The following is a 52,331-nucleotide window of genomic DNA, read 5'->3' as shown; positions in this document are numbered from 1 at the left end:
CGATTTTCGTCGCTGTTTTTCGATTTTCGTGTGACATTTCATAAAGTCACTTCAAAAGTAGAACCAACACCGGGATGACTTTCCACAGTAATCTTGCCGTTTAACAGATTAACATAGTCTTTGACGATTGCCAGACCTAAACCTGTACCCCCAGAATGTCGGCTACGTGCTTTATCAACGCGATAAAAACGTTCAAAAATCCGTTCTTGATCTTCTTGGTCGATTCCGATTCCAAAGTCTTGGACAGAAAACCACAAATGTTCATCTACACGATAACGAATAATGATTTGACCGCCTTCTTTTGAGTATTGAATGGCATTTTCAATCAAATTTTTGATGATTGGATATAAAATTTCTGACTGAACAGTGAATGAACCATTATTTCCCAAAAGTTTAACACTTAATTTTTTCTGTTTGATAAATGGTTGGTAGCTTTGAATAATTTGTTCAAAATAAGATTCCAGATAAATCGTTTGTGATTCATATAAGTTTTCACCATCTTTAGATAATTGGATGATTTCGCGAATCAATTGATCTAAACGATGTGCATCTTTTTGCATGATTTCTAAAAAAGTAGTCAATGTTTCTGGGTCATCTTTAGCACCATCAAGAAGTGTTTCTGTGAAGCCCATCAATGAAGTAACAGGGGTTTTTAATTCATGAGAAACATTTCCAACAAAATCTTTCTGGACTTTTTCGAGCCGCCGAACTTTCGTTAAATCATAAGCTACGCCTAGAATTTGTCCAGTTCCGTCTGCATTGCTAAAGTAACGTAAACTGATGTCTAGCGTTTGGTTGCCCTCACTTAATTTGATTTCTTGCTGAACTAATGGATTAGCAGTAGAAACCTGATGAATTAAATGGATTAGTTGAGGTTCTTGAATTACCTCAGCGTAAGGTTGCGAAGTCAGATAAGATGTAACCCCAAGATGCATCTGCATTTTAGGATTCAGTAAACGTAAATGTGACTCTGAATCAATCAAAAAGACACCAATCATCAATTCATTCAGCAATGTATATAACTGTTCTTCAGTCGTTGCATAAGCACGATACATATGACTCATTTGTTCACTTAATGCATTAATCGTTTGATAAAGCTCTTCCCATTGATCTGAGGTTTGCATAATGACTTCGGTTTCCTCAGGGTCATTGACCATTTTTTTCAACACAGGTAATACGGTATGCAAAGGTTCGTTTCGCTGATGAGCAAAGTAAGCGATCATTCCTGAAAGAATACCAAAGAAAAGTAGAAAGAATAAAAATACCCAACGACGAAAATTTTCTGTGCGTGGTAAAAAACCACTAGTTGGTTCGGCAATTCGGATAATAGCTTTTAGTTGACCGTTTTCTTTAATGGGTAAAGCGACATAGAGAAGTTGTTCATTTACAGTCTCACTTTGACGCAAGGAACTCCCCAATCGACCACCATCAAGAACAGCTTTGATTTCGGGACGTGTACTACGACTGCCTGTTAGGTCATCATCACTGGTATCATACAAAACATTGCCAACAGCATCCAATAACGTGATTCGTTCAGAAGATTGATGAACGAATTCTGTCAAAATTTCCTTGTTTTCCACTGAATCAGGGTTCGACCAAGTAAGCTGTCGCGTCAATAATTGTGCTTTTTTTGTCAAGTATTCTTCTTGTTGTTCAATAATTTGTTGTTGAAAATAATTTGAGATAAGTTGCCAGCTACCAAGAAAAACTGTTAGAAAAAAGACCAAGAATAGGAGACGTCTTGAGAAAGTTTTCCAATTTTTCATAGTCGAGGCTCCTGAAATTTATAGCCAAATCCGCGAACCGTTACTAAATATTTGGGGTGTTTTGGATCACGTTCGATTTTTTCTCTCAGGTGACTGACATGAACATCGACGATTCGACTTTGACCAGCAAAATCAAAATTCCAGATACGCTCGAGTAAAGTGTCTCGATCAATGACGCGATCTTTTCGCTTCATAAAGTAAACTAACAATTCAAATTCTTTGGGGGTCAATTCAATCAGACGACCATCAACTGTGACTTGAAAATTTGTTAAGTTCGCAATGATTTGACCCGCTGTTAAATATTCTGGTTCTTCTTCTTCAACGGGGACATTTCGAGGTTCCATTCGTCGAAAAATAGCTTTCATTCGAGCTAATACTTCGCGTGGGCTAAATGGTTTAACTAAGTAATCATCGGCACCAATCTCTAAACCTAAAATACGATCAATCTGATCGTCCTTGGCAGTGAGCATCAAAATAGGTGTATCGTTTTTTTCTTGACGAAGTTTCTGCGTAATTTCCATGCCATCCATTGAAGGAAGCATGACATCTAAAATAATAAAATCAAAGGCTTGATCTAAAGCAAGTTCTAATCCCTCGCGTCCATCCGTTGCACTAGTAACTTGATAGCCTTCTTTTTCTAAGTTAAAGGTTAATAAAGTGACGATGGAAGGTTCATCATCAACAACTAAGATTTTTTTCATAAGCGCTCCTTTAAAACATATTCATGCTTTACTATTTTAGCATAGAATCAAGGGTAGGGGCTATGTAACCAACTCAATAAATGGTATAATAACTAGGCACTTTGTTGGAAGGAAAGGAAGCGATTCAAATGATTGGTATCAGTGCTTGCTTAGGCGGTGTATCATGTCGTTATGACGGTCAGCCAAAAGCTGTTTTGCAACTTGTCGCAATGGTTGAAAACCATGAAGCCATCATGGTTTGTCCAGAAGTTTTGGGTGGCTTACCGATTCCCAGAGATCCAGCAGAAATTGTCGGCGGAGATGGATTTGATGTTTGGAATGAAAAGGCAAGGGTCGTGACTTCCAAAGGGGTCGATGTGACAAAGGAATATCAGGCAGGTGCAATTCTTGCTTGGCAAAAATTAAAAGAACAACAAATTGACCAACTCATTTTGAAGGCAAAAAGCCCTTCATGTGGTAGTAGTCAAATTTACGATGGTACATTTTCTGGTACATTGGCAGAAGGTGTAGGCGTTGCAACTGCTTATTTTTTAAAACAGAAGATGAGCGTTCTATCTGATGAGGATTGGTTAGCACAACAGCAAGAAATCACAAAGATAAATGAGGTGAGTTGAATGGAAATTGAAAAAACAAATCGAATGAACGCACTTTTTGAATTTTACTCGACCTTATTAACTGAAAAACAAATGAATTATATGGAATTGTATTATGCGGATGATTTTTCACTTGGAGAAATTGCAGAAGAATATCAAGTCAGTCGACAAGCAGTTTATGATAACATTAAGAGAACTGGAAAAATTTTAGAAGACTACGAGAAAAAACTGCATCTTTTTTCAAACTACATCGTGCGTGAACAAACCTTAGAAAAACTGATGACTTATGTCACCGAGCACTATCCAAAAGACGATGCACTGATCGGTTTTATTCAACAAATTCAAGACATCGAAGAGTAACAAACTAGAAACTAATTAAAGGAATGAAGAAAATGGCATTTGAAAGCTTAACAGAACGTCTGCAACAGGCGATGGGAAAATTAAGAAAAAAAGGGAAAGTATCAGAGGCTGACGTCAAAGAAATGATGCGAGAAATCCGCTTAGCATTACTGGAAGCCGATGTCAATTTACAAGTAGTCAAGGACTTTACAAAACGTGTGCGAGAACGCGCAGTAGGAGTAGAAGTTCTTGAAAGCTTGTCACCTGCACAACAAATCGTCAAAATCGTTGATGAGGAACTAACGATCACCTTGGGTTCCGAAACAGCAGAATTGATCAAGTCACCAAAAATCCCAACTGTGATTATGATGGTTGGGTTACAAGGGGCTGGTAAAACAACATTTGCTGGGAAACTAGCAAACTTTTTGAAGAAAAATGAAAAAGCACGACCATTGATGATTGCAGGAGACGTGTACCGACCTGCAGCGATTGACCAATTGAAAGTCTTGGGCCAACAATTAGATGTGCCTGTCTTTGATATGGGAACAGATGTCAGTCCAGTGGAAATCGTTCGTCAAGGGATGGAAGTTGCTAGAGAAAAGAAAAATGACTATGTCTTGATCGATACGGCTGGTCGTTTACACATTGATGAACTGTTGATGGATGAGTTGAAGCAAATCAAAGAAATTGCACAACCAAATGAAATTCTGTTGGTTGTTGATGCGATGACTGGACAAGATGCGGTCAATGTAGCGGACAGCTTCAATCAGCAATTAGGCATTACTGGGGTTGTCATTACAAAACTTGATGGAGATACCAGAGGTGGGGCAGCGTTATCTATTCGTTCAGTAACCGGTGCGCCAATCAAATTTATCGGGTCAGGTGAAAAATTAACAGATCTGGAAGTCTTCCATCCAGATCGTATGGCTAGTCGAATCTTGGGTATGGGTGACATGTTGACCCTGATTGAAAAAGCGCAACAAGATTATGACGAGAAAAAAGCGGAAGAACTTGCCCAAAAAATGCGGGAAAATTCTTTTGACTTCAATGATTTTATTGAACAACTGGATCAAGTAATGGGAATGGGTCCATTAGAAGATCTAATTAAAATGATTCCAGGAATGAATCAAGTACCCGGTATTGAAAATGTAAAAGTTGATCCAAAAGATGTGGAACGAAAAAAAGCAATGGTGTACTCGATGACACCTGCTGAACGAGAAAACCCTGATTTGTTGAACCCTAGCCGTCGTCGTCGGATTGCTGCTGGTTCAGGAAACAGTGTGGTAGAAGTAAACCGCATGATCAAACAATTCAAAGAATCTCGTAAGATGATGCAACAGATGTCGAAAGGTGACATGAATATTCCAGGAATGGACCAAATGTTTGGAACAGGCGTCAAAGGAAAACTTGGAAAAATGGCGATGAATCGCATGGTTAAGAAAAACAAGAAGAAAAAGAAAAAACGTAAATAAGCGATTGCTGAATGGAATGGATTTGAGCTATGACAAACGATTGATTGAGATGTTGTCATAGCTTTTTTGTTCACAAATAAACATGGAGGCAAGGAAAATGAAACGATGTTCTTGGGCAGAAAGTACAGCATCAATGCAACAATATCATGATACGATTTGGGGTGTTCCAGAATATGATGATCAAAGACTTTATCGCAAACTAATGCTAGACATCAATCAAGCAGGATTAAGTTGGCAAACGATTTTAAATAAAATAGAAGCCTTTGATCATGCGTATGACAATTTTTCTTTAGAAAAAGTGGCAGCATATGACGAAAATAAAATAGAATCTTTGCTTCAAGATAAAGGAATTATTCGTAATCGAAGAAAAGTTGAAGCTGCTATTCATAATGCAAAGGCTGTTCAAAAGATCCAACAAGAATTTGGAAGTTTTGCTACTTTTTTATGGGGGTTTTCTGATGATAAGGTAGTAAATCATATGTATCAAACACAAGAAGAAATTCCGACAACGAGTGAACTATCTGACAAGATCACGAAAGAATTGAAGAAACGCGGCTTTAAATTTATTGGGAGTACCACGATTTACGCTTTTTTAGAAGCAGTCGGCATCATTAACGATCATGTCACTGATTGTTTTAGACATCTAGAAGTAAAGCAATCAACCATTCAAGAAAACTAGTCAATTAATAGATAAAATCTAACGTGAAGGAGAGGAGCACATGCGAAAAATCGTCTTTTATGGCGCAATTAGTTTGGATGGCTATCTGGCAACAAAAGAAGATGGTTTACAGTGGTTATTTGATACGCCAACAGGTGAGAAAACAACTTATGAATCATTTTATCAAACAATTGATACAACAATCATGGGGCGAAAAACCTACGAAGAAGCTAAGAAATCTTTAGATGCAGAACTGTTATATCCAGAAAAGAAAAATTATGTATTTTCAAGAAATCAATCATTGGTTCTACCAGATGCAACAGTAATCAATGAGGATCCAGCTTCGTTTATAGAAAAAATTCGACAAGAATCAGGTTCAGATATTTGGATTGTTGGTGGCGGGGCGCTACTTAAACCTTTGCTAGAAAGTCAGTTGATTGATGAGTGGTGGATCCAAATCACGCCAGTTTTACTCGGTGAGGGAATTCGTTTGTTTGAACCTGGTGAGTATCAAGAAAGATTAGAGTATATTGATTCGCAGGAGTTTGGTCAATTTATTGAATTACATTATCGAAAAAAATAAAAAAGTTGTTTGCCAAATTTTTTATTTGGCAAACAACTTTTTTTGTTGATCGCTTTGAGCCACAATCTTATTCACGATGTTTTCCAAGCAACTTCTTAAGATAGCTTGCATTCACTTCAAAATAAGTCAAGATTTCGCAAAAATTTGACAATCAATTTCTGAAAATTTATTCTTATTTATTGGAGTTGTAAACTTCTTTCCCAACCTTTGTTTACTTCGTCAATTTTTCCAAGAAGTCAATATACGCATTCATAATTGTTTCAAAGAATTTCATTGTACCATCAATGATTTTTCCATCTTCACCAACTAAGTTAACGATATTACCAATATAAGCTTCTGGTTGTTGAAGTGTTGGTACATTTAAGAAGACTAGCGATTGACGGATAATATGGTTAGCACCAAAACCGCCGATTCCACCAGGAGAAGCTGTAACAACTAAACCAGGTTTTGAATCCCAAACGCTTTGACCGTAAGGACGAGAACCAACGTCTAGCGCGTTTTTCAAAGCTGCTGGGATTGAACGATTGTATTCAGGTGAAACGAAAATAACGCCATCTAGATCTTTTACTTCATTACGGAAACGAGTCCAAGCTTCAGGTGCATTTTCTGGTGTTTCAAGATCTTCATTGTAGAAAGGAAGATCATCAATTTTAACGAAGACACTTTCATAGCCATCAGGTAGTAAGCTTGCGAAAGCTTCAGCAACCTTTTTGTTATAAGAATCTTTTCTTAAACTACCAATAAAAAAGCCAATTTTTTTTGTCATAAATAGAACCTCCTAATAATTATCTTTCATAACTATCTTACAAAAAATAAGTAAAACGAGCAAATAAAAGCACTTACTAGTTAAAAGCCCAATAAAATTATCGTCAAAAATGCCTATAATCACTGAAAAAAAGGAATTTATAAACCTGTAAAGAAAAAAAGCTTTACAGGGTAAAAAAAAACTGTTACACTACATCTTGTGAATAAATCAATGGAGGTGGAAATAAATAATGGCAGTTAAAATTCGTTTAAAACGTATGGGTTCTAAAAAGAGTCCTTTTTACCGTATTGTAGTAGCTGATTCACGTTCTCCTCGTGACGGACGTTTCATCGAAACTGTAGGTACTTACAATCCTTTGAAAGACCCTGCAGAAGTAGTTTTAAAAGAAGACTTAGTTCTTAACTGGTTATCAAAAGGTGCGCAACCTTCAGATACAGTTCGTAACATCCTTTCAAAAGAAGGCGTTATGCAAAAACACCACGAAGCTAAATTTTCAAAGAAATAAGGTGAGCGGATATGAAAGATTTAAGTGAGCTAGTCTTAACAATCGTTCGTCCGTTAGTCACTCATCCTGATCAAGTTCGGTTAGAGGTCGTTGAATCGAAAGATTTTTATGAATACAATCTAACTGTAGCACCAGAAGATATTGGTCGTATCATTGGAAAACAAGGACGAGTTGCAAAAGCAATCCGGACAATCGTTTACGGGGTACGAATCAACGCACCTAAAAAGGTTCGTTTGAATATCGTCGATGATAAGGAATAAATCAAAAACTGTTTCGAATTTTTTCGAAACAGTTTTTTTTTTGCGTCATGCTTTTTTGTATAAAAGTAAAAAAGAATTCATTTTAAAAAACAAAACTAGAATTGCCCAAACGCCCATGCTAAAATGAAGCAGAGAAAAAAGAAATGAGGAAAAATTGTGACTGAATATCTAAATGTTGGAAAAATTGTCAATACTCAAGGGTTAAAAGGAGAAGTTCGTGTCATTTCAACGACTGATTTTCCTGAGGAGCGTTACCAAAAAGGAGCGCAACTCACTTTATTTCAAGATGGAAAAGCACCTGTTGAATTGACTATCAAAAGTCATCGTAAACATAAAAATTTTGATTTATTAAGTTTTGAAGGACATCCGTCAATCAATGATGTCGAAAAATATCGTGACGGCATTTTAAAGGTGTCAAAAGAAGAAATTTCAGAGTTAGAAGAAAATGAATTTTACTATCATGAAATCATCGGTTTAGTGGTCTTGGATGAAGCTGGCGAAAAACTTGGAAAAGTGAAAGAAATCCTTTCTCCAGGAGCAAATGATGTTTGGGTCGTTCAACGTGAAAAGAAAAAAGATTTGTTGCTTCCTTATATTGCATCAGTTGTAAAAGAAGTAGATGTAGCTAATGGCGTAGTCCATGTGGAAATTCCAGAAGGGTTGATTGATGATGAAGATTGATGTATTGACCCTATTTCCTAAAATGTTTGAAGGTCCTATGGGTGAATCAATTATTGGAAAGGCTGTTGCTAAAGGATTGCTAGATATCAGTGTATCTAATTTTCGTGAGTATTCTGATAACAAACACCAAACAGTAGACGACTATCCTTATGGTGGTGGAGCTGGTATGTTACTGAAAGTTCAACCAATCTATGACAATTTGAAAGCAATCGATGAAGCAGACCCAACTGTCAAGAAACGTGTGATCTTGTTAGATCCAGCTGGGAAACAGTTTAATCAAGCGATGGCAGAAGAATTTTCACAAGAAGAACATTTAGTTTTTATTTGTGGTCATTATGAAGGGTATGATGAACGAATTCGAACATTGGTAACAGATGAAGTTTCGTTGGGTGACTATGTGTTGACTGGAGGAGAACTTGGAGCGATGGTTATGATTGATGCGACTGTTCGCTTACTTCCTGATGTATTAGGAAATCAAACCTCTGCCCAAACGGATTCATATTCTACCGGATTGCTTGAACATCCACAATACACAAGACCTGCTGAGTTCAAGGGAATGAAAGTTCCTGATGTATTAACAAATGGTAATCACAAGTTGATTGAGGAGTGGCAATTAAAGGAATCTCTACGTCGAACAGTTCAACGACGTCCTGATTTACTAGCTGACTTAGAACTGACACCACAAATGGAGAAGTTTTTAGCTGAAATCAAGCAAGAAGAAACAGAATAGAAAAAATGTGTTTGTCATGAAAATGTACTTTACACTCAATTGGTAGTATGTTACTATTTTGTGGTGAGTGCAAAGCACTTAACTATTACGATGTTCCGCTGTGAGTTTACTCATAAGAATGTTTGGAATAAGGAGAAGAAAACATGAATCCATTAATCGAAGAATTAACAAAAGAACAACTACGTTCTGACATCCCAGCTTTCCGCCCTGGTGACACTGTACGTGTTCACGCGAAAGTTGTCGAAGGTACACGTGAACGTATCCAGTTATTTGAAGGTGTTGTAATCAAACGCCGTGGTGCTGGAATCAGCGAAACTTACACAGTTCGTAAAATTTCTAACGGAGTGGGCGTTGAACGTACATTCCCAGTACACACACCACGTGTTGCTCAAATCGAAGTAGTTCGTTACGGTAAAGTACGTCGTGCAAAATTGTACTACTTACGTGCATTACACGGAAAAGCTGCTCGTATCAAAGAAATCCGTCGTTAATTTATTGTTATTCGACCAAAAAGCTCCCTTGCTTAGGCAAGGGGGTTTTTTTGTCTTACTGTTATATATCTTCTAGTATAAAAGGCAAAGATTTTATAAAAGTTCAAGGTAAATTTGTAATTTTTCTCTCATCCCTTGGGGAACGTACAAGTGAATTTGTTGAGTAATTTTATTTTTCTTGTGTCCAACGCGTTCCTATTTCTGTTAGTTTAGATATATGTATATGGCGAAAGATAAAGATATGTGAGCATAGATTATAGTTTCATCAAAACTCATCTCTTTTTTACGCTTCCTAAGATAAGCATTTATAACAGTTATCAAAATCGTTGTGCCATTGCTCATCTAGACGTAAAAACGTAAAAAAATCATAGATAGCAAGGGAATGATAGGTCAGCTTTTGATTTTTGATGGAAGAAAGAGCAGGGACTTGACGTCGTTTTACATACGTGCAATCAGTCTAAATGTGAAGGAATCTTGAGTAAGATATATATTTCTAATATCTACTTGATGCTCGAATCAAGTTTCTCACACAAGGGATACCTACAACTAGTTAAAGATAACTAAAAAGATAGATTTAAATAACTCTTAAGGCTATGTTATACTCTATTGGTAAATATAGAAAGGAGTATAAAATGAACAAACATAGTATAAAAATAACAAAAAATAAAGAATTGTTTTTGGTGTTATTAGGAATTTGGGGCGTGTTTTTACTTTTTAATATGTATATGCCGACTATCAGAGCAGATGATATGGTTTATGCGAGTAGACTAGATAAACTTGGTTATTTAGGTGCTTCCATAGAACATTATAAAACATGGAGTTCAAGAATTATTGTGGAGTTATTTTTAATGTTTTTTTCTAAACATTTTGCGTTATGGAAATTATTAAATTCTATGGTTATGGTAGGAACTGTAGTGTTGCTCTGCAAGTATGTTTTTGAGAAAATAAATGTTAAAAATTTGTTATTGGTTTTTTCTATATACTGTTTAGTGCCGATGACAGTGATGGGGGAAACTGGTTGGCGAGCAACCACCTTAAACTATCAGTGGCCAGTTGCGTTTAGTTTACTAGCTTTTTATCCGTTTTTCCAAGTTTTAAGAGGAGAAGAAATAACTAGAAAAATATATTGGTTAAGTATTCCTTTATTAATATTTTCAACTAATCAAGAACAAGTGAATGCCTGTTTTTTTGTTCTAACTAGTATAGTTAGTCTATATTTAATTGTTAATGGTCGATATAGTTATAAGCTATCAGTCTTTTCAATAATAAGCTTAGCAGAATTAATTTTCTCTTTAACAACTCCAGGGAATGCATTACGTGCTGTGCATGAAATTAATAGGTGGTTTCCTGAGTATAAAAATTTCAATTTTCTTAATAAGCTAGATTTAGGTATTTCATCATTTGGAAAGCCATTTTTTTTAGACATGAATATTTTGTTTTTATTGTTATTTTCCCTAGTTTTTATTCTAGTATATAGAAAACATCAAAACTACTATGTACGTATATTGACTGCATTGCCGTTGTTCTTAAATTTGACTATTTATTTTGGCAATACAATGGGACAAAGTTTTACTTACGTTAGTGGAAATAAACGAGCGATGATTTGGAGTAGTAGTAATTTGAATAATCTCTTTACAGGGTTAGGAACAAAATTGTCACTTTTTTATCCTGGTACTTGGATCGCTACTTTAGTAGTTTTAGGGTTATTGATTTGTTTGATTGTTGGTATTTATTTAAGTTTTGACAATAAAAAAACTGCTATTTTATTAGTTATTTTGATGATAATGGGATTTTGTTCAAGAGTAATTATGGGATTTTCTCCTACAGTCTGGGCTTCGGGAATGCGGACGTACTATATACTTTACATTGTTATTGTTCTCTTAGTACTAATGGGAGTTAAAGAGTTAATGAAAAGTATGAGTCTACAAAAAAATGAATTATTACGATTTGGATTGACTATGCTAGGTATTTGTACCTTGATATTAACAGTGATGAGCAAATAGCATACAAAAAAAGTCTCAACGATTGAGACTTTTTTTGTATCAATGACTTTTAGATTTTGCTTCTTTTATCTCTCTTATGATATAAAAAGGAGTGATGATTCCTTTCGGGAACATAGAAATAAAAATGTGTAACAGTCGCAGAATTTCTTAGGGTTTGTTAAACAAATGCGCATCTTTTAACAACTAGCTGCAGCACCAGTCAATGCTCCACCAAGCGCACCATAAGTCCCTCCAAGTACAGTACCCGCGGGTCCAATAGCTGAGCCAGCTAGTCCAAGTGTTCCCATACCTGTAAACATTCCTCCAAATGTGCCAGCTGCACATTTTCCGAAGTTACTTAATCCGCCTCCGGTAATATTTTGGATTTCCTTTGTTGATAATACACGTTTATTGTCCATATGTCCTCCCACTATTATTTTTTTTGTTTCGTAAAAAAGTAAATAATCCAAGTAACAGTAACATAAATATATTCAAAAATCATGATTGGAGATCGCAAAGCTTCCTTAACTGACAGTCCCGAAAAAAGAAACAAAATTAGTGTTCCGATACAAAGAATCACGTCACTAATCAAGAAGTAGCAGATTTTTTTTGATTGATTATCCATTAGCAAAAAGTCGCCGCTGCAGCTAATCCTGCACCAGCACCACCAAGTACGCCCCCTGCTGCAGCTCCCCAAGGTCCGCCTACGCCGAATCCTTTTATGCCACCGCCTACACCTCCGGTAATTAATCCACCTGCAACTCCAGCAATACATTTTTGTGTTTTATTCGCGCCTCCACCAATTGTTTGTTGCATTTCTGTTAGGGTTAACATTTTCTTATATCGCATGAGTAAACACGCTCCTTAAAGAGATTTTTGTTACAGTTGAACCATAACATGACAAATAAATTACTTGTAAAAGTTGTCCTCAAAGAGATAATTTTTGGTCTTAAATCATGATAGCAATAAAAATGTGATGGTTTTTATGTAATTAAGGAATAAAACTTAAAAAAGTATCCAGAGAGAACATCCTGTTCTTTCTGGATACTTTTTTTTAACTGTTGACATAGAAGGTGAGACTGAAGACCAGTATTTTTATGTTTAAGCAAATCATTCATTTTTGACAACATTTGTGGTCTAAAAATAAGAAATTTAAGAAGAGCCTCTATTAGGAATGTACCTTTAAGAAGTGAATTAGTTCTCCAAAAAGTCCGCTATTTTTTTCTCGAGTAAAAGCAGCGACGATATCTTGATTTGTCTGGTTCTTTTTTAAATCAATAATTTTGATATGGTACCTTTCCTCTAATGTTCCATCGTCCATTCCTGAGTATAGAAAGGCCAAACCATCGCCGACAGATACTTTTGACAATCCTTCATCAAGATTTTTTACATAAGAGTTTGCTTTGATATTAAAACCGTAGTTGATAAATTGATTGATAACATAATCAACAATAATCGGAGATTGCTGTCTTTCGAGAAGAATGAATGTTTCTTGACTTAGTTCGGAGAAATCAACATTTTTTTGATGACTCAATAAGTGATGAACCGGAACTGCAACTTGTAAATGATTTTTCATAAATAAAATGGTTTCGAGTGACTTATTTGGTTGAAAATAATTGGAAAGGTTAAAGACCATATCATATTCATCTTTTAAAAGTCCCTCAGACAGGTTCATAGGTGTATCTTGTTTCAATACGAACTTGACGTTAGTATGTTCTGATTTAAATTGTTCGAATAGCTGAAACATTTTTCCCATATTGAAATTAGGGAGGTAACCAATCCGAAAAAGATGTGAATGACTTTCGGTACTTTTCTGGTGATCAAAAAGGTGTGTTAAATGATCGACACGTTTCAAAAGATCATTTGCTTCAACCAGAAATTGTCTACCAGCACTGGTTAAGGTAAGAGAATGGCTTGTTCGAATAAATAGTTTGACTCCAAGTTCTGTTTCTAATTCTTGGATTCGTCTACTTAAGGTCGGCTGTGAAATGTATAATTTTTGAGAAGCTTTTGTAAAGCTACCCTCAGTAGCAACTTCAACAAAATAGGTTAAGGTCGATAATTTCATACGGACTCCATTCAAATAAAAATAATTGATGGTATCAGTATAGAATGATCAACCTTAATTCACAAGTCCAATCGATTATTTAGTTGATAGAGGTAACTGGATATATGAAGCATATTCACCACCTGTATGAAGAATGTGAAGTCCTTGATTGTCTGGAGTACAACCTGGTGTTCCAGGCATAACAGAGCCAAGTTCATCTTTTGTACTTATGACAACCCGTAACGTTTCGCCTGTTTTATAAGCTAAGCCAATAGGACTTAAAACAATCTCTAATTCAACAATTTCTCCCGGTTTTATTTTCTCAACTTGATCAAAACTGTACGCAGGAATCTCATCAGTGGCAACTTTACGATCAAGCTGACGCATAGAGGCACGTAATCTTCCCCAAGCACCTTTGTAACGCAAGGCAGAAGCACCTTCTTGTGTAAAATCTTGTAACGCAGCACCCTGATTAGGAACAACAAACTCGCTTAACACATTACCGAAACGATCTAATTTCTGTACCCAAACAAAAACATCCATATCATCATAGCCTTCAACTTCCATGAATAATTTCGCTTTTGGATAGCCAATAAAAGTTGTGTCTTTTTTGAAAGTCATTTGAAATGAAGTTCGTCCAGGTAAAGTTTCGGCAGCATATTTCACAGGGAAATCTGTTGTTTCTGGAGTTTCTTGCAGACAACGAGTCATTCCATTTAGATAGTAGCGTTTGTTTTCAACAGTGGCTGGTGGGAAAGCTTTCGCTGGAATATCTGTTTGATTTCCTCCTTGAAAATCAAGAATAGAGTAGCGAACAGTTGGTGTTTCAGGCCAATCATTCTTCTTTTCGAGTAGATAGTAATCGAAGAAGCGTCGTAATTCTTCCACGTTTTTTTCATCATAATAGTAAGGCCATTCTTGACGGTCATGGATTCTAAGCCATTTTTCTTTTGAACCTAATGTTCGCCAAGAACGGAAAGTACCCATGGTATGCAAAGTATTTGAATAACTGGCAATTACAAAAGCAGGAACAGTAATTTTACTTGGATCAGCGTTCTTGTCTTGCCAGATTTCTGCATTAGCTAATGGATAAGCATCGATTTCTTTCGTCAGGTCTTCACGTAGGGCATTTGTGTTACTAACATGGTTTACTTGTAATCGTTCAATGAAATTTTTATCAGAAATACCACCGATAAAAGCCAAGTCACGATAACCATCGGCTAATCCTTCTGTAGGATTGATACAAGTTAAGTGTGGTGGTTGTTCGGCAGCAATATACCACTGTGAAAAAGCTAAATAAGAAGTCCCAGTGAGAGCCGTTTTTCCATTGCTCCAGGATTGGGTGGCTAACCATTCAATTAAATCATAGCCATCTTCAGCTTCTTGGGAACCAATCATAGTTATGTTTCCTTCGCTAGCTCCAATACCACGCATATCAGGATTGCATACAGCATATCCATGAGCACACCAATAATCGGGATCTGGACCTTCGAATTTTGTTAAGCCAGAATTCCAATGGTTGCCCATGCCTAGCATGTTAAAAAGATTTTTATAACGAGGCGCAGTTCCTGCACTTTTTCCATAAGGACTCCAAGCAATTAAAACAGGGACTTTTTCCGTGGTAATTGGTAAATAAATATCTGTATAAATCGTCACACCATCGCGTAATTTTACAGGAATGTCTTTTAACAGACGAATATCACCAGAAAGTGGTTTGAATCCTTCGGCAATGACGTCTCCTTTTTTCAATCTAACTTCTTTTGTTTCAAAGGGACTAAGAATACCATGCTCGATACCATCATCAATATATTCAAAAGCAGGACTAAATTTCATTTTTTCAGTAATTTTTGTAGTCATTTTGATTTCCTCCAATTCGATTGAGTAATAAATTATTGAACAGTTCAGATTATAGGAGCCTGTAAAGAGAAAGTACAATTGCAATTTTGGATAGTCACTGGGGAATTCTCCGAGTATTCAAAAAATGAATATCAAGCAAGTTACAAAATTATTTTGATGATAAGGTCAGACCAAGTACGTGGAAAAATTTTAGAAGCTGACTGGTTCCTGTAAGATTTATTTTTTACGAAGGAGTTATTTACAAATAAAAAATGAAGATAAAAAGTCCCCCCCTATTGATTTGAGACTGCTTCGCAATATCACTGACCGTCATTCTAAAATTGAATTTGGTCAAGTCCCAGTTAGTAACAAATGTGTAACTAAATTCGGCCAAGCAACTGGAAACTTAACAGTTTCAGATACTAGAGGGTCTAAAAAAGATACTTGGACGATCACTTCACGGGAAAAAGAAGTATTAACTTCTGTAGATAATAGTTTAGCAGGGTGTTTATCCTATCAAACAAGTGGAGGAGAAATTCTACTTTTTGAATCAATGCAAATCGTGGAATCTGTCAAACTGGAAATGGATAGTGAAGAAGTCATCTCAGATGATTGGAATGGAAAAGATCATGGATTGAAAGTGGCACTTCCTGTTGAGAAACAAAGAATCGGAAACTAGACTGGTACATTGGAATGGAATCTAGTTGATGGACAAGGTCAAGACATGAACAAATAAACGAAATGATGTAAGCAATACGCGAAGGTTGTGAACAAAGTACGAGCAAAAAGAGCAGGACAATTTAGATGTCCTGCTCTTTTTTGTGTAAAAAATCAGATATAAGTTCATTCTCACTGAGTGAAAAAAAGCTTTCTTACTTAATGTTAGCTGTTTAACTGTTGATTTGAAACTGTTTTGTCGACGAAACTCTCACGTTTTTTTGAAAAACGAAAAAAATCTGATAAAAATTTTCAGAAAAAATGAATATACTAAGTTATGGAATAAAACGATGTTCTGTGTACTTAAGTTGTTCATGCACAAAATCAATATAGTAAAACAAGCAGAAGGGAGGAGAAAAAGTGAAAAAGTTTACGAAAATGTTGGTTTTACAAGTCACAGTTTCATTACTTGTTGCACCGTCAATGTTGGCTTCGCCAAAAATCGTTCAGGCTGTGACCACGGAAAGTACGCAAGAAAACCAGAATCAAGTTGGCGAAGTTTCGCTCAAAAAAGTAGAGCAAGTTGAATCTGGAAATCTTGTTTGGACGGTATTGATTGAAAAAGCAGCATCTGAAGCAAATCGTCAAATGACTTTCACTATTACTGAACCTACTGATGTCCTTAGTGTTTACCAACCAGATAAAGAACAAGAATTGATACCAGATAAAAATGGTGTTTATCAAATTGGTGAAAAGAATCAGCAAGCTCAAACAATAGAACTCGAGATCCAAACGAAACAAATTCCCCAGCAATTCGATTACACGCTGAAAATTTCCCCAGTAATAAGTGAAGAGGAAAAACAAGTTTTCTTGAACCAAAAAAAATCGTATGACTTTTCTTATACTGCAACAGAAGAAACAAGCAGTGAGGAAATGAACACAACAGAAGAAAATACAACAGCTACTGAGAGCTCGATAGACGAATCAGAAGAAACTATGAATGAAACGACTGAAGCAACAACTTCAATTGAATCAGCAACGAGTTCATCATCTAAGGAAACAACTGAAAGGACAAAAGAAACTTCCAGTTTAGAAACAAAACGTACTGCTGCGCCAGCTATTGCAGCAAGAAGTGGGTTAACGCGTGCATCATTAGGTACAGGAAATCCGATTGTACCTAAAGGAGCGATTAAATTAGATGGGATTTTTTCTACGATTGCAAAAAGTAGACCCAATGGTACTAATATTTCTGCTGGAGAAGTGATTCTATCCGGTTCACCGGACCAGAATAACGGAATGCCGTATGATGAAATTTCTCTTTCAGGAAGTAATCGAGCTGTCGGTGTTTGGTCGAATGACAAATATCGCTTAGATTTTAATCAGGATTTTCACGGAAGAACGTATGTGAATTTTGGGACAGAACAAGCAGATGGATTTGCTTTTGTGATGCAAAATGATCCTGCAAAAAGCCAAGCGTTAACTACTGCCAATTCGAAGAGTGACGGACAAAACTTAGGTGTTTATGGTGGAACGAATTCATGGGGAAAAGAAGAGAGTAAAAGACCAAATGTTTTTGCTATTAAAAATTCTGTTGCAGTTGAGTTTGACCTTTATGGAAATACGGATGCAAACGAAAGTGATGGCACCAATTATGATGGTCAATCGGCTGATACAAAAATCATTCCCCATATGGCGTATGCCTATCCTGGTGATTTAGCGAACGGTTATATCTCTATGGGAGGAAGTTCTTGGTGGAACAGTGGTTTCTTAGGACTTGGTGCTCATGGCTATACGGCAATGATCAATCACCGAGGGCTTACGGCTTTGGGGAGTATTCAAAATGGGACGTGGTATGAATTTCGTTATGACTTTAACAAAGCAACACAAAAATTTTCCTACTACTTAGAAAATCCTTTAACTGGAGTCAAAACCAATGAAACAACCATTCCTTATGCTGATCTTGAAGCACAATTGAAATTAAGTGCCAATGAAGGAAAAGCTTATTGGGGATTCACCGCAGCAAACGGAGCAGCAAGTGGTCAAACAAAATTTGTTTTCACCCAAGTGCCAGTAGATCTAGGCGCAGCTGTTAACGATGATGTAACGACTAACGATACTTCCATTGTTGACAAAAATGACTCAGCAGAGTACAACGATTCATTGCCATCTGTTGAATATGGCGAAGAAGTGACTATGAAGTCTAACTTTGCAATAGATGCGCAAGCAGAGGACGTTTACGATGTAACCAAATGGGAATCTTACTTAGATCCAAATTTGTACGATCTTTCAAAAGGCATCAAAAACATCAAAGTTAATCATAAAGAAGTTGCTGGGGTCACAGGTTCAGTAAGTGAGGAAGGAATCGTGACCGTGAACTTTAATCCAAGTAGTAACGTTGGTATTGGTCAAGACAGTACTTTTGAATATACGGCAACTCTGAAATCAAAGGGGTCAATAACAAAAACTTATTTCAATAGTCAGATTTCAGCTAGAGAAAATACGGTTGGTGATATACGAAGTTTTCAAGGAGAAGAGGTACCCTACTGGATCGTTCCAAAACCCGAACACCCAACAGTTTTGTCTTGGGAAACACCTAATGTAGTTACTGAAAAGACGGATACAAAAGATCGTTCAGAAGTAGCTGATGGGTATGACTTAATGTTCTATTGGAAAGATGAAGATGATGGGGATATTTTAAAATTCAAGATCAATCGAAAGAATCCTGATGCAACTAATGAGTTCGCTCAAATCGTCGCAACAGGTTCAACAGAGTTCAATAGCTATAATTGGCATATTCCTTCAGATAAAATTGTCCCGGGAATGAATGAGTATACAATTACCATGACACGTGGTGATGAGGTTCAAACATTGAAATTGATGTTGAATGTCACTGGGAAACTTTCATTTGAAACTGCGCCAGACATATTAAGTTGGACTGGAAGAAAAGCGAGTGAATCAAAAGGAACTTTGATTAGAGATAGTGATAATCCAATGACATTGAGTGTTTTTGATAGTCGTGAAGATACTTCAACTTGGTCATTATATGTACAGGCTGAGTTAACAGAGGCTACACCATTTGATTTTGTCTTTAAAAATGATGGCTCAAGTACTGCACAATCGATAATGTCAGACCCTGTGCTTGTGATGCGTAAAGGGGACGTGACATCAACGGACTTTATGACGACTAAAACATGGAACGAATCAGAAGGTATCTTGCTTCAAAGTGATAATTACATGCGTGTCGGTGATTATAGTGGTAAAGCTGTTGTGAAGTGGAATCTTTATGACACGGAAGTACCGGAGTAGGGGGGCAAAGGAATGAAAAAAAGAATCATTCAGAGCTTGATGATCGTATTTGGACTTTTGTTATTTAGCAGTCTGGATACTTTTGCTAGTGAGCAACCTAACTTTGATATAGATGAACAGCAAGTCACTTTTCGGATCGTCAACGGAAAGAATACTCAACCTGGGGAAATAGGTGGGAATAATAGTCATTCATTACTACCTAAAACCAATGAAACGAGGGCATTCATGCTTTCGTTTGTTGGAACATTATTCATCGGAATCGCGTTCTTGGTTTTCTGGTTGAGAAGGAGGGACGCCGAAGATGAAGAAACGAATTGAGTTTATTTTCGTCGGATTACTACTTTGTCTTTTGCTCTCAGTTCCAGCTTCTGCGCAAGAAGTTTCAGGAGAAGAAGATCAGACACCAATGAATGTCACCATTGTAGAAAGTCCAATCAAGTTAGAAAAAGTGACAGCACCAACTTTTGGTACTTATCAAAAATCAGCTCATGAACAAGAAATTCAAGCAACTGGTGACCTGTTGATTGCTGTCAGGGATCAACGGGAAAATAAAAAAAGCCCTTGGCAATTGACCTATCAGCTTTCAACATTTGCGAATGGTCAGGAATATCAAGTGAAAGTATTACTTGGTCAAGGGAGATTGAGTACCGATCAATCAGGAGAAGTCGTTCAGGCAACACCACAAAAAATTGCAGCCGATCTAAATGAGACTGCAACGATCTTGGAAGCTTACTCTTCTCAATCAACTAAGTACTATTATCAAATTGAGAAGCAAAAGATCCATTTAGAACTGCCGGCGAATTTACCTATAGGGGAGTTTGTTGGTCAACAAATAGTTACTTTATTAAACACACCGGAAATAGATTAGTTTTTATAACTAATTTTTTATAATAACCAAATTTAAAGGAGAATATTAAAATGAAAAGCACAAAAATCGTAAGTATGACATTAAGCGCAATGGTATTAACAACTATAGGAGCAACAAGTGTTCACGCACAAGAAGTAGTCGATCAAAAAGGAGAAACACCAACAGAAGTCGTTATCACTGATAACGACGATCCAACAGATCCTCTTGATCCAACAGACCCAAATCAAAAAATGTTGACTTTAGAAAAAGTACCAGCTGCTTATAACTTTGAATCAAAACTACAAAATGCAACATATAATTTGACTGCTGATTTAACAGATGAAACAATCGAAGTCTTCAATGACCGTATCGATCGTGAATGGTCTGTTAAAGCCAATGTTGCTAATAACAAATTGACTCGCTCTTCAGATTCAAAAGAATTCACAGTTGATTCATTCCAAATCGACGGTACAGAGCTTGCTGCAACAGGTGCTGAAGGGATCGTAGCGAAAGCGGAAGCTACTAAAACAGCTGCCAACAACACTGGTTTGATCGAAACAACTGTGAACAAGGTCTCAATCGGTTTTACTGATACAGATCGTGCATTAGTTGCAGGTGATACATTAGCTGGAAGCATCCAATACCAACTATACAACACAGCAGACGCAAAATAATCAAGAAACACAAGTAATCAATGTACGAATGCCAAGAAGCTGCGCATCTGCGCGGCTTCTTTATTCAATGTTTAAAATAAGGAGAAATCAAGAATGTTCAAACAAATAAAGAAGTCGCGACTGATAGCAAGTAGTTTGTTGTTGAGTTTGCTTTTGACAGCACCATTACCAGCATTTGCACAAGAAGATGCCGGTGAAGTTGGTTATGATATCCAAGCAGTCATTCCAGAGAACCAAATTGACAAAGAAAAAAGTTTTTTCGATTTACGAATGGAACCAGCACAAGAACAAACCATCAATGTAAAAATCAACAATACTTCCAATGAGGATTCAACTTATAAAATGGGGATCAATCAAGCCTACACGAATAGCCAAGGGTTTATTGACTACAATGAAAAAGCGGAATCGGAAAAGAATAATTATCCTTATGCGATCGATTCGATTGCAAAAGTAGCAGATACAGTAACTGTTCCTAAAAAAAGCAGTAAAAATGTGCCAATTACGTTAACGATGCCCAAAGATCGCTTTGATGGTCAAATTTTAGCAGCAATCCAAGTGGTGAAAGAAGCAGATAAAGATCAAAAAGGAATCGTGAATAGTTACGGGTATATCTTAGGCTTGAAACTAACTGAAACGGACACAGAAATAGCAAGAAAGTTAGAGTTGAAAAAAGTTGAACCTGCTATTTCATTTGGAAAAACTAGTGTAGTAGCTATCTTAGAAAATCCAACAATGGATGCCTATGGTCACTTAACTTATGACGCAACGGTAAAAAATCGTAAAACGAACAAAGAAGTGCGTCACGTGGCTTACGATAATGATATGCAATTAGCGCCAAACTCAAGCTATCGTTTTGCAATCGATTGGGAAAAAGAACCACTTGAAGCTGGTGAATATAGCTTGCATCTGCGTGTAACAGATGCAAAAGACAATGAGTGGGTGTTTGATGAAAACTTCACGATTTCAGATAAACAAGCCAAAGAAATCAATGGAGCAACGATTGATGCAGGCAAGAAAACAGCCATTCCAATGTGGATTTATCTTGTTTTTGGCATTCTCCTTGCAATCATTCTATTAGGAATATTCTGGATCATTCTTCTTAAGAGAAGAAAAAAAGAGGAAGAGTCAGAAACAGAAACGAAATAAAAACCTAATAAAAATTGCAAACGAAGTTGGACAATCAGATGTCTAAACGTTGTTTGCAGTTTTTTATTTTTAAAATAGACAGCAACCTCAAATAGAATAATAGAGGTTGCTGTCTATTTATTTGTTTAAAGCATCTAAACCGATATCAGCCAAAAAATTAGTTGCAGGTGATAATTTTGGATTGTAATAAATTTCAGAAAAAACAAGTGAGTCAACACTTGCTTGATCGATAATCATTTGCGTAAGGATATTGATCAAATCCAACATATCTTTTTGGCTGCTAATCAACTGGGCACCAAATAACTGTTTAGTTTGGCTATCATACAGCACTTTGATTGTGACAAAGAAACCTTTATCGGCATGATACTTAGAAAAATGCGTATATGTTTTAGTGATCGAAGTTGTTTCTAAATCATAAAAATCCGCTTCGTCTTTTGTAATTCCAGTACTACCGAGGAAGACACCAAAGATTTCTGTTCCAATTGCTCGCTGAGAATTAGAAATTGGCTGTGGATCAGGTAATGTGATGTGGCTGGCAGCGACCAATGCAGTTTTACGTGCATTTCCAATAAGTGGCAGGTAGGCTGGTTCACCATGAACGCCGAATGGTAATTTGACCAAATCACCAATTGCATAGACATCTGGATTAGAAGTTTGCATGAAATCATTTACTAAGATTGTTTGGTCGAAATCAAGATCGATCAAATGCTCAACTAATTCAATTTCGGGTTTAGGATTAACTGCAAAGACGCAGGTATCGACAACTTTCGTTTGTCCCGAGAAGAATTGAACTTCTAATTGTTCTTTGCCACTTTTATTAATTACTTGATAGTGATTGAAACTTTCCGATAGCCGTAAATCAATCGAGTCAGGTATATGTTGCAACAAAATGTTAGTAATTTCTTCATCAAAATAGCGAAACGCCGGGCGATTCATCTGCTCGATAATTGTTACTTTTTTATCCGGTTGTGCAGCCAAACTACTAGCTAATTCCAAACCAATCAGACCGGCACCAATGATAGCGATTTGGTCGCTTTCATTGATTTTTTGATAGGCTTCAATTGTTTTTGAACGACTCTTATACGTAATAATATTTTGGTGAGTCTCTTCCGTATCTGGAATCAACGGACTGAAGCGATCAGATCCCATTGCTAAAATGAGTTTATCGAATGTTTGGATAGTAGTCTCCTTATGCAAGTTACTTTGATAAGTCACTTCTTTCTTTTCCAAGTCGATGTTGCTAACGGTTGTTTCAAGAAGTAAATGGATACCTAGATTTTCGAGTGTTGATTGATCACCCACTTCACCTTTTTCGATTTCATTTGCGGTAAATAATCCATTAAAAATCAAATTGACGCTACTTGGAATGAAACCCAGAACTTTTGACTTTTCAATTAAGTATACTTCAACATTTGAATCTAATTTTTTCAAATATTTACTAGCAGCAATTCCAGCATGGGAGCCGCCGATAACGATGACTTTCAATTATATTCCTTCTTTCTTTGAATAGTCTTTAAGTAGCTGAGTTAAAGCTTGGATGTCTGTTTGTGTCTTGAAATCATTGATAATGTATAAGTCTTTAAATGAAAACTGATGCGTGGCAAATGCAGAGTCAGAGATCAGCAAATCATATTTTTTATTGACGTCAGCTTCTTCGCAATGAATGTAAAATTTTGTGTCGAACTCGTTTTTGATACTTTCCATCACGATATTTGTCTGTAAGTTGTCCCGATTAAAAAAAACGCCAATTTGAATCGTTAATTGAGAAAAACGACGCATTTGATTGATAAAGTAAAGGTGGATTCGCGTAACTAACTGTCTGGTTGTTTCAAGAAGAGCAAAACCAAGAATATCTTCTGTTTCTTGAATGATTGTTTGAACGAGTTCAAAATTTGGTGTAAAAATCGATTGATTAACTAGTCGCTCAAACAACATTTCTTCTTCGAAAAAAGTGATATTTCCTTTAAAATAAACGATCGTGCTGTTCAACTGTGTTAAAAAGTACTTCCATTCTTGAATAAACTGTGGATCGATGTCTTCAGAGTCAAGACGATAGGCTGTTTTGACTTGTTCCACGACCATCTGATTCAGTTGGATGACTTTTGGATTGAATGTCGGCCACTCATTGGTTGGAAGTAAAGAGCGATGACTACGTTCGAGAACAAAGAAGGAAGAAATAAATAAATATAAGTAAGTTGCTTTGTATTCGAATTGTAATTCAGCAGAGGGACTTACAGAGAGAAAATAGGACTCACGAACCAATTGATAAATAGGTTCTTCAAGGTAGTCTTTCCCTAAGATAGCCATCGTTTCGACAGAAGGTGGATTCGTTAATTTTTTTGTCCTTTTCTTCAAAATCCAGATCCACAAATAAAGTTTTAAACGAGTAGTGGTACCAAACTGTTGCTTTAATTTTTTTTCCAGAAAGGAAACGAACAATAAACTATTGCGATCGTTTTCTTTTTGATGAAGTTCTTCCAAAGGAACTGAATTCCAAATTAGTTGGAAGAAAAAGTAACAAATCTGTAATTCATCACCAGTCATTTTTCCTCGCCGAATTTTGATGTTAAACTCTTCTAGCAAATCATTTAGTTTTGTAATATGCCGATAAACTGCAGCTTCACTAATTAAAAATCGTTGAGATAATTCATAGATCGAATAGCTAGAATGATGGTACAGATGGAGTAAAATCTGATATTTCGTCGATTCTTGGAGGTAGTAATAGTATAGTTTATCTAGATTTGTTTGGTTGCTTTTTTTTAAAGTAATTTGATTCTTTTCGTGATTGATTTCAAGACTCAAATCAAGTTCTAATGCTTTTAAAATAAAAGCTAATTCTTCGATATTATTATTAAAAAGAAAAGGAGTAACTGCTAAATCATTTAACAGTTTAGGAATATCTGCTGTTAAATTTTTATCTAATAAATAATGAATAATCGAAATCTGGATTTTACCATTTTTTTCGAGTAAATTAAAAAGTTCCATTGTCTGTTACACCACTCTTTATGCGTTCTACACTACTGTTTAATTGTAATTGTTTCTTTTCGATTAGACAAGTTTGATTAAAACACTCTGACTTGTTGGTAGATAAAGGTTTTAATACGTTGCTTTTTTTAATAATTTAGCGAAAAGTGAAAATAAATGATAAAAATAAGCCCTCGAAGTTTTGTTAGTAAACAAAAGGAAAAGAAAACGTGGCTAATTGGACTTCTTAGTATTGTTTCATAAACTTATTTGATTACTTGCGTAGTGATTGACAAATACAAATCTAAATAGGGTAAAGAAAAAAGAGCGCACAGTGAAAGACTATGCGCTCTTTTTGGGTAACAATGTATTCTATTTTACAGTAACTGTCATTAAAGATTTTAAGGTGTCGCTAACATGTGATGGTAGGCCACTACTTAAGCGTACTTCAATAATGTCGCCAGATTCCACCGGACTGTCAACTCTGATTTGAACAGTATCATTTGTCTTTTTAACTAGCGCGCTATAATAAATTTTAGATGCAAAAACTTCCGCTAGGTAATTATTATTTCTATAGACCATCATACGATTGTTGCCTTCATAGGCTTTTCGATCAATATCAATATAAATAGATTTTTTATTATAAGTAATGTTTTTCACAGCATTGCTTACTTCGTCAATACCTAAGTCAATGTCTTTGTCTAAAGTCATTGTGTCAACTAACTTTTTATCGTTAGTGGATTGCCCCGGTTCACCAGCTACGATATAAACCTCCATCTTTTGCTGGGCTTTACCAGCAAAGCCTTTTTCGATCACGGTTTTATCTTCTGTAGTTGATGATTTGTCAATATGAGAATAGTAACATTTACCGTTATATGTTTCAAAAGCATATTTGCCATCTAGATAAACCATATAACGTGTTTTGCTATTATATTGCTCGGGTGTCAAATTCAGATTCATGTAAGTTTTACGTTCTCTCTGATCAAGTCTAATACCAAGTAGATCGCTTTCCTCAACTGGTGGATCTGTTGGTTCTGCAGTTAGGACATTTTTAACGATTGATCCTAATTCCGCATCCGTTGTATCATAACCTAATTCCCAAACGATAGCACCACCGTATTCATTTTTAATTGTCCAATTTACTTTTTCTTGGATTGATTGGATATTATCATAAGAATAGAATTCTTTTGCGTCTGCATCGTAAATATATGGTGCTTTTGCTTGATCGTCCCATTTAGCAACTAAGCTGTCATTAGGATCTTCGTTCGCTTGAGCTTCGAGGTCTTTGATTTGCCACCAAGGTTTTAGGCCAGCTGGTTGGTAAGGATCATCCCAAGTGCCACCGACTGGAGCACCACTACTTGCAGCACCTAATTCACCAGATTCCACATTTGCAAATCCACGTGAGTAGTAACTCATACCCACCATTAATTTGTTTTTAGGAATGTTATATGTTTCGCTGTATTCTTTCATTGCGGAAGAAACGTTGAATTTTTGGTCTTTATCTGTTTCAGTTGCATACAATCCAGAGTGATGCCCTGTTTGTGTATCAAATCCACCACGGAAATCATAAGTCATGACATTGAAGTTATCAACGTACTCATTGACTGTTTCAGGAGCGATAAATTCCATTTTTTCGTGTGAAGCTGTTACAGCAATACTTAATTGATAATATGTATCATTTTCTTTTCCTGCCACTGTTAATTTTTCACGTAGCTGTTTCATCAAGGCAATAAATTTTGTCTGGCGATCGGCGTTGTCCGGGTATTCCCAATCGATATCAATACCATCAAAGTTATGATCTAACATAAATTTAACTGCTTCATCTGTGAAAGCATCCATTTTTTCAGGTGTTTTTGTCACAATATCAAAAGCCATATCGTTAACTGAATTGTTCCAACCACCGATTGAAACCATCGCTGCTACGTCATTTTCATCCGCCATGTCAGTGATTTGGCCGATATAGTTTTTCCCACCACCTGATACAGTATCATCAAAATCTGCCCAAGCGTCGTTTGAAGTTAATTTTCCTGTCTTAGGATCAATAATCATGAAGCCATAGTTTACGTGCGTGATTTTATCGAAAGGTACGTCAACTGGATCATATCCTTTTCCATCAAGAACGCCTTGGCTATAGTTATAGTCAGCATTATTTGGTTCATAATCTGTTTTGTAACCTTGCCAGTTAGCGAAATAACCAATAACTTTTTTCTGATTTTGAACAGTTTCAGCTTGGACCTTTTGATAGTCATCAGCGGCTGCACCTGTAAATTTGTTGAAATTAAATGTTGCAATTCCAGCTGGAACATCTTTTACTTTTGTCCACATTGGTGCAGAACCAGGCGCTTGATTCGCTTCTGCCCAATAAGAATTTGTCCATAATGCGTTTTTATAGATAACCAGTGATCCACCAGCATAAGATTTTGCTGACCAAGTTTGAGCAGATGCGATTTGTTCATCGTAATTTGCAACGATGACTTTTTGAGTTCCTTTAAAAACTTGGTTTTCTTTTCCACGTGTCCAAGAAGCGCCGTTGTCATTTGACCACATGTGTGCGTCTGTTAATCCGTTGATGACATTTGATGTGTCATCCATTACCAAACCAGAATTATTCCCTTGTGTTTCAGTTGCAAATGCTTGAAGTGGTGCAGAAGATAATAGTGTCAATCCTGCCATCGAAGCTGCTAGCAACGTTTTCCATTTTGTTGTCTTCATTTTTTCTTTTCTCCCCTTGATAAAATATTTTTGCAGCGGTCGAGGTGACTCCTCGACAACCACATCTAAAGTTAAAGTTTATAAAGAGTAAAGTAAATTTCTAAAATTACCGCGTGATAGGAAGAAGAGAGTGTTATTTAATGTAAAAGCAGTCTTGACAGCAATTTGAGCATTTTTTAGTGAGAAATATTTTTTTAATGGAATGGCTGTTTCTTCAGCTAAAAGTAATTGAAAGACAAAAAGAAATGGAAACTTATAAAAATATGACAAAGAAAGTTTGATTATTTATAGTAGTGTAATAGATGTCGAGTGAACTGTTACTATTTCTTGAAATTTATTTAGCTTATTACTAAACAAATCCTATAAGTCATGCTATACTATTTTTTGTAACAGATATATAAACTGTATTACTTTGTGTTGCTTGTTTATTATCTGAGTTGAAAGAAAATAAGCTGTTAAAGGAAGTTGTATGATGGAAAAAGAAATGAAACAAGGTTCTAGAGCTGTAGTAGAAAGCTTGATTAATCATCACGTAGATTATATCTTTGGTATCCCTGGCGCAAAAATCGATGGTGTATTCAATGAATTAGAAGACCAAGGCCCTGAATTGATCGTGACTCGGCATGAACAAAATGCGGCATTTATGGCACAAGCAATTGGTCGAATTACTGGTGAACCTGGAGTTGTTATTGCGACAAGTGGTCCTGGTGCAAGTAATCTAGCAACTGGGTTAGTAACAGCAACTGCCGAAGGCGATCCAGTATTAGCAATTGGCGGACAAGTAAAACGAAGTGATTTATTAAAACTGACGCACCAAAGTATGGATAATGCAGCATTATTTAAACCAATTACAAAGTACAGTGCGGAAATCCAAGATCCAGAAACAATTTCAGAAGTGATTGCTAATGCGTATCGTATGGCGAAAAGTTCAAAAAAAGGTGCAAGCTTTATCAGTATTCCACAGGATGTCGTTGATGCACCGGTGAAAAGTGATGTGATCCAACCTTTAAGTGATCCACAATTAGGTTCTGCATCTGCTAATGATATCAGCTACTTAGCTGAGCGCATTCGTGAAGCAAAACTGCCTGTTTTATTGGTGGGAATGCGTGGTTCAAGTGAAAAGGAAACCGCAGCTATTCGCAAATTAGTGGAAAAAACTTCATTACCTGTTGTTGAAACATTCCAAGCTGCAGGCGTCATTTCACGTCAATTAGAATCACATTTCTTTGGGAGAGTAGGTTTGTTTAGAAATCAACCTGGTGATATGTTATTAAAACGAAGTGATTTAGTCATCGCCATCGGTTATGATCCGATTGAATATGAAGCACGTAACTGGAATGCAGAAAAAGATGCAAGAATCATTGTCATCGATGAGACACCAGCTGAAATCGATTCATTTATGCAACCAGAAAGAGAATTGATTGGTGACATTGCGGCAACGCTTGATTTACTTAGCGATTCTTTAGAAGCGCAACAAGTATCGGGTGATGCGAATGAATATCTTGACTCATTACAAGAAAAATTAACAGCTCGCGATGTTGTAGAAAAGACAGAAGACGAAGGAATTTTACATCCATTAGAAGTCATTAACACATTACAATCAAAAGTGACTGACGAAATGACCGTCACCGTTGACGTAGGTAGTCACTATATTTGGATGGCACGTCACTTTAGAAGCTACGAACCACGTCACTTACTATTTAGTAATGGAATGCAAACATTAGGTGTGGCTTTACCATGGGCAATTTCAGCTGCACTAGTTCGTCCAAATACGCAAATCGTTTCAGTTTCTGGTGATGGTGGCTTCCTGTTTTCTGCACAAGATTTAGAAACAGCTGTACGAAAAAAACTAAATATCGTTCACTTGATTTGGAATGATGGTCACTATAATATGGTTGAATTCCAAGAACAAATGAAATATCAACGGTCATCAGGTGTTGACTTTGGTCCGGTTGACTTTGTTAAATATGCAGAAGCTTTTGGTGCAAAAGGAATTCGAGCAACGAATGTTCAGGAACTAGAACAAGCTTTAACTGATGGTTTTGCCACTGAAGGACCTGTAATCATTGATATTCCAATTGATTATCGGGATAATGAAAAACTCGGTGAAACGATTTTACCGGATCAATTCTATTAAGAAAAGGGATGTGTGTAGAATGACAGAGGCAAGTTTATACCAACACGGTACACTAGGTGCATTGATGGCAGGATTGATGGATGGAACGGAAAAGATGGCTGAGGTCTTGAAGCACGGAACGTTAGGATTAGGAACGCTCCACGGTTTAGATGGGGAAGTTATTATTGTGGATGGAGTCGCTTATCAAGGAAAATCAGATGGTTCAGTTGTGCGTTTGACAGGTGAAGAAAAAACACCTTATGCAGCTGTAACAGATTTTACACCAGATAGAAGTATCGAAATCACAACGCCTCATCTAGGTGATGTATTAAAAGAAACGATTTTGGCAGAAGAAGCAGGGAAAAATTTATTTATTGCAGTTAAAATTACTGGGGTATTTAAAAATGTGCATATTCGTATCATGCCAAAACAAGAAAAACCTTATAAAAGACTTGTAGAAGTTTCGCAAGACCAACCAGAATTTCATCAAGAAGAAGTGGAAGGAACATTAGTCGGATTCTTTACTCCTGAATTATTTCAAGGAGTAGCAGCTGCTGGATTCCATTTGCATTTTCTTGATAAAAGCAAAACATTCGGTGGGCATGTGATTGATTTTGAATTAGCAAATGGCCTAGTGGAAAGTAGTCGTATCGAATCGCTTATTCAACATTTTCCAGTCAATGACGGAACATTTGTTGATAATGAAATCGATTATGCCAACTTAGCAGAAGAAATTCAAACAGCAGAATAAGTAGCTTCTATTTCCAGCATACAAAAAAAGCGTGAGACAAGAATATCATTTTTCAAAAATAGCGTAACAGCTAATTCTTTTGAAAAATGCGCATTCTGTTTCGCGCTTTTCTTAACTTAAATACCTAATAATGGGGCTGGATCTACAAAATTAGACCATAAACTTGTTGAGACACCAAAATGAAGGTGAACCCCAGTTGAATTTCCTGTTGTTCCCATACCGCCTAGAAGTGTTCCTGCATTAACAGAGGCACCAACATTCGTAGAGAAACTACTTAAATGCATATAATAAGAATAATAGCCATCAGCATGCTGGATAATGACATGGTTTCCTGCAGACCAATGATAGCCAGCTTCAACAACTTTTCCAGCTTTTGCAGCAAAAACGGGTGTTCCAGAAGCTCCAGCTAAATCAATTCCGTCGTGAGATGTACCGGATGCGCCAGTAGGATCAACACGATTACCAAAAGGACTCGTGATAACAAGTGAAGCTAATGGCACGCTCCAACCTGAAGTATTTTCTTCTGGTTTAGTTACATTATCTTCTTCAGGTACTTCCGGAACAGAAACGACTGGTGTGCTATTTTCTGTGTTGTTTTCGGTTTGTACTTCATTTGATGATTCAACCTTTTGTTTCTGTTCTTTTTGAGCAGCTAATGATTGAGCCTGCGCTTCATTAGCAATGCGCTCTTTTTCAGCAGCCACAGCGAGTTCTTTTTGTTTTTGTTCATGAGCTTTGCGCGCGTCTTCTTCTGCTTTTTTACGAGCAGCTTCTTCAGCAGCACGTTGTTTTGCCAAAGCTTTTAGTTGCTCTTGACGTTTTTTCTCTGCTTCAACTTTTTGTTTTTCAAATTTTTCTTTCTGTTTTTTCTCAGTAGCTAAGCTAGCAGATAGTTCGTTGATTTTAACCTCTTGATCTAATTTTGCTTTCGTCAACTCATCTTGTTTGGCTTGTAATTCATTCGTTGTTTCAATCAAAGATTGTAATTTTTCTTCTGATTTCTTTTGAAGTGTTTCTAATTCAGCTTGATCTTTTTGCTGCTCAGACATAATCTCTTTGTTTGCGCTGATCAGTTTTGTTACGGCATACGCTTTGGTAATTGCTTCGTTGATCGAATCAGACTCCGCCATCACAGATAGAATATCGCTGGCATTTTGATTTGTTTGAACATTGCGAGCTTGCTTTTGGATTTGTTCCTCACGTTTAGCAATCTTCTCTTTCAAGTCAGCTATTTTTTGAATCAAGTTAGTTAATGTTTGTTCTTCAGTATTTTTTTGTTGAAGGATTTTATAACTTTCTTTTTCAATCTGACTGACGTTTTCTTTAATGATTACCAATTCTTGTTCAGAAGCAGTTTGATTTTTTTGTAGTTGTTCAATTTTTTGTTCTTGTTCATTGATCTTGTCGTCTAAAGTATCTGCTTGCGTGGCAATTGGCATGCAAAGTAAGCTTAGCGCAAATGAACATGTGACGATTTTTTTTAACTTAATCATAGTTTCCCCACTAACATCTTTTTTATCCATTTCAATTTTTACATTTTGTATTGTAAGACAGAGTTGTGTGGAAGTTGTGAAGATTCATTCAATGAGTGAAAAAAAGAAAAATTTAATATAACTGAAATAATTACAAAATAATTGATACAAACTCAATCGAATTGATAAATGATCCAGAGGAAAAGAAAGGTATGATTGAGTAAATTGTGTAAAAGAATGAAGAGAAAGGAGGAAATTAGGTGCATATAAAAATATTTACGAAAAATAAAAAAACACTGTCTTCAATAATGAAACGATTGCAAAAAGAGCAGTTAGAGTTAAAAGTGAGTTATCAATCCGTTCTAGCGAAATTACATAATGAATCAGCAGATGTCCTACTTATTATGGATGATCGTTTGGCAGAGCTCCCAGAATCAGTTGCGAGTCGCTTTCCATTAGTTGTTGCTTGTACCGAACCACTTTCCGAGCAAGAAAAAATTGTTTTATTCCAAAAAGGTGTAAACATTTTATGGTCTTGGCCTGTTAGTTTTGAATTAATGAAGGCAAAAGTAGAATCCTTGCGCTCAGCATTATTGAAGCAAAAAAAATTAAAAACTAATAATCAGCCTGTTTATCAGAAGTTCCAAGTGTTGGAAGAAAAGCAAGTGATCTTATTACATGAACAAGAACTTTCTTTAACAAAATCGGAGTATCGTTTGTTTAGTTTGCTGTTGAACCATCCTTTACGAATTTTTTCTCGTGAAGAATTATTGATTTTATTGGGCAATGAAGAAGGATCGGGAAGAGTGATTGATACGCACATCAAGAATATTCGCAAGAAAATCGAAGAAGTTGCGGGAAGTGCAAACTATATCCAAACGGTTCATGGTCGTGGGTATCGTTTTACAAATGCTACACATTAAAATTACAACTGGTATTGGAGGAATAACTGAGCTATAATTTCTGAATAAAAGGAGTGTGTTGCTGCGATGTGGTCAGAAAAACAAAAAAGAGATGCGTATGAACTTTTACTGTTACAACAACAAGGATTACTTGAAGCTGAAACGAATTGGCTAGCCAATCTTGCGAATTCTTCAGCACTTTTAGCAGATACTTTACCGGAAACGGTCTTTGCGGGGTACTATCTATTTGATGGTAAAGAACTAATTCTTGGGCCGTTTCAAGGAAGAGTTTCTTGTACAAGAATCAAACTGGGCAAAGGCGTTTGCGGGGAGTCAGCGGCAAAACGAGAAACACTTATTGTCACAGATGTAAAAAGTCATGAAAATTATATTTCATGTGATTCAGCTGCACGTTCAGAAATCGTGGTTCCATTAGTTAAAGGCGGAGAATTAGTAGGTGTTTTAGATATTGATTGCGGAAAAGTCGCAGGTTACGATGAAATCGACAAACAATTTTTAGAACAATACGTGGCGCTAGTAGAGAAAGCCGTGCCTGCTAAAGTCAATCTTACTTGCTAGTGAAGTTTAGAACGAGATAAAACGAATTCGATTGATTAAACTACTTGCTAAAATTCAACAAGTAGTTTAATCAATTTTTTTATAAAAATACTTAAGTTATCATTTTTCTTCATTTGATTTTAATGTTAATATAATTCCAATGAGATTATAAAATAATTAGAAGGTGATTAACTATGGAAAAAGAAGAGATCATTTTGGGACAAACTTATGAATGTCATGCGATTGGATTGAAAAAGAAAGTAACTGGAGAAATCATAAAAAAATTAGAGAATTCAGTGATTCTTTGTGTAGAAGAATACGATAGTATCGATCATGCAGAGGTTCTGGAAAAAGCTGGAAAAGTCATGGCTAAGTATTCTGAAATTTGTAATCCAGAAATATCGGAACGTTATTTGATTGAAATTGCCTAATTCAATAAGTATAACCATTCAGCACCTGGCAAAGGTGTTTAATGGTTTTTTTTTTTGAAAAAAATTGTAGTGTTTATTTCCCCTTTAAAATTTACTGGAGAATGGTTATACTGGGAACTAGTTTTAATGATTACTTGAAAGGAATGAAGAAAATGGATATCCAAAAAATTGAGTACGACTCAGAAAAATATCAACAAACGTTAAACTTGCGAAATAAAGTCATGCGTATTCCGCTGGGGTTAACGATTGAAGAAGAGGATTTTTCACATGAGGCGGAGCAATATATTCTTGGAGCGTTTGATGATGAATTCCTTTTAGGTGTTGGCGTGCTTAATCAGAAGCTAGATGAATCAAAAATGAAAGTTGAGTATCTATGTGTTGATTCGCAAAGGCAAAGTGCAGGTGTAGGCAAACAATTGCTCAAACATCTAGAACTTTATGCGAAAAAAAAGCAAGCCAAAAGAATCGAATTAGAAGCGCGGGTAAGTGCGCAATCATTTTATGAAAAAATGGGTTACGTTGCATATGGAGAGACGTATTTAATGGCGATTGCGCCAGTTGAACATATCCGAATGGAAAAAATTTTGTAGGCTCATAGTTTAATAGAAGAAAAAGGAAAACGTGAGGAGAGATGTTCCTTGCGTTTTTTTGTTAAAATACAGATTTCTTTATTTTAGTTAAGAGAAGGATTCATTTTTGGATGACAAATGGAAGTGACTAAGAGGAATTTGCAGTTGTCGCAGTGAGTATATCTAGAAAGTTTGCATTAAAATTTATTAAATAACTCTAACTATCTGAGAAAGCGTTTTCTTTTGCGGTGTTTTCGTGATTTAATGTGCTTGTTGATAATACATATATCGATACTTTTGTATAGAATGGGTAGTTTGGTAGAAAGACATAGTAGAGATTTTGGTGGTGAAAAAGAACTCAATGAGAAGAAGGAGGTTTGTTTTCGTAATATTTTGTTTAGTTCTTTTAATAACGATGGGGGGTGGATATTTTATTTTTTATTTTGAAAAGATACCAAACAGATTGCAACATATAAATTCAGAAAAAATAGAGTTAAAACAAAATATGCAAGAAGAAGTTAAAATTTATGATGAAAAGATTGCTAATTTAGAAGATAAAAATAAATTGATAATAATGAACAGTCACGAACTATATTTATTGAATCAAGATAATATTTTGCTTTACTTTGGTAGGAATGACTGTTCAGTTTGTCAAGGTTTTCTTCAAACGCTAACGCCAATAGTAGAACATACTGATCGAAAAATATATTATTTCGATACTAATGATAAGGATCATTTACATTATGAAGAGTTAATCAATGAATATGGCATCACACAAGTTCCAACTTTAGTAAGATTAAATCATTCAAAAGGTAAAAAAATAGTATTTAATCCTGAAAAAGATGGGCTTGCATCATTCATAAAAAAAGGAGTATGAAAATGAAAAAAAATATATTAACAGTATTATTAGCATTAACTTGTATTTTTACAATAGGTGGTATTACTGCAACTGCAGAAGTTAATGAAAAATTAACACCAGAAAACGAAGATATTATTTCTGTTGTTGAACAATATACTTATGTGGATAATGAAGGTAACAAGTATTTTGATATTGAGTCTGCAGAATTAGATGGTGTAGAGGATTATATTATCGAAATTGGCTATGTAATTGAATCATTTGACTCAACAGAAAGAAGTATAAGTGCTAGAGCAACATTTTTAATTTATGGCAACTATTGTGGTTATGGAAATGCAGGAAAAGGAAATACGCCTACTGATGATTTAGATACAGCATGTATGTATCATGATTACTGTTATATACATGGCGGAAATAATACAACTTGTAATAAAAATTTTCGGGCAAGGTTGAAGGCTATTATGAATAGTACAAACAAGTTAAGTTATAAATATGCGGTTGCTGCAGGTGCATATGTTGTATTCAGTTGATGAATGAAAAAGTAAGGATTACTTTATCAGTAATTACTATTTTATTAGGCATAGTTATGTTTCTTCAACAATCTTTTTTTTCATTAGGAATTCCTCTATCTGTCTTTACACCATTAATCGGTTCAATCGGACTATTAATAGCGATAAGATTGAAAAGAGGGACTTATAGGACAGTTATTCTTTTAGCAAATAGTATCATGATGTTAGTATTTCCGATATATTTAGTTCTCGTGTTTATCTTTCCGGCATTTTTTGTGTGAATAATAGCGAATTTATCAGACTTTCACCCTGCAAATCTTATGAAGTATTTTTTGTATAATCAATGAGGAAGTTGATCATCAATCAAAATCAGATGATAGTAGATAAATTTAGTTAATATTCAGACCGACACTAGAATTTTATAAAAAGGTGACCTAAGTCTTTCTCTCTTTTATGAAAGGCTTAGGTCGTTTTTTTATGAGCAATAATAAGTTTCAACGTTTTTTCTGGCAGGTAGTTTAGCCTCTTTACTACAAAGCGTTAATCAAATTTTCTCTATTTGAGCAAAATAAAAAAACGTTGATTGAACAACGTTTTTTCGTATTATTGTTTGTCTCAACAATATAAATATGGAGACGGCGGGAGTCGAACCCGCGTCCAAACACATCGCCACTTAAAAATCTACGTTCATAGTCAACTCATTTAAGGTTTCGCTTTACAACTTGCCGAGTGACAGGCATTTTGTATTGCTAGTCTGATGCGCTCTTTTTCAACTTACAGACGGAAAGTTGAAACGTATCCCACTAAAGTTAGGACCCTTACTCGAGCACATGGGCGATACCGAGAGGATCTACGCTAACTGTTTTTAGGCAGCTAAAGCGTAAGAATAGTTTTCGTTTTTAGCAGTTATATTTAACTGTAACGTTTTAACGTAGACGTAACCTACGAAACGCAATTCAAGCTCAAACTGTGCCTGTCGAATCCGTAACGTCCCCGTAAAGTCACAAGGGTTACAGATGCATTACGCACAAAAACAGTATACCATATTTTAAACTATTTTCAATAAAAAAGCGTTAAGAACAAAGTAAGAGCAGATAAAAGAATAAAAATATGATTCATAAAAAATTCGTTGAAGTTTAAAAAAAAATCTCGAAACAGTGCTACCTGTTTCGAGACTTCTTAAAGACGGCTCATTTACTTTTTAGATCAAATCAAAATGTTTCAATGCGTGGACGATGCCACCTTCAGTATTTTTTTTAGTAACGAAAGTCGCTAACTCTTTTAGTCCATCATAGGCATTACCCATTGCAATTTTATTGTCGCAAGCTTCTAGAAGGGCAAAGTCATTCGGCCCATCACCAAATCCAAAAGTTGGGACATTAGTCAACCCTAATTCGTCTTTTAGTCGTTTGACGCCAGCACCTTTAGAGATTCCTTTTTTTACGGTATCAATTGAATATGGGCCGTTTCGATAAAAAGTTAGTTCAGGAAACTGTTCATGATAATATTCATCGCCACTTTGTGAAAGAATCAAGAGCATGTTGATTTTATTTTCGCGAAAAGCAAAAGGTTCAATTGGTGGGACTTCAGAATGAATGAAGTTATAGGCATCAATCATTATTTGGTTGTGGCCAGTACACCAAATATTTTCGTGATTGTAGTATGAAAGTTCATGACCTTGTGAACGAACGTGTTCATACATTCTTTGACATTCTTCTTCTGAAAAAAGCTCAGAGTGGATTTCTTTTCCATCCACACGAATATAAGAGCCGTTCATGGTAACAGCTGAAGTGATTCCAGCATCTTCCATGATCTTTTGGATTTCGATTTCTGTTCTTCCAGTTGCAATAACAGGTAAGACGTGATTTTCTTTTAAGGCATTCATAGCAGATGCAACTTCTGGAGTGATTGTTGAATGCGCATCTAGCAGTGTTCCATCTAGGTCAAAAAAAGTAATTGCTTGATAGTTTGACACAAAAAAAACTCCTTTATCTTTTCAATAAACCTATCTTAACAAAGAATGAACAAAAGACAAACCTTTCATGAATAATTATTGAATATATTGGTTCACAAGACTATTTGGAGTATACTAGAAAGAGAACTTTTTAGGAGGAAATCAATGATTTTTTTAGTTGTAGGTGTTGCTTTAACGACTATTGGTATTTTCTTTCGCTTGTTTCCTTCCAAAGGAAACTTGCCATTGTATGGTTACCACTCACCGTTAGCTACCAAAACGGATGAACACTGGCAGTTAGCCCAGAAAGTTAGTGGCAACTATTTTATTATTTTTGGCTTGATAATGGCAGTGATCGGCTATTTATTAAAAGTAACAGGAAATACGAATTACTTTTTGATTGAACTGTTGGTATTAGTTTTTCCAATTATGCCGATCTTTATTTTAACGGAAAAAAAATTACAGGAATTTGACCAGAAATCCGGAGGGGATGACTATGAACATTTTAATGATTGAAGATAACCAATCTGTTTCTGAAATGATGCAGATGTTTTTTTTGAATGAAGGTTGGGAGGCAACGTTCAAGTATGATGGTAAAGACGGTTTGGATGCATTTTTAGAAAATCCTGCACATTGGGACATGATTACACTTGATTTGAATTTACCAACAATGGATGGCATGGTTGTTGGGCGTGAGATTCGAAAAATCTCAAGTACAGTGCCGATCATTATGCTGACTGCACGTGACTCAGAGAGTGACCAAGTTATTGGGTTAGAAATGGGGGCGGATGACTACGTAACGAAGCCGTTTAGTCCATTAACTTTGATTGCACGAATGAAAGCTCTGCACCGTCGAAGCGAACTGGCCGATTCAAAAGAAGAAGCCAGTGAATCAGATAATCATTTCGACATTCAAACAGAACATTTTAAAATGAATACTAAAACTCGTGAGGCTTATCTTGATGGTCAATTGATTGAAGGGTTGACGCCAAAAGAATTTGATCTTTTATTTACTTTGGCGAAAAAACCACGACAAGTTTTTTCAAGAGAACAGCTATTGGAATTAGTTTGGGATTATCAATATTTTGGTGATGAGCGAACAGTTGATGCACATATCAAAAAACTTCGTCAAAAAATTGAGAAAGTCGGTCCGCAAGTCATTCAAACGGTTTGGGGCGTCGGCTATAAGTTTGATGATTCTGGTGTTGCCTAATGCGTTATCTTTATCAACAATTACTTGCTTTTTGTAGTATGATTGCCATGATTATTTTGATTGTTGGGATTTCATTTACACAATTGACGAAACAGACGATTGAAGAAAATAATTACCAACAACTGTTTGGTTATGCGGAATCTGTTGAAAAAACCACACAAACATATGCCAATACCTTTCCGCAGTTGAGTCAAGATCAGGCGTTTCAAAATGCTTTGCTTTTGACAGAACAAGTATTGACGGAGCAGAATGTCAACTTTATCTTTATTGATAAAAATGAACGACTTATTTATCCAACAGACGATTCTATGCTGGATTTTACGATTAGTCCAGAACAATGGAAAAATTTGCGCAACGGGAAACAACAAAAATTTACCGATCATAAAAATATTTTGGGGCAACAACAAGCGACCTCATACGCCCTAGTACCATTTAATTTGAACCATGAATTTTATGGTGCTTTGGTTGTGAGCCAGCCCGCACGAAATATTGATAATAGTGTACGTTCAGTTACGTTGAATCTTTTCAAAGGGTTTATTTTTTCAAGTATTGTTGCGATTATTGCTAGTTACGTATTTGCTGCGTTTCAGGTCAAACGGATTAATCGTTTGCGTAATGCAACCAAAGAAGTAACGAATGGAAATTTTGATGTCCAGCTACCTGTTCACGACAAAGATGAATTTGACGAGCTCGCAGACGACTTCAATAAGATGACGAACTCGCTCAAAGAGTCGCAAGCAGAAATTGAAGAACAAGAGAATCGACGACGTCAATTCATGGCAGATGCAGCACATGAAATGCGCACACCTTTGACCACGATTAATGGCTTACTAGAAGGTCTTGCCTATGACGCGATTCCAGAAAATCAACGAGAAAATGCAATCAAGTTAATGAAAAATGAAACGGAGCGCCTTATTCGACTAGTCAATGAGAATCTTGACTATGAGAAAATCCGGACCGACCAAATTACGATGGTCATCAAGAAATTCAATGGAACGGAAACTTTGAGAAATCTTGTGACACAGCTTGAAGCAAAAGCAGAAGCAGCTGGAGACACGCTGGTTTTAGAAGCGCAGGAAGAAATTGATGTGTATGCTGATTATGATCGTTTCGTGCAAATCATGGTTAATATTATTCAAAATGCGATTCAGTTTACCGAAAATGGTCAAATTACTATTAGTATAGAAAAAGGCTATCTTGAAACGATTATTAAAATCAAAGACACAGGAATCGGCATCTCAGAACAGCAGATGAAAAATATTTGGGAACGTTACTATAAGGTTGATCCATCAAGAAAGAATACAAAATATGGTGAATCTGGTTTAGGATTGCCAATCGTGCAACAACTAGTTCGTCTGCATAAAGGAAAAATCGAGGTCGAGAGTGAAGAAGGAAAAGGAACAACATTTACTGTCCGATTGCCAGATGTAGAAATAAAAGAAGAGTCTCAAGAAAACTAAAAAAGCCAGGTGCGAGGATATTCGCATCTGGCTTTTTGATGATGTTTCATTAGTAAGAACAATTGAGTAAAGGACATGAAAAAAATTTAGGAAGCATCTTCTAAATGATCAATATAGGGACTGTGGGCAATGGTGGCATTATTGGTGAACAGTAAGATTGTTTGATTTTCTTGACGAGCGAGCAAGCAAAGAATGTCTAACAATTCTTGTGTTTCGGTGATTGTTAGGTCATCAAATGCGTCTTCCACAATAATCTGTGTCCGTTTAGAAAGTAACGCATGCAAGAGTTGCAGTTTGATTTTTTCTAATAAAGAGAGTTCATCTGCCGACAGCTTTTCCCAAGAGGAATCAAGTTTCAATTGTGACTGATAAGTGGGACCAGTTGATTTGATTTCTTTACTGGAAATATCTAAATAGACATGATCCTTCAACTTTAAATAAGGAAAGATCGGCCAATTTTTTTGAATAATCGTGTAACTTGGCGTATCATCTAGCACCAAATTTTCTTTCCATTCATTAAGTAAATGTTGTTGTTTTTCTTTTGAACTAAGAATAACAGTAAGGCAGTTGAAATGAGCTGTATTATTTGGTTGTTTCATGTTGAATGAACCTCCCTTTTTGCAGTCTTCGAGAAAAATAGATAAAGGACAAAACACTTATAAATAAGCTAACAAAAGTTAAAGTGAGAAGAGTTTGAACGATTCCTTTAAATGTATCAACAAGCAAAAATTCACTCGTAAAATCAATTTGAAAAAAAGCTTCTTGATTGATAGGAATGGTCAATCCACTAACAGAAGAAGGAACAGAAAAATCAGGAAACTTAAATATGTCAAGAACAGTTAAGTTTATACTTTGTAGCAAAGTTTCGTAGAGATGTTGGAAACTGATACTCCATAATAATAAACCTAAACAAGCGGCAGCAATGGGTACAAACATTTGTGTGTAGACAAAGAAAAATAATTTTTTTTGTGAAAATCCAGTCAAACGCCAATTCATCAATTCTTGTCGATTTTGTTTTAAGATATGGATGAAAAAGAAGAAAAAACAAAGCGCAAAGCAAAGGACAAGAACCAAAATAACTGATGAATAGAAGTGACTAACACTATCTAGTTGTGGAATCTTTTCTTCTTGGTTAGTTGAACTAAAGATAGTTAAACGGTTTTGAATTTGTTTGTGTAAAGTAGTTTGTAAATTATATAAATTAAAAGAGATGAGTAACAAAAAAGCAAAGAAGCTGGAAAATAAAGTATATACAATTGTTTGCTTTTTATAATATGCTAAACGCGCAATGGCATAACGGATTATTTTCATACTTTTCACCTCTAATAAAGTATAAAAAATGAATATGAATAAAGTATGAAATTCTTTTTGAGAAATTACGAGTTATTTTTCAAAGCAGGGAGAAGCTGTTAAGTGAAAAGACAAAAAAGCGTGAGAATTCAATTTCTCACGCTTTTTGGATTGTTTATTCTTTGGAAGAAGTATCAGTTGTTGGTGTACCATTTATTTCTTGGTATGTTTTTGTTTCATAAAGATCAGTTGTTGATTTATTACCGTTTTGACTAAATACGCTGGTTGATTTATCACCTAGTTTTTTCTCAATCGCAGTCATTTTTTCTAAGCCATTTTTGTAATCATAGTTGGCAGCGTCGATTGGATCAAGATTGCTATTGGTATAGAAACGAAGTAAATCACCGTTATTGATTTGATCAGAAACAGCCAATTGTTTTGAAACTTCAACTTTCCATGCATCGATTTTTGCTTGAATCTCAGGAGAAGGATCGGTAATAGCTTCACCTGTTGCGTTGTCATAAATCGTACCACTGTAGTAAGTGTAAGTTGGTGTAACGAAGTCACCATCACGGAAGCTTACCACTTGGTCATGATCTTTAGAGAATAGATCTTGTCCAAGTTGAATATAATCTTTGGTATCTACACCTAGTAAATGAAGTAATGTTGGCAACGCATCAACTTGTCCACCATAAGTATGATTGATCCCACCGTTTGTTTGTCCAGGAACATGAATCATATAAGGGACGCGTTGCATTTGTGCATTATCAAAGTTTGACCAAGTATCACTTGATTTTCCAAGTAGTTCTGCTAAAGTTTTGTTTCTCGAATTTGAAACGCCATAGTGGTCACCATACAAAACGATGACAGAGTTATCATATAACCCACTTGATTTCAAATAATTAAAGAATTCTTCGACTGCTGTGTCAAGATAATTGGCAGTTGCGAAGTAGCCATTAATTGTTTCATCACTGGTTGCTGCCATTGGGAATCCCGCTTCTTCATTCGTAAATTTTGAATAAGGATAGTGGTTTGAGACCGCAATGAATTTTGAATAAAATGGTTGTTGTAAATGTTCTAAATATTGAACGGATTGGTCAAAAAATGGCTTGTCATGCAAACCGTATTGGAATGAGTTTTCATCGGTTACATCGTAATAAGATGAATCAAAGAAATAATCATAACCAAGATTTTTATAAGTCTCATTTCTGTTCCAAAAAGTACCAGAGTTTCCGTGGAAAACAGCACTAGTATAACCTTGGGTTTGACTTAAGATATCAGGTGCAGCTTGGAAAGTATTTTTCCCACCCAGTTGCGTAAAGAGTGATCCTTGGTTTAACCCAAACAGAGAATTTTCCATAAGGGTTTCAGCATCACTTGTTTTTCCGGCCTTGACTTGATGGAAAAAGTTATCAAAACTATAGGTACTGTTACTATGGAACAAACTATTAAGGAATGGTGTTACCTCGTGTTCGGCGCCTGTTTCATCTTTTAATTTATAATCAATCAAAAATTGTTGGAAGCTTTCCAAATGAATATAGATAACATTTCTGCCTTTTGCCACACCAAACATTTCGTCGTTTGGTTCAGCATAGTGTTCCTTAACGTAGTTCTCAACTTCCTTCATATCATTAGGGCTTGCTTCAGCACGAACTTGGTTTGTTTGATACGTTTGAAAACCATCATAAGCCATAAAAGCATTAAGACCAAGATACTTAACTAAATAATCACGGGAGAATGTTCGAGTCAAAAGTTCAGGACGATCGGCTTCAGCCAAGAAAAGATTTCCAGAAAAAATCATAACCGCTAATGTGGAAATCGCAAATGCCATACGTGCCCGAATAGGACGGTCATCCATTTTTATTTTTTTAGTGACTAATAAAACCGTTAAGATAATAAAGTCTATCCAATACAATAAATCGTAAGGGCGGAACAAACGGATGGCACTTTCGCCCAAACCACTAGCAACTTTTCCAGCGCCTAAAATAGTATTGATGGTAATAAAGTCTGTAAATTCACGATAGTAAGTGACATTTGAAAACACCCACAAAGTGAGTAAGAAAAAAATCACCATCATCGTGATGTACGAAGCTTTTGCTCGTCTTACATACAAAGCAATTCCAAGTAATAATAAAGTAGTCGCAATTGGATTGATAAATAGGATGAAGTATTGCACTCCACTTTCAATCCCTAAATTGAAATCAATCAAATAAGCGAAAATTGTTTTTAGCCAGACTAAAACAGCTAACAAAGAAAAAAATCCGAGCCGCTTATTTAAAAAAGCGGGCGTTTTTATACGTTTCAAAGTAACCTTCCTTTCTACACTCAAAAAATAAGAATAAGAGTGTCATAAAACCCATAATACACAACTTACGTATTCTAACCTATTTTACTAGTCGGAGATTTTAGTGTCAATTCTAACCAGTGATTTATGGCAGTTGGTTAAGGGATTCTTTAAGCTTTCTTAGAGGTTTGTGGCTTAAGACAAGCCGTTTGATTTTTGTTATACTGAAAGGTGAGAAAGTAAAAGCAGGTGAATGAATGAAAATAAAAGTAAAAAAACGAGCAAGCGCCCAATTCAGAAAGGGTTACCCGCTCATTCAAAAAGAAGATTTAGTCGATACGCAAATGGATACGACCGAATGGATCGACTTAGTAGATCAACAAAATAAATTTGTGGCAAAAGGTTATTTAGGAAAGCAAAATAAAGGAATTGGTTGGGTATTAAGCCGAGTGGACGAACCATTTGATACGGCTTTTTTTGAGAAAAAATTTGCAGCAGCTAAAGCAAAACGCACAACTTATTTTAGTGATGACTTAACAAATGCCTTTCGTTTGTTCAATGGTGAAGGAGATGGAATTGGTGGTTTGATCATTGATTATTATGACCAGTTTGCTGTCTTTTCTTGGTATAACCAAACGCTGTATCTTCATCGAAAGGGATTGATTGAAGCATTTAAAAAGACATATCCAGAAATTTTAGGTGCTTATGAAAAAATTCGTTTTGATACGAAAGATTTGCCAGAAAGTCAGTTTATTTATGGAAAAGAAGCACCAGAACCTTTGATTGTAAAAGAAAATGGTGTTCAGTTTGCAACCTATTTAAATGAAGGCTTGATGACGGGTATCTTTTTAGATCAGAAGGAAGTGCGCGGAGCATTGGTCGATGGGTTGGCGCTAGGAAAATCGGTGCTAAACATGTTTAGCTATACAGGTGCCTTCTCAGTTGCAGCTGCGATGGGTGGTTCTGTTGAAACAACCAGTGTAGATCTTGCTAAAAGAAGCTTAAAAAAAACGCAGGAACAATTTGAAGTCAATGGTTTAGATCTTGAACAACAAAAAATCATTGTTATGGATGTTTTTGAGTACTTTAAGTATGCGAGTCGTAAACAATTAACTTATGATGTTATTGTTTTGGATCCACCAAGTTTTGCCCGTAACAAAAAGAAAGTTTTCCGGGTGGCAAAAAATTATGGTGAATTAGTCAAAGATAGTCTGGAAATTTTAGCAGATGAAGGAGTGCTAATTGCCTCAACAAATGCGGCGAACGTTACGATTCAACAATTTCAAAAAATGATTGAAGATGAGTTCATTGCAAAAGGTGTCTCCTATCAGGAAATCGGGCTGTATCGCCTACCAAATGATTTTCAAACAACAAACACTTTTCCAGAAGGAGATTATTTAAAGGTATTTGTTTATAAAATCAATCAAATGTAAGAAGGGAGTCGTTACGGATGATCCAAGTGAAAAATTTGCAAATCGGGACTGGTCGACCAAAAGTTTGTACGCCATTAACTGGCGTAACCCAGGAAGAAATCTTAAGTGAAGCACGTCTCGCGCGTGAAGCAGGCGCTGACTTAGTAGAATGGCGCGTCGATTTTTATCAAGAAATCTTGCAATTAGAAAAGGTTCTAGAAACACTAGTCCTTCTTCAACATGAACTTCAAGGATTACCGTTACTTTTTACATTTCGAACGCTAGCTGAGGGCGGAAAACGAGATTTATCGATTAGAGAATATCATGATTTGTACGAAACAGTGGTGACTGAAAAGTTGGTCGATATGGTAGACATTGAATTGTTTCAGATTGAAAGCTTAGGACGTGGGATGATTGGACGCATCAAAGATCATCACATTCCAATCATCATCAGCAATCATGAATTTGAAGAGACACCAGCCGATCCGGTCTTGCTTTATCGCTTAAATATGATGGAACATTTTGGCGCTAGCATCGGAAAGTTAGCGATGATGCCACAAACAGAACAAGATGTTTTTCGCTTGCTTGAATTGACTAAACGAGCAAGTGCCTTTGTTTCAATCCCATTGATTACTGTGTCAATGGGAGAAATGGGTAAGTTATCAAGAGTAGCAGGATGTTTAACGGGTTCAGCAGTTACTTTTGGGGCAACTTCGAAGGCAACTGCTTCGGCACCAGGACAAATACCTGTGAAAGAACTACAACAAATAATTAAGAGTTTAGCTGAGTGATCATAGTAACTAATGGTACTTTGAATTTATCAAGCTAGTTGCAATGAGGTGGAAATATGGCGAAGAAAAAACAAGTAAAAACAAATGCAATTCGACTCGTAGAGCAAAAAAAAATCGCGTATACGGAACACGAATATGAATGGGATGAAAATCATTTAGGTGCAACAGCGATTTTTGATCAGATTCCTGGGAGTGAACAACGAATTTTTAAAACATTGGTGGCTGTAGGAAATGTAACCGGTCCGCTAGTCGCTGTCATTCCGGGAGAAAATGAGGTGGATTTGAAAAAGCTAGCAAAAGTTTCTGGAAATAAAAAAGTAGAAATGCTTCATTTACGTGATTTAGAAGCAACTACTGGTTATATTCGTGGCGGTTGTTCACCAATCGGAATGAAAAAATTATTTCCAACTTATCTCGATCAAATTGCGGAAAACTATGAACAAATCATTATTTCCGCTGGCAAACGAGGCTTACAAATGGAGTTAGCCCCACAAGCCATTTGCCAATTGACAAATGGAAAATTTGTCGACATCAAAGCATAAAATAATCCCCTTCAAGTTAGCGTTTCATTTAACTTGAAGGGGATTATTGTTATGCGCCACCAATTATACTTTCATTAGATTAGTGATACTTTACATGGATTGTGCTTGTTGACCAGCATTCATGCCAGAAACATGACCAGTAGCAAAAGCCGCTGTGATATTGAAGCCACCAGTATAGCCGTTAACATCCAGTAATTCACCTGCAAAATATAATCCAGTTACCAGTTTACTTTCTAAGGTCTTAGGATTAATTTCTTTCAACGAAACACCACCGCCGGTTACAAAAGATTTTTCTATCGGAAAAGTTTTGTTTATCAAAAGATGAAATTCTTTACACAATTGGACAAAGTCTTGAATCTGTTTTTCCGTTGTCTGTTGGCCAATCTGTTGTTCCATATTTAGGTGATTTAAATAAAAAGTCAGTAATCGTTCGGGTAAAAAGCCATGCCACGCATTGACCAATGTTTTTTTTGATTGATGACTTTTAGCGGTTAGTTCTTGGATCAAATCATGATTGGATCGAGTTGGGAAACAATCTAGAGAAATAACAACTGGTTCACCCGTTTTCTTTAATTCCTGATTGATAAAACTTGAGCAACGTAAGGCAGCAGGCCCCGAAATACCAAAGTGTGTGAAAAGTAAATCCATGATGTGTTCAGTAATTACTCGTCCTTTTTTATTCAAGACACTTAAAGAAATATCTTGCAAAGATAATCCTTGTAAGGTTTTTTCTTGGATAAAAGGTTCTTCGGAAATCAAAGGGGATTCAGTCGCGTATAACGGCGTGATGGTATGGCCAACTTTTTTTACCATTTTGTAGCCATCCCCAGTTGAGCCGGTTGATGGATAAGTTCGTCCACCAGTTGTTAAAATCACACAAGGGGCTTGAAATTCTTCAAATTCTGTTCGAATACCATAGATTTGTCCATTATTGTGCACCAGTTTTTCAACTTTTGTACCAAAAACTAGCGTAACACCAAGTTCATTTAAACGCGTAATCAATGCTTCGATGATTGTTTTTGATTTATTTGTAACAGGAAACATTCGGCCATGATCTTCTTCTTTTAAATGTACACCCTGTGTTTCAAAAAAATTCATAATATCAAAGTTATCAAATTGTGAAAAAGTACTATATAAAAATTTTCCATTGCCGGGGATATGTGCGATTAAATCTTCTACTGGTCGATTGTTTGTGACGTTGCAACGCCCACCGCCAGTCATTAGCAATTTTTTTCCAGCTTTTTTATTTTTTTCAACTAATAGCACTTTGGCACCTTGTTCTGCGGCACTAATAGCTGCCATCATTCCACTGGTACCAGCGCCAACAACGATTACATCGTAGTTCGTTTCCATTCGCTTCACCTCACAAGTGAGTGTAGCATATTTCGAAAATAAACGCAGAAAAATTTTTGAGTGGCGACCAAAAATAAGCTAAAATAAAAATTAGCTAATCGAAGGAGTGTGACACAATGACAAATGCAAAAAAATATGTCCAAACGATTCAAGAAAAATTACATCAACAAGATCGTGGCGAAGTCGAATTTTTACAGGCAATTGATGAAGTACTTCCAACAGTTACGCATTTTTTAGAAAACCATCCCGAATACATCGAACAAAATATTTTAGGAATTCTAGTAGAACCTGAACGAATCATTCAATTTCGAGTACCTTGGCAAGATGATCAAGGAAATTGGCGCGTAAACCGTGGATATCGAATTCAATACAATTCAGCCTTAGGTCCATATAAAGGTGGTCTAAGATTTCATCCAAGCGTGAACCTGAGTATTTTGAAATTTCTGGCTTTTGAACAAATTTTTAAAAATAGTTTGACTGGGCTTCCAATTGGTGGCGGAAAAGGGGGGAGTGATTTCGACCCTAAAGGAAAATCAGATGCCGAAATCATGCGTTTTTGTCAAAGTTTTATGCTTGAACTTTCCAAACACATTGGTCCTTCTTTAGATGTTCCTGCTGGCGATATTGGCGTTGGTGGAAGAGAAATTGGTTATTTGTTTGGTGCATACAAACGAATCAAACAATATGATGCAGGTGTGTTAACTGGAAAACCTTTGAATTTTTGGGGAAGCAAAGTTCGTACAGAAGCAACGGGCTATGGATTAGTTTATTTTGTAAAACACTTGTTGGCTCAAGAACAAGATTCTTTTACAGATAAAACAGTTTTTGTATCGGGTAGTGGAAATGTTGCGATTTATGCAATTGAAAAAGCACAAGCGCTTGGTGCAAAAGTAGTGACTTGTTCTGATTCGAGTGGGTTTATTTATGATCCAACAGGTATTGACTTAGATTTATTGAAAGAAGTAAAAGAAAAAAATCGTCAACGTTTAACTGCATATGCAGCTAAAAAAACATCTGCTGTGTATCATGAAGGAAAATCGGTATGGTCCTTAGAAGAAGCATGTGAAATTGCTTTACCATGTGCCACCCAAAATGAGATCACAGGTGAACTAGCTGAAATCTTAGTGAAAAATGGTGTGCAAATTGTAGCAGAAGGTGCGAATATGCCAGCAACAGTTGAAGCTGTCTCCACTTTTCATGATGCAGGAGTCTGGTATTGTCCAGGGAAAGCTGCAAATGCGGGAGGAGTCGCAGTATCTGCTTTAGAAATGAGCCAAAACTCTCAACGTTTAACGTGGGAAAGTGAGCAAGTAGATCAACAATTAGATGAAATCATGCAAACAATTTATGAAACATGTCGTCAAACTGCTGCTGAATATAATGAAGAAAAAAATCTATTACTTGGTGCGAACATTGCCGGTTTTGCAAAGGTTGCGAAAGCAATGTCTGCACAAGGATTGGTCTAAATGTAAAATTTTCTTGGAAATATTGAAAGGTTCGTGGATATTTGCTTGAAAAAAAAGTAAAAAAAACGTAAAGTATACCTGTATAGTAAACTATTAAGGAGGAGATCAAATGGCACACATTCATTTTGACTATTCAAAAGTAGCACCGTTTGTCAACGAATATGAATTAGGTTACATGCAAAGTCAAGTAACAGCAGCTGACAAATTATTACGTGAAGGTACAGGTGCAGGCAGCGATTTCTTAGGCTGGATCGATTTACCTACAAATTATGATAAAGAAGAATTTGCACGTATCAAAGAAGCAGCTAAAAAAATCCAATCTGATTCAGAAGTATTAGTAGTAATCGGTATTGGTGGTTCATATTTAGGGGCACGTGCTGCAATTGATTTCTTGAACCACACTTTCTACAACTTATTAGACGGCAACGAACGTAAAGCACCACAAATCTTTTATGCAGGAAATTCAATCAGCTCAACATACTTAGCTGACTTGATCGAAGTAATTGGTGATCGTGATTTTTCTGTGAACGTTATTTCTAAATCTGGAACAACAACAGAACCAGCCATTGCTTTCCGTGTGTTCAAAGAATTATTAGTGAAAAAATATGGTCAAGCAGAAGCAAACAAACGTATTTATGCAACAACTGATAAAGCACGCGGTGCTGTAAAAGTTGAAGCAGATGCTGAAGGTTGGGAATCATTTGTTATTCCTGATGATATTGGCGGACGTTTTTCTGTATTAACTGCTGTTGGTCTATTACCAATTGCGGTTAGCGGAGCAGATATTGATGCCTTGATGCAAGGTGCGGCTGACGCAAGTAAAGAATATGCAAGTGATAAGCTAGAAGAAAACGAAGCTTACCAATATGCAGCAATGCGTAACATTCTTTACCGTAAAGGCAAAGTAACAGAATTGTTGATCAACTATGAACCAGGAATGCAATATTTCTCAGAATGGTGGAAACAATTATTTGGCGAATCTGAAGGTAAAGACCAAAAAGGAATCTATCCTTCAAGTGCAAACTTCTCTACTGACTTACATTCATTAGGTCAATATATCCAAGAAGGTCGTCGCAATATCTTTGAAACAATCGTTAAAGTGGAAAAACCTCGCAAATCAATCACTATTCCTGAACAAGAAGCTGACTTAGATGGTTTAGGTTACTTACAAGGAAAAGAAGTTGACTTTGTTAACACAAAAGCTTTTGAAGGAACATTATTAGCACATACAGATGGCGATGTGCCAAACTTACTAGTTAAAATTCCAGAAATGGATGCTTATACTTTAGGTTATACAATGTATTTCTTTGAAATTGCTGTCGGAATTTCTGGTTACTTGAACGGAATTAATCCATTTGACCAACCAGGTGTAGAAGCCTATAAGAAAAATATGTTCGCCCTACTAGGCAAACCAGGCTTTGAAGACTTAGCAAAAGAATTGAACGAACGTCTATAATAGTGTAATGAATGGGAGAAGTTGTGGCTTATGTCACAGCTTCTTTTTTAGTAAAGCAAAACAATTTTGTATAGCAAAATAAAAAGAGGTTTGCATCGTCTAAGACGTACAAACCTCTTTTAGTTTTTTTCCGAGAATGATTTAGATGTCATGTGGGGTGGCCAGCTCCTTAATTAGATTCATGTAATGCTCGGACAGCTTGTTCGATTGTAATACCAAAAGCGACATTATGTTCATTTTTTGCGTCAATTGCCATAAAACGATTGGTTGAAGTGTCGAAAGCTACGCGATAAGTCATATTTGTTTTGTTAAAAGTCATGTTTAGTTCCTCCTTTCCATTGTTGAAATGAATTCAAGAAATTTTCAGTTAAATTCTCTGTAAAATCTCGAACACAACTGTAGTGTAGCACCATCTTATTTTTCTTGCAATTAAGAGGCATCCATAAATGAATGTTTTATTTAAAACAAAAGAAATCAACGATCTTCTGTTAATCCAATGAGTAGACCAATTGTTAAAGTAATAAAGATTACTGCTTGAATAAGAACCATGGTTATCCCTCCTTTTACTCAGTATATGAAAAAACTGGAAAAACTACACGAACAAGAAGCAACGAAAAAAGAACAGTTTTGTCACCTTTCTTACGTAAGGGGAAAATTGGAAGCTTAAGTGATATTAAATAAAAAGTGAGATAACTTTTTATTTGGTCAATTCCTGATTTTTTAAAGAAAAAAATACAAAAAAATAAAATAAAACGTTTTCACTGAGGCGATTTTCTGTTATTATAAATAAAACAAATAACAATTAAGGAAGTGAATTTTGATGTTAGATATCGAAGTTGGAAAATCTTACATATGCAAACCTATTGGTGTAACTAACGAAATCGTTGGTTATATCGAACATACCTATACCAACACAGCTGTTGTTTTAGTTGAAAGCTACGATCAATGTGACCACTCTGTTATTGATGAAAAACAATATCGTGTGTTAGTTAAGCTGGATGATATTTATGCACCAGTTGAAATGGTATCGTAATGAATCGCTTCTTTTGAGAAATTTGAAAAAATTTTTTATACTTAAGGAAAGAGGAGGGAGAAGATGTTATGACAAAGAAAAGAAATTCAGGAAAACTAGGAATTTTTCTCGCAGTTGTCTCAGCAATTCCCGCAGTTTTAGCCATCTTTCGGGCAGTTAAAGACGCGAAAAGAGAATAATAAAAACAGCGATCG

General features: G+C 36.0%; 51 protein-coding genes and 1 other RNA gene. 34 read left to right on the top strand and 18 right to left on the bottom strand.

Going from position 1 to position 52,331, the window contains the following annotated elements; genetic code table 11:
• Positions 1-38: 38 nt before the first annotated feature.
• Positions 39-1,766 (bottom strand): ATP-binding protein, encoded by a 1,728-nt coding sequence (locus DOK81_RS07860; RefSeq protein WP_206909858.1) that lies wholly within the window; start codon positions 1,764-1,766, stop codon positions 39-41.
• Positions 1,763-2,467: a response regulator transcription factor gene (locus DOK81_RS07855; RefSeq protein WP_206909856.1), complete on the bottom strand. Its 705-nt coding sequence runs from the start codon at positions 2,465-2,467 to the stop codon at positions 1,763-1,765. The genes DOK81_RS07860 and DOK81_RS07855 overlap by 4 nt, the downstream gene beginning before the upstream one ends.
• A 128-nt stretch (positions 2,468-2,595) precedes the next feature.
• On the opposite strand from DOK81_RS07855, the gene DOK81_RS07850 reads away from it, so the two are divergent.
• The 5 genes from DOK81_RS07850 to DOK81_RS07830 all read left to right on the top strand — a co-directional run bounded on the left by DOK81_RS07850 (position 2,596) and on the right by DOK81_RS07830 (position 6,112).
• Positions 2,596-3,081 (top strand): DUF523 domain-containing protein, encoded by a 486-nt coding sequence (locus tag DOK81_RS07850; protein ID WP_206909854.1) that lies wholly within the window; start codon positions 2,596-2,598, stop codon positions 3,079-3,081.
• Positions 3,082-3,420, top strand: a complete 339-nt coding sequence (locus tag DOK81_RS07845; protein WP_206909852.1) for a putative DNA-binding protein — start codon at positions 3,082-3,084, stop codon at positions 3,418-3,420. It abuts the gene before it with no gap.
• 32 nt (positions 3,421-3,452) lie between these two features.
• Positions 3,453-4,871, top strand: coding sequence for a signal recognition particle protein (gene ffh / locus DOK81_RS07840; RefSeq protein ID WP_206909850.1), 1,419 nt, complete (start codon positions 3,453-3,455; stop codon positions 4,869-4,871).
• Between the two features lie 97 nt (positions 4,872-4,968).
• A complete protein-coding gene (locus tag DOK81_RS07835) occupies positions 4,969-5,550 on the top strand; it encodes a DNA-3-methyladenine glycosylase I (RefSeq protein WP_206909847.1) in 582 nt (193 codons plus the stop codon).
• 40 nt (positions 5,551-5,590) lie between these two features.
• Positions 5,591-6,112, top strand: coding sequence for a dihydrofolate reductase family protein (locus tag DOK81_RS07830; protein ID WP_206909845.1), 522 nt, complete (start codon positions 5,591-5,593; stop codon positions 6,110-6,112).
• A gap of 211 nt (positions 6,113-6,323) precedes the next feature.
• On the opposite strand, the gene DOK81_RS07825 is transcribed toward DOK81_RS07830, so the two are convergent.
• On the bottom strand, positions 6,324-6,878 hold the full coding sequence (locus DOK81_RS07825; RefSeq protein ID WP_206898525.1) for an NAD(P)H-dependent oxidoreductase: 555 nt from the start codon (positions 6,876-6,878) through the stop codon (positions 6,324-6,326).
• A gap of 229 nt (positions 6,879-7,107) precedes the next feature.
• Here DOK81_RS07825 and rpsP point away from each other — a divergent pair, with 229 nt between their 5' ends.
• The 6 genes from rpsP to DOK81_RS07795 all read left to right on the top strand — a co-directional run bounded on the left by rpsP (position 7,108) and on the right by DOK81_RS07795 (position 11,548).
• The gene (gene rpsP / locus DOK81_RS07820; protein ID WP_005875628.1) at positions 7,108-7,383 is read left to right on the top strand and encodes a 30S ribosomal protein S16; all 276 of its coding nucleotides are present in this window, start codon (positions 7,108-7,110) and stop codon (positions 7,381-7,383) included.
• An 11-nt stretch (positions 7,384-7,394) separates the two neighbouring features.
• Positions 7,395-7,643, top strand: coding sequence for a KH domain-containing protein (locus tag DOK81_RS07815; protein ID WP_067483991.1), 249 nt, complete (start codon positions 7,395-7,397; stop codon positions 7,641-7,643).
• Between the two features lie 156 nt (positions 7,644-7,799).
• Positions 7,800-8,324, top strand: coding sequence for a ribosome maturation factor RimM (rimM, locus tag DOK81_RS07810; RefSeq protein ID WP_206909843.1), 525 nt, complete (start codon positions 7,800-7,802; stop codon positions 8,322-8,324).
• The gene (trmD, locus tag DOK81_RS07805) at positions 8,314-9,054 is read left to right on the top strand and encodes a tRNA (guanosine(37)-N1)-methyltransferase TrmD (protein ID WP_206909860.1); all 741 of its coding nucleotides are present in this window, start codon (positions 8,314-8,316) and stop codon (positions 9,052-9,054) included. Before rimM ends, trmD begins: the two co-directional genes overlap by 11 nt.
• Before the next feature lie 143 nt (positions 9,055-9,197).
• The gene (rplS, locus tag DOK81_RS07800) at positions 9,198-9,545 is read left to right on the top strand and encodes a 50S ribosomal protein L19 (protein WP_206909841.1); all 348 of its coding nucleotides are present in this window, start codon (positions 9,198-9,200) and stop codon (positions 9,543-9,545) included.
• Positions 9,546-10,177: 632 nt separating this feature from the next.
• Positions 10,178-11,548: a DUF6056 family protein gene (locus DOK81_RS07795; protein ID WP_206909840.1), complete on the top strand. Its 1,371-nt coding sequence runs from the start codon at positions 10,178-10,180 to the stop codon at positions 11,546-11,548.
• Positions 11,549-11,724: 176 nt separating this feature from the next.
• Here DOK81_RS07795 and DOK81_RS07790 read toward each other — a convergent pair whose 3' ends face one another.
• The 4 genes from DOK81_RS07790 to DOK81_RS07775 all read right to left on the bottom strand — a co-directional run bounded on the left by DOK81_RS07790 (position 11,725) and on the right by DOK81_RS07775 (position 15,431).
• A complete protein-coding gene (locus DOK81_RS07790) occupies positions 11,725-11,946 on the bottom strand; it encodes a hypothetical protein (protein ID WP_206909837.1) in 222 nt (73 codons plus the stop codon).
• Positions 11,947-12,151: 205 nt separating this feature from the next.
• Positions 12,152-12,376, bottom strand: a complete 225-nt coding sequence (locus tag DOK81_RS07785) for a hypothetical protein (RefSeq protein ID WP_206909836.1) — start codon at positions 12,374-12,376, stop codon at positions 12,152-12,154.
• Between the two features lie 319 nt (positions 12,377-12,695).
• The gene (locus DOK81_RS07780) at positions 12,696-13,595 is read right to left on the bottom strand and encodes a LysR family transcriptional regulator (protein WP_206909833.1); all 900 of its coding nucleotides are present in this window, start codon (positions 13,593-13,595) and stop codon (positions 12,696-12,698) included.
• 75 nt (positions 13,596-13,670) lie between these two features.
• Complete coding sequence (locus DOK81_RS07775) at positions 13,671-15,431, bottom strand: CocE/NonD family hydrolase (RefSeq protein WP_206909832.1); 1,761 nt, start codon at positions 15,429-15,431, stop codon at positions 13,671-13,673.
• Positions 15,432-15,711: 280 nt separating this feature from the next.
• Here DOK81_RS07775 and DOK81_RS07770 point away from each other — a divergent pair, with 280 nt between their 5' ends.
• The 6 genes from DOK81_RS07770 (at position 15,712) to DOK81_RS07745 (ending at position 22,040) form a co-directional block, all read left to right on the top strand.
• On the top strand, positions 15,712-16,089 hold the full coding sequence (locus DOK81_RS07770) for a hypothetical protein (RefSeq protein WP_206909830.1): 378 nt from the start codon (positions 15,712-15,714) through the stop codon (positions 16,087-16,089).
• 398 nt (positions 16,090-16,487) lie between these two features.
• The gene (locus DOK81_RS07765; protein WP_206909828.1) at positions 16,488-19,373 is read left to right on the top strand and encodes a hypothetical protein; all 2,886 of its coding nucleotides are present in this window, start codon (positions 16,488-16,490) and stop codon (positions 19,371-19,373) included.
• 12 nt (positions 19,374-19,385) lie between these two features.
• Positions 19,386-19,691, top strand: a complete 306-nt coding sequence (locus DOK81_RS07760) for an LPXTG cell wall anchor domain-containing protein (protein ID WP_206909826.1) — start codon at positions 19,386-19,388, stop codon at positions 19,689-19,691.
• The gene (locus DOK81_RS07755) at positions 19,675-20,241 is read left to right on the top strand and encodes a hypothetical protein (RefSeq protein WP_206909824.1); all 567 of its coding nucleotides are present in this window, start codon (positions 19,675-19,677) and stop codon (positions 20,239-20,241) included. Before DOK81_RS07760 ends, DOK81_RS07755 begins: the two co-directional genes overlap by 17 nt.
• A 50-nt stretch (positions 20,242-20,291) precedes the next feature.
• Positions 20,292-20,894: a hypothetical protein gene (locus DOK81_RS07750; protein WP_242589949.1), complete on the top strand. Its 603-nt coding sequence runs from the start codon at positions 20,292-20,294 to the stop codon at positions 20,892-20,894.
• A gap of 93 nt (positions 20,895-20,987) precedes the next feature.
• Entirely contained in the window at positions 20,988-22,040 is a 1,053-nt protein-coding gene (locus DOK81_RS07745) for a DUF916 and DUF3324 domain-containing protein (protein WP_206909822.1), read from the top strand.
• A gap of 117 nt (positions 22,041-22,157) precedes the next feature.
• On the opposite strand, the gene DOK81_RS07740 is transcribed toward DOK81_RS07745, so the two are convergent.
• The 3 genes from DOK81_RS07740 to DOK81_RS07730 form a co-directional block, all read right to left on the bottom strand.
• The gene (locus tag DOK81_RS07740) at positions 22,158-23,525 is read right to left on the bottom strand and encodes an FAD/NAD(P)-binding oxidoreductase (protein WP_206909820.1); all 1,368 of its coding nucleotides are present in this window, start codon (positions 23,523-23,525) and stop codon (positions 22,158-22,160) included.
• The gene (locus DOK81_RS07735; protein ID WP_206909818.1) at positions 23,526-25,025 is read right to left on the bottom strand and encodes a helix-turn-helix domain-containing protein; all 1,500 of its coding nucleotides are present in this window, start codon (positions 25,023-25,025) and stop codon (positions 23,526-23,528) included.
• Positions 25,026-25,376: 351 nt separating this feature from the next.
• A complete protein-coding gene (locus DOK81_RS07730; protein WP_206909816.1) occupies positions 25,377-27,719 on the bottom strand; it encodes a glycosyl hydrolase family 18 protein in 2,343 nt (780 codons plus the stop codon).
• Positions 27,720-28,191: 472 nt separating this feature from the next.
• Here DOK81_RS07730 and alsS point away from each other — a divergent pair, with 472 nt between their 5' ends.
• Positions 28,192-29,856 carry an acetolactate synthase AlsS gene (gene alsS, locus DOK81_RS07725; protein WP_206909814.1) on the top strand — a complete coding sequence of 555 codons (1,665 nt, stop codon included), beginning with the start codon at positions 28,192-28,194 and terminating at the stop codon, positions 29,854-29,856.
• A 19-nt stretch (positions 29,857-29,875) separates the two neighbouring features.
• The gene (budA, locus tag DOK81_RS07720; protein WP_206909812.1) at positions 29,876-30,586 is read left to right on the top strand and encodes an acetolactate decarboxylase; all 711 of its coding nucleotides are present in this window, start codon (positions 29,876-29,878) and stop codon (positions 30,584-30,586) included.
• Between the two features lie 116 nt (positions 30,587-30,702).
• Here the strand turns inward: budA and DOK81_RS07715 are convergent, their stop codons facing one another.
• Positions 30,703-32,079 (bottom strand): peptidoglycan DD-metalloendopeptidase family protein, encoded by a 1,377-nt coding sequence (locus DOK81_RS07715; RefSeq protein ID WP_206909811.1) that lies wholly within the window; start codon positions 32,077-32,079, stop codon positions 30,703-30,705.
• Positions 32,080-32,318: 239 nt separating this feature from the next.
• Here DOK81_RS07715 and DOK81_RS12450 point away from each other — a divergent pair, with 239 nt between their 5' ends.
• The 6 genes from DOK81_RS12450 to DOK81_RS07685 all read left to right on the top strand — a co-directional run bounded on the left by DOK81_RS12450 (position 32,319) and on the right by DOK81_RS07685 (position 35,904).
• Complete coding sequence (locus tag DOK81_RS12450) at positions 32,319-32,981, top strand: response regulator transcription factor (protein ID WP_206909809.1); 663 nt, start codon at positions 32,319-32,321, stop codon at positions 32,979-32,981.
• Positions 32,982-33,047: 66 nt separating this feature from the next.
• Positions 33,048-33,539: a GAF domain-containing protein gene (locus DOK81_RS07705; protein WP_206909808.1), complete on the top strand. Its 492-nt coding sequence runs from the start codon at positions 33,048-33,050 to the stop codon at positions 33,537-33,539.
• A gap of 173 nt (positions 33,540-33,712) precedes the next feature.
• A complete protein-coding gene (locus DOK81_RS07700) occupies positions 33,713-33,949 on the top strand; it encodes a hypothetical protein (protein WP_206909805.1) in 237 nt (78 codons plus the stop codon).
• A 152-nt stretch (positions 33,950-34,101) separates the two neighbouring features.
• Positions 34,102-34,539 carry a GNAT family N-acetyltransferase gene (locus tag DOK81_RS07695; RefSeq protein WP_206909803.1) on the top strand — a complete coding sequence of 146 codons (438 nt, stop codon included), beginning with the start codon at positions 34,102-34,104 and terminating at the stop codon, positions 34,537-34,539.
• Positions 34,540-34,864: 325 nt separating this feature from the next.
• A complete protein-coding gene (locus tag DOK81_RS12445) occupies positions 34,865-35,395 on the top strand; it encodes a conjugal transfer protein TraF (protein ID WP_206909801.1) in 531 nt (176 codons plus the stop codon).
• A gap of 2 nt (positions 35,396-35,397) precedes the next feature.
• The gene (locus DOK81_RS07685) at positions 35,398-35,904 is read left to right on the top strand and encodes a phospholipase A2 family protein (protein ID WP_206909799.1); all 507 of its coding nucleotides are present in this window, start codon (positions 35,398-35,400) and stop codon (positions 35,902-35,904) included.
• A gap of 606 nt (positions 35,905-36,510) precedes the next feature.
• Here the strand turns inward: DOK81_RS07685 and ssrA are convergent.
• Positions 36,511-36,878: a transfer-messenger RNA gene (gene ssrA / locus DOK81_RS07680) on the bottom strand.
• Between the two features lie 206 nt (positions 36,879-37,084).
• Positions 37,085-37,858 carry a Cof-type HAD-IIB family hydrolase gene (locus tag DOK81_RS07675; RefSeq protein ID WP_206909797.1) on the bottom strand — a complete coding sequence of 258 codons (774 nt, stop codon included), beginning with the start codon at positions 37,856-37,858 and terminating at the stop codon, positions 37,085-37,087.
• Between the two features lie 144 nt (positions 37,859-38,002).
• On the opposite strand from DOK81_RS07675, the gene DOK81_RS07670 reads away from it, so the two are divergent.
• From DOK81_RS07670 to DOK81_RS07660, 3 genes are read left to right on the top strand one after another with little or no spacing between them, the layout of a single operon-like run.
• Positions 38,003-38,353, top strand: coding sequence for an SdpI family protein (locus DOK81_RS07670; RefSeq protein ID WP_206909794.1), 351 nt, complete (start codon positions 38,003-38,005; stop codon positions 38,351-38,353).
• Entirely contained in the window at positions 38,334-39,050 is a 717-nt protein-coding gene (locus DOK81_RS07665; protein ID WP_206909792.1) for a response regulator transcription factor, read from the top strand. The genes DOK81_RS07670 and DOK81_RS07665 overlap by 20 nt, the downstream gene beginning before the upstream one ends.
• On the top strand, positions 39,050-40,510 hold the full coding sequence (locus DOK81_RS07660) for a HAMP domain-containing sensor histidine kinase (protein WP_206909790.1): 1,461 nt from the start codon (positions 39,050-39,052) through the stop codon (positions 40,508-40,510). The genes DOK81_RS07665 and DOK81_RS07660 overlap by 1 nt, the downstream gene beginning before the upstream one ends.
• Before the next feature lie 86 nt (positions 40,511-40,596).
• On the opposite strand, the gene DOK81_RS07655 is transcribed toward DOK81_RS07660, so the two are convergent.
• The 3 genes from DOK81_RS07655 to DOK81_RS07645 form a co-directional block, all read right to left on the bottom strand.
• Positions 40,597-41,109 carry a hypothetical protein gene (locus DOK81_RS07655; protein WP_206909789.1) on the bottom strand — a complete coding sequence of 171 codons (513 nt, stop codon included), beginning with the start codon at positions 41,107-41,109 and terminating at the stop codon, positions 40,597-40,599.
• The gene (locus DOK81_RS07650) at positions 41,093-41,821 is read right to left on the bottom strand and encodes a hypothetical protein (RefSeq protein WP_206909788.1); all 729 of its coding nucleotides are present in this window, start codon (positions 41,819-41,821) and stop codon (positions 41,093-41,095) included. The genes DOK81_RS07655 and DOK81_RS07650 overlap by 17 nt, the downstream gene beginning before the upstream one ends.
• 154 nt (positions 41,822-41,975) lie before the next feature.
• Positions 41,976-44,105, bottom strand: coding sequence for an LTA synthase family protein (locus tag DOK81_RS07645; protein WP_206909787.1), 2,130 nt, complete (start codon positions 44,103-44,105; stop codon positions 41,976-41,978).
• Positions 44,106-44,341: 236 nt separating this feature from the next.
• On the opposite strand from DOK81_RS07645, the gene DOK81_RS07640 reads away from it, so the two are divergent.
• From DOK81_RS07640 to ybaK, 3 genes are read left to right on the top strand one after another with little or no spacing between them, the layout of a single operon-like run.
• Positions 44,342-45,517, top strand: coding sequence for a class I SAM-dependent rRNA methyltransferase (locus DOK81_RS07640; RefSeq protein ID WP_206909786.1), 1,176 nt, complete (start codon positions 44,342-44,344; stop codon positions 45,515-45,517).
• A gap of 17 nt (positions 45,518-45,534) precedes the next feature.
• Positions 45,535-46,287, top strand: coding sequence for a type I 3-dehydroquinate dehydratase (aroD, locus tag DOK81_RS07635; protein ID WP_206909784.1), 753 nt, complete (start codon positions 45,535-45,537; stop codon positions 46,285-46,287).
• 56 nt (positions 46,288-46,343) lie between these two features.
• Positions 46,344-46,829, top strand: coding sequence for a Cys-tRNA(Pro) deacylase (gene ybaK / locus DOK81_RS07630; RefSeq protein WP_206909783.1), 486 nt, complete (start codon positions 46,344-46,346; stop codon positions 46,827-46,829).
• A gap of 90 nt (positions 46,830-46,919) precedes the next feature.
• Here the strand turns inward: ybaK and DOK81_RS07625 are convergent, their stop codons facing one another.
• Positions 46,920-48,230, bottom strand: coding sequence for an NAD(P)/FAD-dependent oxidoreductase (locus tag DOK81_RS07625; protein ID WP_277988519.1), 1,311 nt, complete (start codon positions 48,228-48,230; stop codon positions 46,920-46,922).
• A 68-nt stretch (positions 48,231-48,298) separates the two neighbouring features.
• On the opposite strand from DOK81_RS07625, the gene gdhA reads away from it, so the two are divergent.
• Both gdhA and DOK81_RS07615 read left to right on the top strand, forming a co-directional pair.
• Positions 48,299-49,648: an NADP-specific glutamate dehydrogenase gene (gdhA, locus tag DOK81_RS07620; RefSeq protein ID WP_206909779.1), complete on the top strand. Its 1,350-nt coding sequence runs from the start codon at positions 48,299-48,301 to the stop codon at positions 49,646-49,648.
• A gap of 109 nt (positions 49,649-49,757) precedes the next feature.
• A complete protein-coding gene (locus tag DOK81_RS07615) occupies positions 49,758-51,104 on the top strand; it encodes a glucose-6-phosphate isomerase (RefSeq protein ID WP_206909777.1) in 1,347 nt (448 codons plus the stop codon).
• Positions 51,105-51,273: 169 nt separating this feature from the next.
• Here the strand turns inward: DOK81_RS07615 and DOK81_RS07610 are convergent, their stop codons facing one another.
• Positions 51,274-51,423 carry a hypothetical protein gene (locus tag DOK81_RS07610; RefSeq protein ID WP_169819341.1) on the bottom strand — a complete coding sequence of 50 codons (150 nt, stop codon included), beginning with the start codon at positions 51,421-51,423 and terminating at the stop codon, positions 51,274-51,276.
• Between the two features lie 501 nt (positions 51,424-51,924).
• Here DOK81_RS07610 and DOK81_RS07605 point away from each other — a divergent pair.
• The gene (locus DOK81_RS07605) at positions 51,925-52,137 is read left to right on the top strand and encodes a hypothetical protein (RefSeq protein ID WP_206909776.1); all 213 of its coding nucleotides are present in this window, start codon (positions 51,925-51,927) and stop codon (positions 52,135-52,137) included.
• Positions 52,138-52,331 lie beyond the last annotated feature (194 nt).

Source organism: Enterococcus sp. DIV0660C (assembly GCF_017316125.1).
Taxonomy (GTDB): domain Bacteria; phylum Bacillota; class Bacilli; order Lactobacillales; family Enterococcaceae; genus Enterococcus_B.
This window is presented reverse-complemented; position numbering and strand designations above follow the sequence as displayed.

Coding starts and splice junctions, on each gene's coding strand:
- DOK81_RS07715 (WP_206909811.1), bottom strand. CDS start 32,079: ATGATTAAGTTAAAAAAAATCGTCACATGTTCATTTGCGCTAAGCTTA.
- DOK81_RS07860 (WP_206909858.1), bottom strand. CDS start 1,766: ATGAAAAATTGGAAAACTTTCTCAAGACGTCTCCTATTCTTGGTCTTT.
- trmD (WP_206909860.1), top strand. CDS start 8,314: ATGAAGATTGATGTATTGACCCTATTTCCTAAAATGTTTGAAGGTCCT.
- DOK81_RS07790 (WP_206909837.1), bottom strand. CDS start 11,946: ATGGACAATAAACGTGTATTATCAACAAAGGAAATCCAAAATATTACC.
- aroD (WP_206909784.1), top strand. CDS start 45,535: ATGATCCAAGTGAAAAATTTGCAAATCGGGACTGGTCGACCAAAAGTT.
- DOK81_RS07650 (WP_206909788.1), bottom strand. CDS start 41,821: ATGAAAATAATCCGTTATGCCATTGCGCGTTTAGCATATTATAAAAAG.
- DOK81_RS07700 (WP_206909805.1), top strand. CDS start 33,713: ATGGAAAAAGAAGAGATCATTTTGGGACAAACTTATGAATGTCATGCG.
- DOK81_RS07815 (WP_067483991.1), top strand. CDS start 7,395: ATGAAAGATTTAAGTGAGCTAGTCTTAACAATCGTTCGTCCGTTAGTC.
- DOK81_RS07735 (WP_206909818.1), bottom strand. CDS start 25,025: ATGGAACTTTTTAATTTACTCGAAAAAAATGGTAAAATCCAGATTTCG.
- DOK81_RS07795 (WP_206909840.1), top strand. CDS start 10,178: ATGAACAAACATAGTATAAAAATAACAAAAAATAAAGAATTGTTTTTG.
- budA (WP_206909812.1), top strand. CDS start 29,876: ATGACAGAGGCAAGTTTATACCAACACGGTACACTAGGTGCATTGATG.
- rpsP (WP_005875628.1), top strand. CDS start 7,108: ATGGCAGTTAAAATTCGTTTAAAACGTATGGGTTCTAAAAAGAGTCCT.
- ffh (WP_206909850.1), top strand. CDS start 3,453: ATGGCATTTGAAAGCTTAACAGAACGTCTGCAACAGGCGATGGGAAAA.
- rplS (WP_206909841.1), top strand. CDS start 9,198: ATGAATCCATTAATCGAAGAATTAACAAAAGAACAACTACGTTCTGAC.
- DOK81_RS07780 (WP_206909833.1), bottom strand. CDS start 13,595: ATGAAATTATCGACCTTAACCTATTTTGTTGAAGTTGCTACTGAGGGT.
- DOK81_RS07665 (WP_206909792.1), top strand. CDS start 38,334: ATGAACATTTTAATGATTGAAGATAACCAATCTGTTTCTGAAATGATG.
- DOK81_RS07660 (WP_206909790.1), top strand. CDS start 39,050: ATGCGTTATCTTTATCAACAATTACTTGCTTTTTGTAGTATGATTGCC.
- DOK81_RS07640 (WP_206909786.1), top strand. CDS start 44,342: ATGAAAATAAAAGTAAAAAAACGAGCAAGCGCCCAATTCAGAAAGGGT.
- DOK81_RS07760 (WP_206909826.1), top strand. CDS start 19,386: ATGAAAAAAAGAATCATTCAGAGCTTGATGATCGTATTTGGACTTTTG.
- DOK81_RS07785 (WP_206909836.1), bottom strand. CDS start 12,376: ATGCGATATAAGAAAATGTTAACCCTAACAGAAATGCAACAAACAATT.
- DOK81_RS07615 (WP_206909777.1), top strand. CDS start 49,758: ATGGCACACATTCATTTTGACTATTCAAAAGTAGCACCGTTTGTCAAC.
- DOK81_RS07705 (WP_206909808.1), top strand. CDS start 33,048: ATGTGGTCAGAAAAACAAAAAAGAGATGCGTATGAACTTTTACTGTTA.
- gdhA (WP_206909779.1), top strand. CDS start 48,299: ATGACAAATGCAAAAAAATATGTCCAAACGATTCAAGAAAAATTACAT.
- DOK81_RS07750 (WP_242589949.1), top strand. CDS start 20,292: ATGAAAAGCACAAAAATCGTAAGTATGACATTAAGCGCAATGGTATTA.
- DOK81_RS07845 (WP_206909852.1), top strand. CDS start 3,082: ATGGAAATTGAAAAAACAAATCGAATGAACGCACTTTTTGAATTTTAC.
- DOK81_RS07730 (WP_206909816.1), bottom strand. CDS start 27,719: ATGAAGACAACAAAATGGAAAACGTTGCTAGCAGCTTCGATGGCAGGA.
- DOK81_RS07610 (WP_169819341.1), bottom strand. CDS start 51,423: ATGACTTTTAACAAAACAAATATGACTTATCGCGTAGCTTTCGACACT.
- DOK81_RS07745 (WP_206909822.1), top strand. CDS start 20,988: ATGTTCAAACAAATAAAGAAGTCGCGACTGATAGCAAGTAGTTTGTTG.
- DOK81_RS07655 (WP_206909789.1), bottom strand. CDS start 41,109: ATGAAACAACCAAATAATACAGCTCATTTCAACTGCCTTACTGTTATT.
- ybaK (WP_206909783.1), top strand. CDS start 46,344: ATGGCGAAGAAAAAACAAGTAAAAACAAATGCAATTCGACTCGTAGAG.
- DOK81_RS07825 (WP_206898525.1), bottom strand. CDS start 6,878: ATGACAAAAAAAATTGGCTTTTTTATTGGTAGTTTAAGAAAAGATTCT.
- DOK81_RS07685 (WP_206909799.1), top strand. CDS start 35,398: ATGAAAAAAAATATATTAACAGTATTATTAGCATTAACTTGTATTTTT.
- DOK81_RS07605 (WP_206909776.1), top strand. CDS start 51,925: ATGTTAGATATCGAAGTTGGAAAATCTTACATATGCAAACCTATTGGT.
- DOK81_RS07830 (WP_206909845.1), top strand. CDS start 5,591: ATGCGAAAAATCGTCTTTTATGGCGCAATTAGTTTGGATGGCTATCTG.
- DOK81_RS07695 (WP_206909803.1), top strand. CDS start 34,102: ATGGATATCCAAAAAATTGAGTACGACTCAGAAAAATATCAACAAACG.
- DOK81_RS07835 (WP_206909847.1), top strand. CDS start 4,969: ATGAAACGATGTTCTTGGGCAGAAAGTACAGCATCAATGCAACAATAT.
- DOK81_RS07850 (WP_206909854.1), top strand. CDS start 2,596: ATGATTGGTATCAGTGCTTGCTTAGGCGGTGTATCATGTCGTTATGAC.
- DOK81_RS07775 (WP_206909832.1), bottom strand. CDS start 15,431: ATGACTACAAAAATTACTGAAAAAATGAAATTTAGTCCTGCTTTTGAA.
- DOK81_RS07855 (WP_206909856.1), bottom strand. CDS start 2,467: ATGAAAAAAATCTTAGTTGTTGATGATGAACCTTCCATCGTCACTTTA.
- DOK81_RS07670 (WP_206909794.1), top strand. CDS start 38,003: ATGATTTTTTTAGTTGTAGGTGTTGCTTTAACGACTATTGGTATTTTC.
- alsS (WP_206909814.1), top strand. CDS start 28,192: ATGGAAAAAGAAATGAAACAAGGTTCTAGAGCTGTAGTAGAAAGCTTG.
- DOK81_RS07755 (WP_206909824.1), top strand. CDS start 19,675: ATGAAGAAACGAATTGAGTTTATTTTCGTCGGATTACTACTTTGTCTT.